The sequence below is a fragment of the Actinoallomurus sp. CA-150999 genome, from assembly GCF_050942425.1.
GTDB lineage: Bacteria > Actinomycetota > Actinomycetes > Streptosporangiales > Streptosporangiaceae > Actinoallomurus.
Map to the genome: position 1 here is coordinate 11,350,517 of NZ_CP192063.1, position 56,143 is coordinate 11,406,659.

A 56,143-nucleotide genomic window follows, 5' to 3' on the forward strand; every position below is an offset into this window, starting at 1 on the left:
CGGCGCTTGACGTCGCGCAGCCGGGCGAGCGTAGCGGGGGTGAACGCGTCGGCCGCGGTCTCCCCGGGGTTCAGGAAGGTGAGGGGCTTGCGGCCGCTGGCGGGGAGGGCCTCGGCGAGTGCGCGCTGCCGGTCCGCGACGGCCTGGGCCGTCGCCGGGTCGGCCGGGATGCCGAACAGGTAGAGCGCGAAGGGCTCGGTCAGCGGGCCGTGCGGGCTGTCGGACGGCTGAGTGAACGCGCCGCCGAGGTGCCGGACCTGCGCGCTCAGCAGCGGGGCGATGGGGTCGGCGAGCAGCGTCTTGGCCGCGACGTCGTCCAGTTCGGTCAGCAGTTCGCCGCGCGACAGACCCGCGCCCGGGTCGGTCGGTTCGGCGGTGATGGTTCCGAGCTCGGAGACCGGCATGACCCGTCTGCCGTCGGACAGCGGCCGGGCGAGGCGGTTCAGGGGGCTCAGCAGGTCGCGTGCCTCGTCCGCGTCGCCGAGGTACGTGGCGTCCACGGCGACCATGGGGTCCGCGCCGGGGAAGTGCAGGAGGTCCAGCCAGACGGTCAGCTCGTCCGGCGCGGTGGCGGCGATCCGCCGGTAGGCGTCCAGCACGTCCGCGGTGTGCTCGGCCGTCCACAGGACCCGGCCGCCGTACAGGTGCGGCGCGGGGTGCAGGGCCAGTTCCAGGGCGGTGACGATGGCGAAGTCGCCGCCTCCGCCGCGCAGGGCCCAGAACAGGTCGGCGTCGGTGTCGGCGGTGACGTGCCGCTGCCGCCCCTCGGCGTCCACGACGTCGAAGGCGGTGACGCTGTCGGCGACCCAGCCGTACGCGCGGCCGAACCAGCTCAGTCCGCCGCCGAGGGCGACGCCGGTGACGCTGACGACCGGGGAACTGCCGGGCAGGCCGGTCAGGCCGTACGGTGCGGCGGCGGCCTGCACGCGGCCCGAGGGCACGCCCGCCCCGACGCGGGCGCGGCGCGCGGCCGGATCGATCTCGAGGGTGTCCAGCCGACCGGTGCGCAGCAGGATCGTGCCCTCGGTGCGGCCGGTGGCCCCGTGCCCGTTCGGCTGGGTGGCGACGCTCAGTCCGGCGGATCGGGCGTGGCGGACGAGCGCGGCGACGTCGTCGGCGTCGGCGGCCTCGACCACGGCCGTCACCGGCTGCTCGACGGCCAGGTTCCACGGGCGGCGGGCGGCGTCGAAGCCGGCGTCACCGGGCAGCAGGACCCGGCCGCGGACGATGGAGCGCAGAGGGGTCAGGGGATTCATGGTCTTCCTTCTCTCGTGGTGGTCAGGCCGCGACGTTCTCGAGCACGTCGGTGTGCTCCGTCCGGCGGCGCGTGGGGGTGAAGCCGAGGGCGACCAGGGCGGTGAGCGCGATCCCGGTGGCCGCGACGAAGACGGCGGTGCGCAGGCCGTCGGTGGTGGCCGCGCGCAGTGCGGGCCCGGTCTTCCCGCCGGTGTGGGCACCCGCGATCGCGACCAGGAGCGCGAGGCCGACCGCCCCGCCGACCTGCTGCGCGGTCGAGGCCACCCCGGAGGCGACGCCCTGCTGGTCGGCGGGCGTCCCGGCGGTCGCGGCACCGAACATCAGCGTGTAGCCGGCGCCCTGGCCGACGCCGAGGACGATCAGGCCGGGCAGCAGCGCCGGGTAGGAGCCGTCGGTGGTCAGGCCGGCGCCCACGATGACGGTCCCGACGCCGCCGACGACCAGGCTGGCGATCATGGCGGTGCGGGTGCCGCGGGCGGTCGCCAGCCGGCCGCCGAGCTGCGATCCGGCGACGATCGCGGCCATCGGCACCAGGAAGGCCAGGCCGGTGCGCAGCGCGTCGTATCCGTGCACGACCTGGAAGTAGACGGTCAGGAAGTACAGCAGGGTGCCGAAGGTCCCCATGTACAGGAAGGTGACCAGCGCACCGGTGCCCAGGTCACGGCCGCGCAGCAGCCGCAGGGGCAGCAACGGGTCGGTGCTGCGGGCCTCGATCGCGACGAACCCTGCCAGCAGCACCACGCCGAGCACGGCCGCTCCCGCCACGGTCGGCGCGCCCCAGCCGGACTCCGGCCCCTGGACGAGGGCGAACACCACCAGCGTGGTCCCGGCCGTCGCGGTGAGCGCCCCGGCGAGGTCGAACCGGCGGCCGGTCCTCCGCGCGGCACCGCACGGGACCAGCGGCAGGGCGAGGAGCGCGGCGACACCGGCCAGCGGCACGTTGACGAAGAACACCGCGGCCCAGCCGAACGCGTCGGTCAGCACCCCGCCCAGTAGCGAGCCGAGGATCATGCCGCTGCCGCCGGCGGTGCCCCACACCGCGAAGGCACGGTTCCGTTCGCGGCCCTCGGCGAAGCCGGTGGAGACCAGCGTCAGCGTCGCGGGGAACAACAACGCGCCGCCGAGCCCCTGCACCGCGCGGGCCGCCACCAGCGTCAGGGGCGCGGTGGCCAGGCCGCCCGCCAGCGACGACACCGCGTACAGGACCAGCCCCAGCACGAAGATCCGGCGCGGCCCGAGCAGGTCCACGGCCCGTCCGCCCAGCAGCAGGAACCCGCCGAAGGCCACGGCGTACGCGCTCACCACCCACTGCAGCGTCTGCGCCGAGAAGCCGAGCGCCGAGCCGATCTCCGGCAGCGCCACGTACACGATGTTGTAGTCGAGAGAGATGATCAGTTGGGCGAAGGCCAGCAGTGCCAGTGCCGCGCCGGGGCGCCGGAACCGTACCGCCCGCTCGTTGTCGTCGGTCACCGGCTGGAGGTCCACTCGGGGACTCGCGGTGACCGTGCTCTCGTTCGTCATGATCTCCACGCTAGAAACCGGAAAGACCTTGGATAAGGTTCATTTCCGTGGCGAATTCATGGGTCAATTCCGCCGAGCGGATCGGCAGTGACCTGCATCTGGACCTGTCCGGCCACGGCAGCCGCCGCGCGGTCCTCATCCGAGCGCTGCGGGAGGCCGTACGTGACGGAAGGCTCCCTCCGGGCACGCGCCTGCCTCCGTACCGCTCCCTCGCAGCGGACCTCGGGCTGGCCCGCAACACCGTCGCCGACGCCTACGCCGAGTTGGTCGCCGAAGGATGGCTGATCGCCCGACAGGGATCCGGCACCCGCGTGGCGCCACGGGCCGAGCCGATCCGGTCCCCTCGCGCGTCCAAGAGGGCGCCCGCGCGTCCGGCTTCGCCGACGCACAACCTGCGGCAGGGGCAGCCGGACGCCGCCTCGTTCCCACGGGCGGCCTGGCTGGCCGCCGTCCGCCGCGCGCTGAACGCCGCGCCGAACGAGGCGTTCGGCCCAGGCGATCCGCGAGGCCGTGCGGAACTGCGCCAGGCGCTGGCGGAGTACCTGGCACGCGCCCGTGGTGTCCGTACGACACCCGACCGGATCGTGGTGTGCTCCGGCTTCGCCCACGCGCTGCGACTGCTGTTCGGTGGCCGGGTCCTGCGCGGTCCGCTGGCGGTGGAGTCCTACGGGCTCGCGTTCCACCGTTCTCTCCTGGAGGCCGCATCCGTCCGTACGGTCCCGCTCACGCTGGACGAGTCCGGTACCCGTGTCAGCGAACTGCGGTCCCTGAAGGGGGTGCGAGCGGTGCTGCTCACGCCGGCGCACCAGTTCCCGACCGGAGGACCGCTGCACCCTGAGCGGCGCGTGACCGCGGTGGACTGGGCCCGAGCCCGCGATGGCGTCATCCTGGAGGACGACTACGACGGTGAGTTCCGCTACGACCGTGAACCGGTCGGTGCGGTCCAGGGCCTCGACCCCGAGCGGGTCGTCTATCTCGGCTCGGTCAGCAAGAGCCTGTCGCCCGCGTTGCGGCTCGGTTGGATGGTCCTGCCCGAGCATCTCGTCGACGCGGTGCTGACGGCCAAGGGTGAGCGGGAGGCCTGGGCGAGTGTGACCGATCAGCTGACCCTCGCCGAGTTCATCGGCTCTGGCCACTACGACCGGCACATCCGCCGGATGCGCCAGCGCTATCGGGCCCGTCGTGACCGCCTCGTCGCCGCCCTCGGCACCCGCGCCCCGCATATCGCTCTCACCGGCATCGCCGCCGGGTTGCACGCGGTTCTGCACCTGCCACCCGGAACCGAGGAGTCCGCCGTCAAGGCCGCCGCTCGGCAGTCGATCGCCCTGGACGGACTCGCCGACTTCCGCCACCCGGCCGCCACCATGCCCGTCCAGGACGGCCTGGTGGTCGGCTACGCCACCCCGCCGGACCACGGGTACGGCGCGGCCGTCGAGGCTCTGTGCCGGATCCTTCCCCCGACGCGTACCGACGGCTGACCGATGGGACGGCGTCCAGCACGCCCGAGCACACCTGAGGGTCGGACCGCCGCCTGAGGGTCAGGCCGCCGCCCGCAGCCGGGCGGCCAGCAGCGCGCGCCCTTCGACGATCAGCCGGTCCACCTCCTCGGCGTCGTACCACTGGCCGTACGGGTGGCCGGCGACGGCCAGTTCGCAGAGGTGGATGAGCGAGCCGGTTCGCCGCGACAGTTTGTGGCACGCCCACTTCACCGACGTCTCCGCGTTCGCCTCCTCCAGCGCGGCCGGTGCCTTGGCGATCTCTTCGGTGATGAAGTCGCGGTTCGGTGCGAGTCCGGGGTCGGCCAGGATCCGCGCGGTCGCCGTCGCGGCCCCCGCCTCGTCGCCCGCGAGCCGGCGGATCCGCGCCTCGAGCGCGTTCATCGTGACGACCGGGCTCCAGACGTTGTAGTTCGGCTCCGCGCCCGGCACCGGCACGGCCGCCGTGACGGAGCGCAGCACGTCGAGTGCCTCGGCCTCCCGTTCCAGCGCCCACAGGAACCGGGCGAGGTCGGCCTGGTCGTAGAGCTCCTTCATGCGGGTGTGCGACCACCGGCGGGCCAGGGAGGTCTTGACCTTGGCGAGGTAGCGGTTCGTCTCGTTGGCGGGAAGGGCCGCCGCAGGGGGCGGCACCGTCGTCGTGGACCTGGACATGACCGGCATTCTCCCCTGAAGCGGCCGGGTGCGGCGGTGTCCAGAAATTGGACAGTTAGCAGGACGCCGACGGCCCGACCATGGGCTTCGGTGCGGAAGCCGGCCGGGCCGTCACCGGCGGCCCGGCCTCTCCCGGCGAAACGGAGGACGGCATGCGACTGCGATACGACGCCCTGTTCATCGACGGCGAATGGGCCGGGCCGCACGGCACCGGGCGGATCATCGTCCGGTCCCCCAACACCGAGGACGAGATCGGGGACGTCCCCGAGGCCGTCGAGGCCGACGTCGACGACGCGGTCGCGGCGGCGCGCCGGGCGTTCGAGGACCCGTCGGGCTGGTCCGCGTGGCCGCCCGAGGCGCGGGCCGGCGCCATGGAGCGCCTGGCCGACGCGCTCGACGCGCGGGCGGAGGACATGGCCTCCCGGGTGAGCGGCCAGAACGGCATGCCGATCGCGATCGCCCGGCAGATCGAGGCGGGCATGCCCGCCCTGGTGCTCCGCTACTACGCCGACCTGATCCGCCGGACGCCCGCGCAGGAGACCCGACAGGGGCTGCTCGGCGGATCCGCGCTGGTCCGGCGGGAGCCGATCGGGGTCGTGGCGGCGATCGTGCCGTGGAACTACCCGCAGACGCTCGCGTCCTTCAAGATCGCGCCGGCGCTCGCCGCCGGATGCACCATGGTGATCAAGCCGTCGCCGGAGACCGTGCTCGACGCCTACCTGCTGGCGCAGGCGGTGATCGACGCGCAGCTCCCGCCCGGCGTCGTCAACATCGTCACGGGCGGGCGGGAGCTAGGTGCCCACCTGGTCGCGCACCCGGGCGTCGACAAGGTCGCCTTCACCGGGTCGACGGCGGCCGGCCGGTCGATCGCCGAGACCTGCGGCCGGCTGCTGCGGCCGGTCACGCTCGAACTCGGCGGCAAGTCCGCCGCGATCGTGCTGGACGATGCCGACCTGGACGGGCACCTCCAGGACCTGTTCGGGGCATGCCTGCTCAACAACGGCCAGACCTGTTACCTCGGCACGCGTGTCCTCGCCCCGCGCAGCAGGTATGACCGAGTCGTGGACACCGTCACCGCGATGGCCAGGTCCCTGCGCGTCGGCGACTCCCTCGACCCGGAGACGCAGATCGGCCCGATGGTCAGCGCCCGGCAGCGCGACCGGGTGGAGTCCTACATCGCCAAGGGCCGCAGCGACGGCGCCCGGCTCACCGCGGGCGGCGGGCGGCCGGCCGGCCGCGACCGGGGATGGTTCGTCGAGCCGACGGTGTTCGCCGACGTCGACAACCGCGCCACGATCGCCCAGGAGGAGATCTTCGGCCCGGTGCTGGCGATCACCCCGTACGCCGACGTCGACGAGGCCGTGGCGATCGCCAACGACTCCGACTACGGCCTCGGCGGCTCGGTGTGGACCTCCGACCCCGACCGCGGCGTCGCGGTCGGGGTCGGAGGTCCGGACCGGGACCATCGGCGTCAACGGTTACCTGCCCGAGCCGGTGGCACCGTTCGGCGGCGTCAAGGACAGCGGCATCGGCCGCGAACTCGGCCCGGAAGGGCTCACCGCCTACCAGCAGCTCAAGTCCGTCTACCTGGCGGGATAGGGGTCAATGCTCATGTACGCCACCGCGGCCGTGATGGCCGGCAAGGGCGCACCGTTCCAGCTGCGCGAGGTCGTCCTCGACGAGCCACGGCCGGATGAGGTCGTCGTCCGGGTCGTCGCGTCCGGGATCTGCCACACCGACCTCATCGTCCGGGACCAGTGGTATCCGCCGGAACCCCCCGTGGTGCTCGGCCACGAAGGCGCCGGCATCGTGGAGCGGGTCGGCTCCGACGTCACCTCCGTACGGCCCGGCGACCGGGTCGCGATGTCCTTCGACTTCTGCCGAACCTGCCGCAACTGTCTGCGCGGGCGGCCCGCGTACTGCACGGACTTCTTCCCCCGGAACTTCGGTGGCCGACGCCCCGACGGCTCCGCGACCGTACGTACGGGCGACGGCTCGCCGATCAACGCGAGCTTCTTCGGCCAGTCGTCGTTCAGCACCTACGCGCTGGCGCCCGAGCACACGGTGGTGCCGCTGCCCTCCGACCTGCCGCTGGAAGTGGCCGCCCCGCTCGGCTGCGGCGTCCAGACGGGAGCGGGCGCGGTCCTGAACTCACTCGCCCCACCGCCCGGCAGCTCCATCGTCGTCTTCGGCGCGGGCACGGTCGGGCTCAGCGCGATCATGGCGGCCGACGTCGCGCACTGCGGCCCGATCATCGCGGTGGACCTGGTCCCCGAACGGCTGGCGCTCGCCGCCGAACTCGGCGCCACGCACGGCCTCCACGGCACGGCCGACGGCCTCGTCGAGCAGATCCTGGAGATCACCGGCGGCGGCACCGACTTCGCGGTGGAGACCACGGCCAGTCCGGCGGTGCTGCGCACGGCCGTCGACTCCCTGAACTTCGGCGGCACCTGCGGGGTCATCGGCGCCGCCCCGATGGGCACCGAGGTATCACTGGACATGTCGGCGCTGCTGTTCGACAAGTCGGTGCGGGGCATCATCGAGGGCGGCAGCGTCCCCCGGCTGTTCATCCCGCAGCTCATCGACCTGTACGGGCGCGGCCGGTTCCCGTTCGACCGGCTGATCCGCACGTACCCGTTCGCCGAGATCAACCGTGCCGCCGAAGACTCCGAGAAGGGCGTCACGGTCAAGCCCGTCGTCCTGATGTGACGACGCGCCATGGCCGGGGGCGTGGATGGCAGGAGCACGGCAGCCCGCGGCGGGACATCGCGCACGACGGGAACGGCGGCACGACGGGAACGGCGGCACGACGGGAACGGCGGCACGACGGGAACGGCGGCACGACGGGAACGGCGGCACGACGGGAACGGCGGCACGACGGGAACGGCGGCACGACGGGAACGGCGTCAGAGGGCGACGCCGAGGGCGCGGATGCGGTTGTAGAGCGTCGTTCGGCTGATGCCGAGGCGTCGTGCCGCGTGCGCCTTGTTGCCCTCGCTGGCGCGCAGCGCCGCGACGATCGCGTCGTGTTCGGCCTGCTCCAGCGGGGTCAGCCGACGTGACCGGCGGCTGCCCTGATAGGCGGGCGGCAGGTCCCGTACGGTGACGTCCCCGGCGGAGCGGCGTGTGGCGACGTCCCGGAGAACCTCCTCCAACTCCCGGAGGTTGCCCGGCCAAGGATGACCGGAGAGCACCTCAAGAGCCGTCGGCGTCAGCCGCAGCCTCCCTCTCGTGTGCCGGGCCAGGATCACCTGGGCCAGTTCGGGGAGTTCGTCGCGTCGGGCGCGCAGCGGCGGCAGGTCCACGCGCGCGATGCAGTGCGCCGCGAGAGCGGCCCGCTCGCCGCGCAGTTCGGCCGCGGACGACGTGGTCAGGGCGAACCACGCCCCGGCGGTGCGCAGCACGCGTGCGGCCTTGGCGGCGACGGGCTCCGGCAGCAGCTCCACGGCCTCGATCGCGACCAGCCCGTCGTGCTCGCCCGCCAGGCCTTCCAGGGCGGCCAGCCAGGCGCGTTCCCCACGTCGATCGATGTCGACGGCGTCCAGGACGGCCGGTGCGGCGGGTCCCGCCAGCGACCGGAGGGCCGTGCTACGTCCCGAGCCCGGCTCGCCGCGAACGAGCACGGGCAGCCTCCGCTCACGGTGGCGTTCGAGCTCTCGGTCCGGCCGAGCGCGACGCGGCACGTGGTTCGCGCCGTCATCGAGGAAGAACAGCTCGAACAGCGTCCCCCCGCTGTCGCCGTCGCGCGACCAGGCGACCCGTGCCGTGCGCCCGGAGGACAGGGCCAGTTCCCGCGTCGCCGGCCGGACGGACGGCCCGTCGGCGGTCAGCCCGAACAGCAGCGCGTGGTCGGCTCCGTCCAGCGTCTCGATCGCCGCCGGATTCGCCAGCACGATGCCGTTGCCGAGCATCAGCACCGGGTGGGTCTTGTGCAGCGCGGCCGCCTGGAACGCGGCCAGCATGCGGCGTTCCGCCTCTCGCGCGCCGTTCAGCAGGCGACGCTCGATGTCCCGTACGGCGCGCAGGAGGAACGGGGCGAGCAGCGGGCTGTCGTCCCTGGTCTGGCAGGTGATGTCCAGGACGCCCACCAACCGCCGGCTCGCCGGGTCGATCAGTGGATGTCCGTAACAACTCAACCGCTTGAACGCCTCGAGGTAGTGCTCCCGGCCGCGTACGGCGATGCCCTGGCGGAGCTCGAAGGCGGTGGCGATGGAGTTCGTGCCCGTGGTGTCCTCGCGGAACGGCCGGCCCAAGGCTGCGCCGAGCCCCTCCATCGTCGCCCGCACGGACCGCTCGCCGAACCGCAGCGCGGCCACCCGTGACTCCTGGTCGACGAGGGCGACGAAGAAGCCCGTCCCGGCGAGCTCCTCGGCCATCGCGTCGAGGACCGGCGTGGCCGCCACGAGCAGCCTGCTGCGCAGGTCGACGTCGAGGACGGTGAACCGGTCGGCCGGCGCGCCCGGGCGAAGCCCGGACAGCGACGAGCGCCGCCACGACTGCGCTATCTCCGGGCGCAGCCTCCCCGCCTCGGGGAACATCGTCGTGAACCCGCGGTCGTCGGCCGCCACGGCGGTCTGCCGCGGCGCGCGGGCATCGGGGCGTCCCATGCCGTCATCCCCGCGGGGTGCGGGAGACGCGGCGCTCGTCGTCCAGGTTCATCGTCGACTCACCTGCGATTCGAAAGGTCAAGCCGACTTTAGGCGTTCATCTGACCGTCGTCAATAATGTGCCCGACGTCTACGGTCGCGGCGCGCGTACAACCCGATGGGCGTGGCTCCTTCTGCGGGATGGGCCGAGCTGAACTCGTTCATCCGGCGGAACCGTAGATGAGGCTCACCCGGCCGTCCGACAACTGCTGAACCTTCCGCAGTTCGAGCCCATGACGGTGTTCCGTTCCCGCGAAGAGGGCCTTCCCCTCACCAGCGATGAGCGGGTAGACGATGAGGCGGAGCTCGTCCACCAGCCCTGCGTCGACCAGGCCGGCGGTGATCTGGGCGCCTCCCATCAGGTAGATGTCCTTGCCGGTCTGCTCTTTGAGCGCGGCGATGTCGTCCAGGCTCCGCAGGAACGTGGTGTTCGGCCACTGAGCCGATTCCATGGTGCTCGACAGCACATAGTGCGGGGTCCGCGCGGCGAAACTCGCCCATTCGAGTTCACCCGGCGTCGGCGGGTTGTCGCCGATCCAATGGTGCCCGTCCGGCTCGGTCTGGATCGCGGTCCAGTACGTCTCGTAGCCGCGGTACATCGCCGCGCCGAGCACGCACGCGTCCACCTGCGACGTCAGGTCATAGTCGTCCTGCCAGGCCGCCACCCAGTCCGCGTAGCCCTGGGGACCCTCCATCTTCCCGTCGACAGAGATCTTCATTCCAGCGATGAGCCGTCGCATGTCACGCCTCCTGGCGTCCGTTGGTGAGTCGCCCCACCGACGTACGGGTGCCGGCGAAATCGACAGCTCGCCGAAAAATTCTTCGGCGGTCCCCGATCTCCGCCGGACGGGAGGGGAAGCCAAACCCGATGGCCGCGCGGGCGGCTCTGTCGTACGCTACGGCCATGCGACGACGACATTGATCTTCACCTGCTTCCAGACTCGCGCGTCGGCTGTACACCTACGCGTTCCTCGAGGACTTCGTCCTCCTGTATCCGGTCTACGCGGTGCTGTTCGCCAAGGCCGGGCTGTCTCCCGCCGCGATCTCGTCGCTGTTCGTCATCTGGTCGGTGACCTCCTTCGTCCTGGAGATCCCGGCGGGCCTGTGGGCCGACGTCTTCTCGCGCAGGTCGCTGCTCACGATCGCCCCGCTCCTCACCGGTACGGGCTTCGCGCTGTGGACCTTCGCCCCGTCGTACGTCTCCTTCGCGCTCGGCTTCGTGCTCTGGGGTGCGGGCAGCGCGCTGCGTTCGGGGACGCTGCAGGCCCTCGTGTACGAGGAGCTCTCGCACCACGGCGCGGCCGACGCTTATCCGCGGATCCTCGGCCGTACGCACGCCATGGGCATGCTGGCGGTCATGGCCGCGACCGGCCTGGCCGGGCCGGTCATCGCGCTGGGCGGCCACCGCGCCGCGGGGATCGCGAGCATTGCCGCCTGCCTGCTCTGCGCGGCTGCCGCCTGCTCGCTGCCCGATTCGCGGGGCCGTACCGAGCGCGGCCGGGGATACCGGGAGGTACTCCGCGTCGGCCTCGCCGAGGCCCGCCGTACGCCCGCGGTCCGCCGGTCCCTGCTGATCGTCTCGGTGCTGATGGGAACCGCCGGCGCCCTCGACGAGTACGTCCCGCTGCTCGCCGGGTCGACCGGTGCCCGCGCCTCCGTCGTTCCGCTCCTCGTCCTGCTGGTGACGGCCGGGATGACGGCGGGCGGCTGGCTCGCCGGGCGTGGCACGCGGTGGACGGCCGGCCTGCTGGTGCTCGCCACCGGATGCCTGGCCGTCGGCGCGGCGAGCGGCCGGGCGGCGGGGCTGCTGCCCGTCGCCCTGGCCTTCGGCGTCCTCGAATGGGCGATGAGCAATGCCGACGCGCGACTACAAGAGCAGATCGGCGACGAGTCCCGGGCGACGGTCACGTCGGTCGCCGGCTTCGGTTCGGAGGTCGTCGCGGTATCGGCCTACTCCGCCTACGCGCTCGGCTCGACCTGGGCGGGCCCCGGTGCCCTGTTCGCCCTGGCCGCCGTTCCGTTCTTGGCGGTGGCCGTGGCGGTACGGTTCGCGGGAGCCGACGGGCCGGGTGCCGACGGCGGGACGAACGGATGATGACCACCGTGCGCCTGCGGTTGCCTTCTGCGCCTGGTGGGTGAATTGTGACCAAAAGCGCCATCTGTGTTGACACGCAGCGTGACGTTTCGGCAGCCTAGCGAGGTCCCGGACCCGACGAGGGGACACGGCCACCCCCGAGCCGCCACCCCGACGAGGAGAGAACGTATGCGTTCGACGGACTATTCGTGGGACGAGAGGACCGGTGCCGACGCAGGCCGACTCTGGGCGGGCGGCGCGGCCACCGCGCTGGTCGCCGCCGGCGTCGCGCTGGTCGCGGTGATGGTGATGCACCGGCTGCTCCACGCTCCCCTGATCAGCCCCGGAGGACTGAGACAGTCCGCCGACTATGCGATGGTCGCATTCCCGATCGCGGCGGCGCTGGTGACGCTGATCGCGACCGCCCTCCTGCACCTACTGATGGCGACCACTCCAAGCGCCTCGCAGTTCTTCACCTGGATCGCGTCACTCGCGATGATCCTCGTCGTCCTGCAGGTGTTCCTCGACGACCACAAGATCCTCACCCAGGTGGAGACCGCGGCGTTCTACTTCGTGATCGGCATCGCGATCATCTCCCCACTGCTCGGCGTCTCCCGTACCGCCGTACGCCACCGGCGGCATCAGGACTACCGGGAGAACCACCCGGCCGAGTACCGAAACGACTATCGCGACGACTACCGAAACGATCCACGGTCGTACCGCTGACGCGCACTCGGTCGCGGATCTGATCCGCGGCCGTCAGCCGCTCGGAGCCGTCGCGGCACCGGACTACTCCGTCTGCGCCCCTTCGCGCGCTTGCGCGCGAAGGGGCGCTGGTGCAAGGTCGGTAGCGCACTCCGGCGGAGCGGAGGCCGACGCGGCGGGGAGGAAGCGCGGGTGGGAGGCGAACATCGCGCCGGTGATGTCATCGACGGCCGGTTCCTCCTGAAGGAACGCCTCGGCAGGGGCGGGATGGGAACGGTCTGGCGCGCCCATCACCAGCACCTGGAGATCGACGTCGCCCTGAAGCAGATGATCATCCCCGCGGAGGGCGCGATCCCCGAGGATCTACTGACCCGCGCTCGCCGCGAGGGGCGGACCCTCGCCAGACTGCCGCCGCATCCGGGAATCGTCTCCGTACGCGACCTGATCACCGTCGAAGGCCTCCCGTGGCTGGTGATGGACCTCGTCGAAGGACGCTCCCTGAAGCAGATCGTCTGGGAGGACGGCCCGCTGACCGAGGAGCGCACCGCCGATCTCGCCGAACAACTGCTGAGAGCGCTCCGTTTCGTACACGGCCATGGCGTGCTGCACCGCGATCTGAAACCGGCGAACATCCTGATCAATGCCGCCGGCGACGCGACACTGGTGGACTTCGGCATCGCCGTGCACGCGGACGACACGACGCTCACCCAGAGCGGTGCGCTGATCGGGACACCGGGCTACATCGACCCGGAACGCCTCCGGGGACAACGCCCCATCGAGGCGTCGGACCTGTTCTCCCTCGCCGCCACCCTCTATTACGCCGTCGAGGGCAATGCCCCGTTCCGCCGCGACAATCCGGCCGCGACGGTCCATGCCACGCTGTACGAGCGGCCGATCTCCATGCGCCACGCGGGGGCACTGCGCGAGCTCATCGAAGACCTGCTGGCCCCCGACGCGACGAGACGACCGCCGACGGAAGAGACGCTGCAGCGACTACGAGCCGTCAGAACCCCGACCGTCACCACGGAGACCACCGGCAACGGGCCCGAACCCGACAGCGCCGATCAAGGCGCGGCCGACACGCCACCACCCGCGTCCGGGGCAGAACGCTTCTCCGAGATCCCGGCGACACGACCAGGGGGTGTTGCCGCGCCTCCATCCAGCACGCTGCAGACCGAATCCCCCAAGTCCGGCGGGAAGCCCACGGCCGGGCAAGACGATGGGACCAGCGGTTCCAAAGGGTGGCGCAATCTCGGCCTCTTCCTGACCGGGCTGTTGCTGGTCGGAACGCCACTGGTCGTCGGCATGGGCTTCGCCCATCCGGCGGCGCACACCGATTACTTCGCGGCCGCCCTTTTTCTGCCTCTGAGCATGTTCACCGTCTTCTCCGTCGCCGCGTTCGCGATCACGCGGTACGAGATAATGACCGGCATCGCCTTGTTCATGGGGGCGATATCGCTCCTCATCGGCCTCGCCGCCGGACTGGTCGTGGGAGCGATCGCCGGAGACCTCTACGCGGGAGCAGTGATCGGCGCGCTGATCCTCGGCGCGGTCGGCATCGTGTTCGGCCTGGTCGGCACGTATCCGGACACCGGCGACTCCTGGGGCGCCGCCATCGCGACGAGTCTGTTCTGCGCCGCCGTGTGGATCCTGCTGATCGAGACCGTCGGCTACCTCACCCAGCGCTGGGCCGTGCACAGCGCCGTCGGCTTCCTGAACACCTGGGCAGGGTCCCTCGTCGGCCTTTTCAGCTGACACCACCACCGACGGCGATCAGGCCTTTCCCGTGCTTTGGCAGCCGATCGGGTAGTCAGGTGAATCGAGCCAACACCGCGACGTCGTCCACATGTTGTGGATATTCGTCTTCCAGTCGAGGGCTTCCCCGGTCGACTGCTCCCGATGAGTCACCGTTGGCTCCCATGGCCGAGGAGTTCTGGTGCTCTGGCACCTGAGATCCTCGGCGATCAAGGCTGTCCTGCCGTTCCTCGGATATCGCGCGTGTCGGGGATGCCGAGGTCTGCCCTATTCGACCGCTGATCGATAAAATCGCGGTGATCCGGCCGCATCGTGGGGTGCGGTACTGGAAGGCGGGGCGATGTCCGACGTTGACGGGCTGCGGGCGGGGGATCCGGCGACCATCGGGCGGTTCAGCCTGATCGGCCGGCTTGGTGAGGGTGGGCAGGGGGTCGTCTTCCTCGGCGAGGACGGTACCGGCAGGCGCGCGGCGGTGAAGGTCCTGCACGCGCGGCCGGACGATACCTCCCAGCTCGGCCGCTTCGTCAAGGAGATCCAGACGACCCAGCGGGTCGAGGCGTTCTGTACGGCCGAGGTCATCGAGGTCGATTTCAACGCGATCCAGCCGTACATCGCGAGTGAGTTCATTCCGGGGCCCTCGCTGCATCGGCTGGTCGCCGAGCAGGGGCCGCGTGTCGGCTCGGCGCTGCACCGGCTGGCGGTGGCGACCGCGACGGCGCTCGCCGCGATCCACGAGGCGGGCGTCGTCCATCGGGATTTCAAGCCGAGCAACGTCATGATGGGTCCCGACGGCGCACGCGTGATCGACTTCGGAATCGCCCGGGCAGTGGACGCCGCGGGGACGCTGACGGGGCATGTCGTCGGTACGCCCGCCTACATGGCGCCGGAGCAGATCGGCGGGGCGCCGGCCGCGGCGCCGATGGACGTCTTCGCGTGGGGATGTGTGATCGTCTTCGCCGCGACCGGGCGCCCCCCGTTCAGGCAGGACAGCGTGATGCAGGTGATCAGGCGGATCATCCACGAGCCACCGGACCTCGGGGACCTCGCCGAGCCGCTGCGCGGGATCGTCGCCGACTGCCTCGCGAAGGATCCGGCGGCGCGGCCCAGCGCGCAGGATGTCCTGCTCCGGCTCCTCGGCCGCCGGACGCCGGTGCCCGGTGGGCCGGCGATTCTCTCGCCGATGCCGTCGTGGCCGCCGGGTACCCCCTCCCCGTACCTGCCTCCGACCGTCACGATGCCGCCGGACAAGCCGCTTCGGCGACCGGCGGTCGTGTACGGCGTTGCGGCCGGTGTCGTCCTCGCCGCCGCCGCGGTCGCCATCCCGCTCGTGCTCACCACGCAGCAGGGCGGCCACACGCCGAAGCCCACCCCGACGCCCACGACGTCGTCGTCCGCGCCGCTGGCCAGCGTGTTCCCGGCGGACATGGCGGGCACCTGGTCCGGCACCGTCACCGAGTCCCCCGGCAGCAAGAGCAGCGTACGGATCACCATCGCGGCGGGCGCGACGTCCGCGACCGCCGACTACGGCGACTACAAGTGCGCGAGCCGGCTGCAGATCAGCAACGCCTGGGCCGCGCAAGCGGTCCCCAATTCCACGACGGTCAACCTCGTCGAGGGCGTCACCAAGGGTGACTGCCCCAATGGCAGCAACGCCCAACTGGTGCTCCAGTCGCCGACCCAGATGTGGTTCAGCCTCACCGGTTACAAGACCGACGCGAGCCAGACGGTGTTCACCCGCGTCGGCGTGATCACGAAGACGAGCTGACACCCCTTCCGCACCGCCTCCTCGCGTACGCATCGGCTCTTGACACCCCCCGGGGGTATGTTATGGTCCCCGATATGCCCTACCCCGGATGGGTATAGGTTGAGACTCGGCCGGAACCTCCGGCTTCGAACGACGCGTAAGGAGAACGGAATGACCACCACCGAGTACACGGTCAAGGGAATGACGTGCGGGCACTGCGTCTCGGCCGTCACCACCGAGGTCGGTGCCATCGACGGCGTCACCGACGTGAAGGTGGACCTGGCCTCCGGCGTGGTCACCGTCGCCAGCGCCGCCCCTCTCGACGAGAAGGCGGTACGGGACGCGGTGGACGAGGCCGGTTACGAAGTCGTCCCTTCCTGATCGAAGCGAGCGGCTCCGGAGACGACCGGAGCAAAGGGAGACAGTGATGAACACACCGGCCAGGCTCGGCATCTTCGGCCTCGGGCTGGCGGCGGTGTTCGGCGCGGCGCTGGGGGCCGGTCACCTGACCGGCCCCGTTGGGGCCGAGGAGAAGCCGCACACCATGCACGGCGGCATGGAGCACCAAAACCCCGAGAGCGCGCTGCCGGGCGGGCTGCTGGTGTCCGACCGGGGCTACACCCTGACCACCGTGCCCGACGCGACCGGCGCGTTCGCGTTCCGGATCCTCGGGCCGAGCGGACGGGCGGTTACCGCGTTCGACACGCAGCACGACAAGCGGATGCATCTCATCGTCGTCCGCCGCGACCTGTCCGGTTTCCGGCACGTGCACCCGACGATGGCCGCCGACGGCATCTGGCGGGTGGCCTCCCCGCTGAGCGGGCCGGGCACCTACCGCGCGTTCGCCGACTTCAAGCCCACCGGCGCCGACCCGCTGACCCTCGGCATCGACACGACCGTCGCGGGCGACGCCACGCCACGGCCGCTGCCGGCCCCGGCCGAGATCGCCACCGTCGACGGCTACACCGTCACCCTCAACGGCACCCTGGCGGCGGGCCGGACCAGCCGGCTGGACCTGGCGATCTCCCGGGACGGCAAACCGGTCACCGACCTGCAGCCCTACCTCGCCGCGTACGGGCACCTCGTGGCGCTGCGCCAGGGCGACCTGGCCTACCTCCACGTCCACCCGGACGGCGAGCCGGGCGACGGGAAGACGAAGCCGGGCCCGACCATCACGTTCTACGCCGAGGCACCGTCCGCCGGCACGTACCGTCTCTACCTGGACTTCCAGCACGACGGCGCGGTCCACACCGCCGAGTTCACCGTCGTCGCCGGCGCAACGACAGGCGCGGGCACCTCCGGCGATCACCAGCACCACGCAGGCCAGGAGGGGCGATGAGCACCACCACGCACACGACACCCGATCGGGTCGAGCTGGCGATCGGCGGTATGACCTGCGCGTCGTGCGCGAACCGCATCGAGAAGCGGCTCAACAAGCTCGAAGGCGTCACCGCGACCGTCAACTACGCCACCGAGAAGGCGAGCGTCAGCTTCGGCCCCGGCGTCACCCCCGACGACCTGGTCGCCCAGGTGGAGAAGGCCGGCTACACCGCCGCACTCCCCACCCCCGAGCCCGCCGAGGAGGAGACGGCCGAGGACGCGCCCGTACGGGCCCTGCGCGACCGGCTGCTCGTCAGCGCCGTGCTGGCCGTCCCGGTCATCCTCCTCGCGATGGTCCCGGCGCTGCAGTTCCGGTACTGGCAGTGGGCGTCGCTGACGCTCGCGGCGCCGGTGCTGGTGTGGGGGGCGCTGCCGTTCCACCGCGCGGCGTACAAGAACCTCAGGCTCGGCGCGGCGACGATGGACACGCTCGTGTCCCTGGGCACCATCGCGGCATTCGGCTGGTCGCTGTACGCGCTGTTCTTCGGCACCGCCGGAGAGCCGGGCATGCGGCACCCGTTCACCTTCACCATCGAGCGCGCCTCCGGAGCCGGGAACATCTACCTGGAGGTCGCCGCCGGGGTGACGGTGTTCATCCTGGCCGGGCGATACTTCGAGGCGCGGTCGAAGCGGCGCGCCGGCACCGCGCTGCGGGCGCTGCTGGAGATGGGTGCCAAGGACGTCGCCGTGCTGCGCGGCGAGCGCGAAGAGCGCGTCCCGATCGAACAGCTCAAGGCCGGGGACCGGTTCGTCGTCCGGCCGGGCGAGAAGGTCGCCACCGACGGGACCGTCGTCGAGGGGAGCTCGGCGGTCGACGCGAGCATGCTCACCGGCGAGTCCGTGCCCGTGGAGGTCGGGGTCGGCGACACGGTCGTCGGCGCCACCGTCAACGCGGGCGGCCGCCTCGTCGTCGAGGCCACCAAGGTCGGCGCGGACACGCAGCTCGCGCAGATGGCCCGGCTGGTCGAGGAGGCGCAGAGCGGCAAGGCACCGGTGCAACGGCTCGCCGACCGGATCTCCGGCATCTTCGTGCCGATCGTGATCACCCTCGCGGTGGCCACCCTCGGGTTCTGGCTCGGCACGGGCGGCAGCGTCTCCGCCGCCGTCACCGCCGCCGTCGCGGTGCTCATCATCGCCTGCCCGTGCGCCCTGGGCCTGGCCACCCCGACCGCGCTCCTGGTCGGTACGGGACGCGGCGCGCAGCTCGGCATCCTCATCAAGGGCCCCGAGGTGCTGGAGTCGACCCGCAGGATCGACACGATCGTGCTGGACAAGACCGGCACGGTCACCACGGGGAAGATGAGCCTGGTCGACGTGGTCACCGCCGACGGGCAGGACGCCGACGAGGTGCTGCGGCTGGCCGGCGCGCTGGAGGACGCCTCCGAGCACCCCATCGCCCAGGCCATCGCCAAGGGCGCGACCCAGCGGGTCGGCGCACTGCCCCGGCCGGAGGACTTCGCCAACGTCGAAGGACTCGGCGTCCAGGGCATCGTGGACGGCCACGCGGTCCTGGTCGGGCGTACGCGCCTGCTGGAGGAGTGGTCCGAGCACCTGCCCGCCGAGCTGGAGCGCGCCAAGGCCGCGGCCGAGGCGGAGGGCCGGACTGCGGTCGCGGTCGGCTGGGACGGCGAGGCGCGCGCGGTGCTGGTCGTCGCGGACACGATCAAGGACACCAGCGCCGAGGCCGTCGCGCGGCTCCGCGCACTCGGCCTGACGCCGGTGCTGCTGACCGGCGACAACGAGGCGGCGGCCCGCGCGGTCGCGGCCGAGGTCGGGATCGACGAGGTCATCGCGGAGGTGCTGCCCGCCGACAAGGTCGACGTCGTCAAGCGGCTCCAGGACGAGGGCAAGGTCGTCGCGATGGTCGGTGACGGCGTCAACGACGCCGCCGCCCTCGCCCAGGCCGACCTGGGCCTGGCGATGGGCACGGGCACCGACGTGGCGATCGAGGCCGCCGACCTCACGCTGGTCCGCGGCGACCTGCGCGCCACCGCCGACGCCATCCGCTTGTCCCGCCGGACACTGGGCACCATCAAGGGCAACCTGTTCTGGGCGTTCGCCTACAACGTGGCCGCCCTGCCGCTGGCCGCCGCCGGCCTGCTCAACCCGATGCTGGCCGGTGCCGCGATGGCGTTCTCCAGCGTGTTCGTGGTCAGCAACAGCCTGCGGCTCCGCCGCTTCCAGGCCGCCCGCTGACACTTCCGGGACGGGCCCCGCCTCCGCAGGGGGGTGGGACCCGTCCCGCGTCGCGCGGCCGGCGGCCGGAGAGCCCGGCCCTCGATCAACCGCCGGGAGCCCCGGCCCTCGATCGAGGGCCGGAGAGCCTCGCCCTCGATCAACGGCCGGAGAGCCTCGCTCCCGGTCAACGGCCGGGGAGCCTCGCTCCCGATCTCGTCCGTCCCGAAACGCGCTCAGGCGTCCGGGGTGCGCAGGAGCGCCGACAGGGTCCGTTCCAGCAGGTCGCCCGTCTCCTCGGCGGTGCGGCGTCCCGCCTGGACCTCGTCGCCCGCCGCGTGCAGCAGGGCGTACACCGTCGTCACGAGCCACTCGGCCGGCAGGTCGGCGCGGAAGGACCCGGCCTCCTTACCGCGCACGATGAGCCGCTCGACGCGACCCATCGGCAGGTCGTGGTGGCGGCGCACCTCCTCGGCGGGCAGCGCACGCCGGGCCGCTTCGTGCAGGCTGCCGAACCGGTCGAGGATCGGCCAGCACGTACGGATGAGCCGGGCGAACGCCTCTGCGGGCGGCCCTTCGTCGGGCGCCGCCGCCTCGACGGCTCCCATGCTGTGGCTGATCGCCGCGGCGAGCACCGTCCGGATCAGGTCCTCCCGGGACGGGAAGTGGGCGTACAGCGTCACCCGCCCGACGCCGGCCGCGCGGGCGATGTCGGTCATGCTCGCGTCCGGGTCGCGGGCGAGCAGGTCGGTGGCGGCGGTCACGATCGCCGCGATGTTGCGCTCGGCGTCGGCCCGTCGGCGGGGACCGCCCGCCCGGCCCTCGGCGGCTTCGCGCCGCGTGCTCGGCCCCATGCGAGGAGATTAACGGAAGTCGTACAGGGGTGTTGTGCTTACATACCCGCCAGGGGTACGTTAACTCGAACACAGATGTACGAGTTAAGTACTCACGATGACCTCTACCGGTCCTCGTGAACTCCCGCGTCACCGTCCTCGGCTTGTTCGCCGCACGCCGCGGCATGTCCGACCGTTAAGGAGCGTTCGATGGCACATCCGACGCACTCCCCGCATCCGAGCCGCACCGGCCACGATCCCGGAGCCTCAGGGCCGCACGCTCCCCGCCGCTGGGCGGCGCTCGCGCTGATCAGCGTCGCCCAGTTCATGCTGATCCTCGACGTCACCGTGGTGAACGTCGCACTCCCCGATATCGGCCGCGACCTCGTGCTCGGCCGTACGGCGCTGACCTGGGCCGTCACCGCGTACACCCTGTTCTTCGGCGGCCTGATGCTCCTGGGCGGTCGCCTCGCGGACGCCTTCGGCGGCCGCCGGATGATGCTGGCCGGGCTGGTGGTCTTCACGGTGGCCTCGCTGGTCACGGGCCTCGCGCAGAACGAGGCGTCCCTGCTCGGCGGGCGCGTCGCCCAAGGAGTCGGCGCGGCGCTGCTGTCCCCCGCGGCGCTGTCGACCATCACCACCACCTTCCACGGCGCCGAGCGCACCAAGGCGCTGAGCGTGTGGGCCTCGCTCGGCGGCATCGGGTTCGCGGCGGGCGTGCTGGCCGGCGGCGTGCTCACCGCCGGGCCCGGCTGGCGTTGGGCGTTCTTCGTCAACGTCCCGGTCGGCATGGCCGTACTGGCCGCCCTCCCGGCCACCGTTCCCGCCCAGGGCTCCGGCGGCGCGCGGCGGCTCGACGTGCTCGGCGCCCTCACGGTCACCGCCGCGACGGCCGCCTTCATCTACGGGATGATCCACGCCGGGGACGCCGGCTGGTCCGCCGCCGGCACGCTGGTGCCGCTGGCCGCCGCGGTCGTGCTCTACGCGGTCTTCGCGCTCGTCGAGCGGACCGTACGGCACCCGCTGATGCACGTGGGCATGCTCGCCCGCCGCCCGGTCGCCGCGGGCGCGTTCCTGATGCTCGTCGCCTCCGGCCTGTTGATCTCGATGTTCTTCCTCGGCTCGCAGTACCTGCAGCACGCGCGGCACATCGGGGCCCTGGAGACGGGCCTGCTCTTCCTGCCCGCGGCCCTCGGGACCGGGCTGGGCGCGCACCTGGGCGGACGGCTGGTCGGCACGATCGGCACCCGGCCGGTCGCGGTCGGCGGCCTCGGACTGATCGCCGTCGGGACCGGGCTGCTCACCGGGCTCTCGGGCCACGGCAGCGTCGCCACCGGGCTGCTGCCGGGGATCGTCGTCGCGACCGTGGGAGTCGGGCCGGTCTTCGTCGCCGCGACGAGTTCCGCGCTGGCCCACGTGACGCACGAGGAGGCCGGGCTCGCCTCCGGGGTGATCAATACCTTCCACGAGCTGGGTGCCGCCGTCGGCGTCGCCGTCGCCTCCACGATCGCCGCGACCGGCCTGTCCGCCGTCCCCGCGATCGGCGGATTCACCGACGCGTACGCGGTGTTCGCCGTCGCGGCGGCGGTCGCCGCGGTGCTCGCGCTGTGGCTCGTCCCGCCCGGCAGGCCCCGGTCGACCGGCATGCCCCACGCTCACTGAGCCCTGACCACCGAGGGGTGTCCCATGCTCGCGCACGACCGATCCGGCACGGGCCCGCCGCTGGTGCTCCTGCACGGAGTGGGCCTCGATCGCCGGACCTGGCGTCCGGTCCGCGACCTTCTCGCCGAGGAACGGGAGGTGATCGCCCTGGACCTGCCCGGGCACGGGGAGTCGCCGTCGCTGCCGGCCGGCGTGCGCTACGACGTCGCCGGGTACGTCGGCGCGGTGCGGGAGGCGATCGGGGCGCTCGGCCTCGACCGCCCCCACGTCGCGGGCAACTCCCTCGGCGGCGCGATCGCCCTGGAGCTGGCCCGTACCGGAGACGTCGCCTCGGCGGTGGCGCTGTCGCCGATCGGTTTCTGGAACACTCGGGAGATCCGCGCCACGATGGCGTCCCTGCGGCTGAGCCGGGCGCTCGCCCGCCTGTCCGGGCCGATCGGGCCCACGCTCGCGAGCATCGCGGCCGTCCGGCTGCTGCTCTTCCGCCCGTACTACGGTCACCCGGCCCGGTTGTCCTCGGCCGACGCACGCGCCGCCGCCGAGGCGTTCGCGGCGTCGGCCGCCCTTCCCGCCACGCTGCCCTGCACGCGCCGCTACCGGTTCGCCCCCGATCCGCCGGCACGCGTGCCCGTCACGATCGGCTGGGGCGAGGACGACCGGTTGCTGCCGCCACGGCAGGCGCTCCGCGCGCGGGAGATGCTCCCCGCGGCCCGGCACGTGATCCTGCCCGGCTGCGGCCACGTTCCGATGCCCGACGACCCGGAACGCGTGGCCTCCCTCCTGTTGTCGAGCCCGGACCGCTGATCCGTAGCCCGCGCGCATATCCGGCCGGAGGCGTGGTACGTCCCAAATCACCGTTGATGCCGGATAGAAATAAACCCCCCACGGGTATATGGTTCGAGACCTGAACGCGGTGAAACCTCTGCTGAAAAGAGGGCGAGCATGGGAGCGATCGGTCACGCGCTGGCGATCGCCGGGTCGATGACCTGGGAGATCCTCTGGGCGTTGATCCTGGGATTCCTGCTGTCGGCGATCGTCCAGGCGGTGGTGCGGCGGTCGACGGTCGTGCGGCTGCTCGGCGACGGGCGGCCGCGTACGCTCGCGATCTCCGCCGGTCTGGGCGTCGCGTCATCGTCGTGCTCGTACGCGGCGGTGGCGCTGGCGCGCTCGCTGTTCCGCAAGGGCGCGAGCTTCGTCGCGGCGATGACGTTCGAGATCGCCTCGACCAACCTCGTGATCGAGCTCGGCATCATCCTGGCGTTGCTCATGGGCTGGCGGTTCACCGCCGCCGAGTTCATCGGCGGGCCGATCATGATCGTGGTCCTGGCGGTGCTGTTCCGGCTGTTCCTGCGCGAACGGCTGCTGCGCGCCGCCCGCGAGCAGGCCGAACGCGGCGTGGCCGGCTCGATGGAGGGCCACGCGGCGATGGACATGTCCGTCCAGCGGGAGGGCTCGTTCTGGCAGCGGCTCCTGTCGGGCGAGGGCTTCACCTCGGTGGCGCACGTGTTCGTCATGGAGTGGGCGGCGATCCTGCGCGACCTGGTCATCGGGCTGCTGATCGCGGGGGCGATCGCGGCGTGGGTGCCCGACTCGTTCTGGCAGCACTTCTTCCTCGTCGACCACCCGCTCGCCGCGAAGATCTGGGGACCGCTGGTCGGACCGCTCGTGGCGGTGATCAGCTTCGTGTGCTCGATCGGCAACGTCCCGCTGGCCGCGGTGCTGTGGAACGGCGGCATCAGCTTCGGCGGCGTCGTCGCGTTCATCTTCGCCGACCTGATCATCCTGCCGATCATCGTGATCTACCGGAAGTACTACGGCACTCGGATGGCCCTGTTCATCACCGGCACCTTCTACGCGGCCATGGTGATCGCCGGCTATCTCGTCGAGCTGATCTTCGGCGTGACCGGCCTCATTCCCGGCAAGCACCATGCGGTCGTGATGGAGGCGGGCGTGTCCTGGAACTACACGACCTGGCTCAACATCGCCTTCCTCGTCCTCACCGCCGTCCTGCTGACCCGGTTCGTCCGGACCGGCGGCATCCCGATGCTGAAGATGATGGGCGGCTCCCCCGAGGCCGAGCACGCCGGCCACGACCATGGCCCTGCGGCCCATGACCGTCACCAGTGAGCGCGCCTCACCGTCCCGCGTCGGGACACAACGCATCATGCGCCCCGAACCTCACGACAACCCAGATAGGGACATTTACCGTCGAATAAGCGTCGTAACGTCACGCGGTTTTGAGACGGAACACGGTGTAAGCGGGCCGGCCTTGGCCTAGAGCGACATCTTCATTGGCCATTGCGTTCGCCGCCATAACCATCACCGGCCGCAGCGATGGACACAGTGACCATGTGGTGTCTATGGGGAAGGCACGGGCCCGGCCGTCCGGAACGGCCGGCCCGCCGAACGCCCGGGTGAGACGCCCGCTGTCGGCCTGGAGCTGGTGCGCCGTCGTCGTCACCGCCCTCCTGGTCGGCGCGGGAGCGCACGCGGCGGGGGTGCCGGGGCCGTACATGCTCGCCGGGCTGCTCGTGGGCATGGTCCTCGCGCTGCCCGGGCTGGTCACCACCACCTTCCCGCGCCCGGCGTACCGCATCTCCCAGGCCATGGCCGGGGTGCTGATGGGCGGCTACATCCAGCCGGCGGCGCTGCGGGCGGCCGCGCCGGCGATGCTCCCGCTCACCGTCGTGACCGTCGTGACGGTCCTGCTCAGCGTGGGGATCGCCCGGCGGATCGAGCGGACTGGTCTAATCGACCGGCCGACGGCGACGCTGGCCACGGTACCGGGCGGCGCTGCGGCGATGCTGGTGGCCGCGGACGAGCTCGGGGCCGACACCCGGCTCGTCGCCATCGCCCAGTACTCCCGGGTCGCCATGATCGCGGTGACCGCCCCGGTGGTCGTCCCCCTGTCCGGCCCTTTGCTGCACGGAAGCGCCGGGTCGGCCGAGCCGCACTCGCCGGTCAGCCCGCAGATGCTGCACCTGGTGGCCGGCGCCCATCAGCCGGCCGGACTCCTGGTGCTGTGCGCCGTGGCGGTCCTGGGCGTCCAGGTGGGGCGGCGCCTGCGACTGCCGGCTCCGATGGTGCTCGGTCCGATGCTGGTGACCGTCGTGGCGACCTTCTCCGGAGCGGTCCACGGATTCCGGCCGGCCGGGCTGCTGCAGACGCTCGTGTTCACCTGCATCGGGCTGGAGATCGGGCTGCGGTTCCGCCGGGACTCCCTCCGGCACGCGCGCCGGCTCCTCCCCTGGATGGTGGGCGGAACGATCATCGTCAGCGTCGTCTCGGCGGTGCTCGCGTGGCTGCTGGCCCGCCTGGCGAACCTGTCGTACGCCGACGCCTACCTCGCGACGACACCTGGCGGGATCAACGCGGTCCTCGCCACGTCGGTGGCGACCAACGCCGACGTCGGGCTGGTGTCGAGCGTGCAGAGCATGCGGCTCTTCGCCGTCGTCACGCTGGCACCCGTGCTGGTCCACCTGTCGTTCCCCCGGAGCCGACGATGCGCTCCACCGGACGAGGCGCCCTCGCACGTCCGTTGACGTTCGTTATTCACCCCTCGCACGGGGATTGTCGGTAGCGGCCGGTCAATGAACGTCAACGTCGCAAAAGGTTAACGAAACATTGATTGGCAAAAGGCGCCTGATCGCCTCTAAACTACGGAAAGCCCGGCTGTCCCCGGCTTCACACGAAGCACAGCCGTCCGCCGAATCCCCTTGGGAACCCGGGAATCCACAGCCGTCGAGGCGCGTCCAGAACCGATGAGGTTCCGGCAGGGTGGCTCCAGCCCAAGCCTCGATCGCCGGCCCGGAAGGCGGCAAGGAGAGGAGTAGGACTTCTGTGGCGCCTTCCCACCCCCTGACGAACGCGCGCGCCACCGAGCGCTCGCGGTTGCGGCGATCGCTCCGCGCCTGCGCGGTCACGTCGCTCGCGGTGGCCGTCTCGCTGACGACGGTCGGCACCGCCCACGCCGCCCCGACCAAACCGTCGGCGGCCGCCGCGCAGAAGGAGCTGGACAAGCTCAACGCGAAGGTCGACAAGATCGTTGACCAGTGCAACAAGGCGCAGACCGAGCTCGACGCCGCCAAGAAGCGGCTCAAGTCGGTCAACGCCGAGACAGCGGCCGAGCAGGTCCGGTACAACCAGCTGCACGGGCGGGTCGTGCAGCTCGCCGCCGACCAGTACAAGACCGGCACGTCCGACCCGGCCACCGCCGTCCTGGCCTCCAAGAACCCGGACGCGGCGCTCGACCAGATGTCGACCTTCACGCACCTGGCCAGCAGCCGCGGTCAGGAGCTCACCGCGTTCCTCGCGTCGACGCAGCGGCTCCGCCGCGACCAGGCCGAGGCGCAGGGCACAGCCCAGGAGGTCCAGCAGAAGGTCGCGAAGCTCAAGGCGCAGAAGACCGCGGTCAACCAGGCCATCGCCAAGCAGAAGGCCCTCCTGAAGAAGCTCGGCCAGGCCACGACCGCTCCGAAGGGCAAGATCGGCGGTTCGTACACCGGTCCGGCGTCCGGCTCGGCGCGTGCGGCCCTGAACTACGCCTACGCGCAGCTCGGCAAGCCCTACATCTCCGGCGGCACCGGCCCGCAGGGGTACGACTGCTCCGGTCTCACGATGATGTCCTGGCGGGCGGCCGGGGTCAGCATCCCCCGGGTCGTCCCCGACCAGTACAACGCGGTCCACCACGTGGCGCAGAGCGACGTGCAGCCCGGCGACCTCATCTTCCTCGACGGGCTGGGGCACGTCGGGATGATGGTCGACAGCGGCCGATTCATCCACGCTCCCCGCACGGGCGAGAACGTGATGATCAGCTCGGTCGCCGGCTACTGGCAGGGTCATCTCGTCGGCTTCGGCCGGCCCTGACGACGCAAACCGCGCGGTGAGCCTCTCGGGGGAAGGGCTCACCGCGCGGTTCTGGCGGGGGATGGTGGTCAGTGTCGGCCTGAGACGGCCCGGCTGTACTGCTGCCAGACCTCCTTGTCGGTGACGACCCGATTGAGGAACATCAGGCTGTCGAACCGGCAGTTGCAGGGGTTGTCCTCCTGCGTGTTCTGCGGGTAGCCCCCGCCGATCTTGATCCCGCGCGGGTCGGTCGCGGAGGTGTAGTGCGTGCCGGGGGTCCCGACGCCCCAGGGGTCGCCCGACACCACGTAGAAGCCGGGGATCGGCTTGCCGTTCTTGTACAGCTTCATGGTGCCGTGGTCGTAGTCGAACGACGCGGCGAGGAAGACCCACTTGCCGATCGGCAGGATGCTGTGCCAGTCCTCGCTCGCGGCGAACGTCTGAGAGCTGCTGCCGTCGACGCGACGGCCGAGGGCGACCAGGCGCTTGGTCCCCGACACGTCGATGATCTCGAGCAGTCCTCGCACGTTGTGGCCCTGCGAGTCGCCGCTGAGCACACCCGTCAGCGCGACGGCGCCGAAGTAGTCCGACGGGTCGGGAGTGTTGGTGTTGGGGTTCGGGTTCGGGCCGGTCGTCTTGAACCAACCCATGATCGACATCGCCGTGGTGTGGTTGAACGCGTGGAGGGTCGGCACTCCGGTCGTGGAGTAGATCCCGCCCTTCCAGTCGTCGTTTCCGAACGTCGTGGGGTTGATCTGCTGGGTCTGGAGCGCGTGCCCGGCGCCGGGGTAGGCGCTGTCCCGGACCCGCATGGCGCCGCCACCGTTGATCAGGTTGATGGTCGTGCCGGACGACCCCTGGTCGCGCTCCTGCGCGGGGTTGCCCCGGACGGGGTGCTCGAAGTCGTAGTAGGCGACCAGGTTCGGGCGCAGGCTCGGCAGCACCTTCCCGTCACCGTGGTGACGGGCCAGGGCCGACGTCGTGCCGGCGTCCGCCTGGGCCGCGCTCGCGGCCGCGGTGAGCGGCGCGCACAGGACGGCGGCCACGAGGGCCGCGCCAAGGCGCCGGGATCGTACGGGCCGCCGGCGGCGGGCGACCGCCGCCTCGCTGAGATCTGTCATCGTTCCCTCCACGTGCGTATGGAGTCCCGGCGGCCACCGCTCTGAGGCGGTGACCGCCGGGAGGCAGTGGGGCCCGGGCCGCGTCCGCCGCCGGACCGGACGGACGGCGGCCCGAGCCCGGGATCAGTCGCCTACGGCGGTGCCGGTGACCTGGAAGTTGCGGACCCGGCCGATGTTGTCGAACGACCCGAACCCGACCCGGCCTGACGCGAAGGTCTTGTCGACCGCCGTCATCCGCGGGTTCTTCGAGTGGTCGAGGTACACCGCGATCTCACCGGTGTCCACATGGCGGATGATCGTCACGTGGTGCCAGTTCATGTCGGTGATCGACGGAGGAGCGCCGCGCGAGCGCAGCGGGTCCCACTGGTCCTCGATCCGCAGCCGGTCGGCGTTGTTCACAACGAAGATCCCGTTATGCGGGTAGATGTCGTTGCTCTGCGACAGATGCGCGTAGTAGAACTGCGTGTCCGATTGGTAGCCGAACACGATGATCACATCGCGGTTGCTGATATCTGTCGGAGTGTCGATCCGCACGTCCGCGTCGATCCGCTCCGTGCCGAACTTCGGGCCCTTGCTGAGCACCGCGTACTCGAACGGACGGCGCGGGCCGGGGCGCTGCACGCCGGCCTCGGCGAGGATGACCTGGTTACCCTCGAACTTCCACTTCGACGGGGTGACCGGCGCCCAGTTCTTGGCGCCCGCCGTGCCGCCCACGTGGGTGTGGCCGACCGGACCCGAGGCGAAGTGCTTCGTGCCGACGACCTTCCAGATCTTGCCGTTCGCCTTGGAGATCATGTAGAGCTCGCCGTGGCTGTCGCGGCCGAAGCGGAGGTCGACCCGCTTGTCGCCGGCGAACTGCTGCATCGTCAGGCGGTTGCCGTTCGTGTCGAACGTCTGCAGCTGGTGGATCGGCGCGCGCGGCCCGCCGCGGCGCATCTGGCTCTGCTCGGTGTAGTAGACGCTGCCGTCGACCAGGTCGCCGAAGATGTACTTGCCGTACAGCTCGGGCAGCTTGTGGCCGCGGTAGACGTACCCGCCTGAGATCGCCTTGCCGATGTCGCTGGAGCAGTTCCAGCCCGCCGGCGGGTCGTGGTCGTAGGCGGCCACCGGGTAGTCGTAGCCGTACTTCGCGTCGTCCGAGGGCAGCGTGTACAGGTCGCAGCGGTCGTTCTTCACGAAGCTGAACGGACCCTCGCGGTTCGGCCAGCCCGCGTTGTCGCCGGCGCGGATGTCCCAGACGCCCTCGATGGTGTGCTCACCGATGTGGCCGAGGAACAGCTGGTGGCTGCCGCCGGTGTCCCAGCCGAAGCGGTGCGGGTCACGGAAGCCGAGGGCGTAGACCTCGCCGAGGTCGCCCGGCTTGCCGACGAACGGGTTGTCGGCCGGGATGCCGTACTTGCCGTTGGCGCTGTTGTCGCCGTGCGGGTCGATGCGCAGGAGCTTGCCCTGCGGGACCCCGAGGTTCTGCGGGTCGTTGTTGCCCGCGGCCTGGCCCTGCCCGCCGTCACCGGCGGCGATGTACAGCTTGCCGTAGTCCTTCGACCCCGGCCGGGCGTTCGGGTTGAACCCGATCTCCTGGATGCCGTGGATCTGTCCGGCGAAGCCGAGCCGGAGGACCTCTCGGTGAGTCCCGTGGAAGGTGTCCGCCGACGGGTCGTCGGCCGTCCACTCGTCGATGACGCCGTGGTAGATGGTGTTCGGCTGCGGCGTCAGGTCCGGGACCTTGGTGGTGCTGGAGGCCAGCTCGCTGTGGACGGTGTAGAACTTGCCGTTCTTCTTGAAATCAGGGTCGAAGGCGACGATGCCGAAGCCCTGGCCCAGGCCGCGCCCGGAGAAGAAGTACGGTTGGAAGGCCGCCTTGACGTCGAGGTAGACGTGCGGCTGGCCGTTCCGGACGATGTACATGTTGCCGTTGAGGTCCGGCACGTACATCCGGCCGGAGCCGTCCGGAATCTCACCGATGTAGTTGATCCGGTTCGTGCGCATCAGGCGGGGGTCGACGGGCGCGGGGGTCGGATCGGACTTCGGGAACTGGGCGTACTCCTGGAGGACCAGGCCCAGGTCGGAGGTTATCGGGCGTTCGGGGATCGGGTCTTTGACGGGTTGTAGGTCATCGGCTTGCGCTGCTGTCTGCGGCATTATGAGGGCCGCGAGAACAGCGACGACGGTCAGAAGGCACCATCTGAGCTTCGTCATCCTGCCACCCATGGGGTCGTGGGACTGAAAGCGCTTTCTGGAAGCGCTTTCCCGAACGTAGATGAGGTTGGATCGAGCGTCAAGAGTCAGAGATCCGATGTTTCCTCTCGGGGGTCTGGGGCGGTTTCGGCGGAGGATGCGCTGACGCGCGAGGTCGAAGAATGTCAGGTGACGTGCTCGGCGAAGCGGTCGAGGCAGAGGGACAGGGCGTCGGTTCCGGGCATCGCCCACAGCGCCTCGTTGAAGATCTCCACTTCGATCGGCCCCGTGTAGCCGGCCTCGTCCACGGCCGCACGGAACCGGCGCAACTCGACGCAGCCGTCCCCGAGCATGCCGCGCCCGGTCAGGACGCCCTCGGGCAGCGGAGTGATCCAGTCGGCGACCTGGAACAGCGCGATCCGGTCCTCCGCCCCGGCGCGCGCGATGGCGGCGTACGCGCCCGGGTCCCACCACAGGTGATAGGTGTCGACCATGACGCCGACGCGGTCGGACGGGTGCGGCGCGGCGAGGTCGAGGGCCTGGTCGAGGGTCGACACCACGCACCGGTCGGAGCAGTACATGGGGTGCAGCGGCTCGAGCGCCAGCCGCACGCCGTACCTCCCGGCGTACGGCGCGAGCTCGGCGAGCGCCTCGGCCACCCGCGCCCGCGCGCCGTCGAGGTCCCGGGAGCCCTCGGGCAGCCCACCGCTGACCAGCGCGAGGGAGGGCGCGCCCAGCTCGGCGGCCTCCTCGATGGCCTGCCGGTTGTCGGCGATCGCGTCCGGGAGCTGGAAGAACCCGCCACGGCACAGCGACGTGACGGTCAGCCCGGCGTCGCGGACCAGCTTGGCCGTACGGGCCAGGCCGTACTCGGCGACCGGTTCGCGCCAGAGCCCGACGCCGGTGACCCCGGCGGCTACGCAACCCGCGACGAGGTCCGGAAGTGGCCAGTACCGCGTCGTCCACTGGTTGAGACTGAAGCGGTCGAGACTCATGCGGCCTCCCTCCTCGCCCAACCAACCCACCCCGGCCGACCTCCCGGCGCGGGAAGAGTGGCCAGGCACACTGTGCTTTCGATTCGCTCGCTCATGACGGCACCCCCTGGACGGTGAGCCACGCGCGCATGCGGACCACGGCGAGCTCCGGGTCGGGCAGCAGCCCGGCCTGGTCCGCGAGCTCGAAGAGCCGGACCAGGTGCGGGACGGATCGGGCGCTCTCCAGGCCGCCGACCATCCGGAAGTGCGCCTGATGCCCGGCCAGCCAGGCGAGGAACACCACGCCGGTCTTGTAGTAGTACGTCGGGGCCGCGAAGATGTGCCGGGCCAGCGGCACGGTCGGCCCGAAGATCCGCTCGTACGCCTCCAGGTCCCCGGCGTCGAGTGCGCCGAGTGCCGCCGCCGCGGCGGGCGCGATCGGGTCGAAGATGCCGAGCAGCGCGTCGCTGTACCCGACGTCGTCGCCGCGGATCAGCTCCGGGTAGTTGAAGTCGTCGCCGGTGTAGAGGCGGACACCGGCGGGCAGCCGTCGCCGCATCGCGACCTCGCGGCCGGCGTCCAGCAGCGACACCTTGATGCCGTCGACGCGGTCGGCGTGCTCGCCGATGATCGCCAAGACGCTCTCGGCCGCGGCGTCCAGGTCGGCCGAGCCCCAGTAGCCCTCCAGCACCGGGTCGAACATCGGGCCGAGCCAGTGCAGCACCGCGGGGCGCGCCACCTGGCCGAGCAGCCGCCCGTACACGGCGGCGTAGTCGTCCGGTCCTTCCGCCGAGGCGGCGAGCTGGCGGCTCGCCATGATGACCGGCGTCCCGCCGGCCGCCTCGATCACACCGAGCTGCTCTTCGTACGCGGCGACGATCCGGTCCAGCGGCGCCGGGCCGGGCGGCAGCTGGTCGGTGCCCGCGCCGCACACGATGCGCCCGCCGCAGGCTCGCGCCTCCGCGCCGCTGCGCTCGATGAGCTCGCGCGTCGCCGGCCAGTCGAGGCCCATGCCGCGCTGCGCGGTGTCCATCGCCTCCGCGACGCCGAGCCCGTACGACCACAGGTGGCGGCGGAAGCTCAGCGTCGTCTCCCAGTCGATCGCCTCCGGATCCGTTAGGGGATCGACGACGACGTGCGCGGCGGCGTACGCGACGCGGGATGTCGCCGGGCTCTCAGGCGGTGGGTAGGCGCGCGGCTCGCCGAGTGTGTACGGGACGATCGAGCCGTCCGCGCGGGGCAGGTCGATCTTCACTTCGCGATCTCCGGGACCTCGATGCGGCGGCTTTCCTTCCACGAGCGCAGGCCCAGCTCGGCGAGCTGGACGCCGCGCGCGCCCGCGTAGAAGTCCCACGGGAACGCGCCGTCGTCGGCGACGTGCCGCAGGAACAGCTCCCACTGCGCCTTGAACCCGTTGTCGAACTCGGCGTTGTCCGGGACCTCCTGCCACTGGGAGCGGAAGTCCTCGGTGGCGGGCAGGTCGGGGTTCCACACCGGCTTCGGCGTCATCGACCGGTGCTGCACGCGGCAGCGCCGCAGCCCGGCGACCGCGCTGCCCTCGGTGCCGTCCACCTGGAACTCCACCAGCTCGTCGCGGAACACCCTCGTCGTCCACGAGGAGTTGATCTGCGCGATGACGCCACCCTCGAGCTCGAAGATCCCGTACGCGGCGTCGTCCGCCGTCGCGGCGTACGGCTTGCCGTTCTCATCGACGCGCTCGGGGATGTGGATCGCGCCGAGGGCCTGCACCGACCGTACGGGCGCGATGATGTTGTCCATGACGTACCGCCAGTGGCAGAACATGTCGGCGATGATCCCGCCGCCGTCCTCCACCCGGTAGTTCCAGCTCGGGCGCTGCGCCTCCTGCCAGTCGCCCTCGAACACCCAATAGCCGAACTCCCCGCGCACCGACAGGATCCGGCCGAAGAAGCCGCCGTCGACGAGCCGCTTCAGCTTCAGCAGGCCCGGCAGGAACAGCTTGTCCTGCACGACGCCGTGCTTGATGCCCGCCTCGTCCGCGAGCCGGGCGAGTTCGAGGGCCTCCTCGAGGTCCTCGGCGAGCGGCTTCTCGGTGTAGATGTGCTTGCCCGCCTCGATCGCCGCCCGGACGGCCGGCGACCGGGCGCTGGTGATCTGCGTGTCGAAGTAGACGTCGACGTCCGGCCGGGCGAGGGCCGCTTCGAGGTCGGTGGACCACTCCGTGAGCCCGTGCCGCTCGGCGATGGCGCGCAGCTTGACCTCGCTGCGGCCGACCAGGACGGGCTCCGGCCACAGCACGGTGCCGTCGGCGGTCGTCAGCCCGCCCTGGTCGCGGATCGCCAGAATCGAGCGGACGAGGTGCTGGCGGTACCCCATCCGGCCGGTCACGCCGTTCAGGACGATCCCGATGGACCTGCGTGCCATCCCTGTGTGTTCCTCTCTGCGGGTTCGGTGCGGAGCGTGTTCATGGCCGCGCTCGCCTCCTCACTCGCTTCGCGGCCGGCTCGTGCCTCACCGGCCACTCCGCTCGCTCGTCGGCTCGCCGCGGTCAGTCGGCGGCCGATGCCGCGCCGAGCAGGTCGCGGATGCGGCCGGTGGCGCGGGCGAACTCCGGCTTCGCCATCGTCGCGGCGTAGTCGCGCTCGTCCGGCAGGTCCACGTCGATGATCTCGGCGATCGTGCCGGGCCGGTCGGTCATCACGACGATCCGGTTGGCGAGGTACGCCGCCTCCGCGATCGAGTGCGTGACCAGCAGGACGGTCGTGCGCGTCTCCCGCCAGATGCGGTTGAGCTCGATGTTCAGCTGTTCGCGGGTGAGCGCGTCCAGCGCGCCGAACGGCTCGTCCATCAGCAGGACCGGCGGCTCGTGCAGGAGCGCCCGGCACAGCGCGACCCGCTGCTGCATGCCGCCGGACAGCTCGTGCGGGTAGGCGTCCTCGAACCCGGTGAGCCCGGTCATGGCGATCAGCTCCGCGGTGCGCGTGCGGGCCCGCTCGGCGGGCATGCGGCGCATCTCGGCCTGCAGCAGGATGTTGCGCCGGGCGCTGCGCCACTCCAGCAGCGCGGCCCGCTGGAAGACGTACCCGATGTCATGGCGCGGACCCGTGACGGCCTCGTCCCGGAGCCGTACGTCGCCGGCCGACGGCTTGAGCAGTCCCGCGACCAGCTTGAGCAGCGTCGACTTGCCGCAGCCCGACGGGCCGACGATCGCCACGAACTCGCCCTCGGCGACGTCGAGCGACACGTCGCGCAGCGCCGTGACGTCCTTCTTCTTCGTACGGAACCGTACGGCCACGTCCTCCAGCCGGACGCTGCCGCCGCGGCTCCCTTCCTTTTCGGTCACTGATCCTCGTTCCCGTGTGCTCCCGGGCCCGGCCATCGTCGTCACCTCTTCCGTCGGTCGGTCAGCCCTGCGGGGCGGCGGAGGAGTCCCAGTACGCCGACGGCGGCTGCGCCTTGCTGATCAGGCCGGCCTGGGTGAAGACGGTGATGGTCTGCTGCCAGTCGGCGTCGGTGTTGACGCCCGGGGCCTTGCCCTTGGTGGCGTCGGTGTGCAGGAGCGACAGCGTCGTCTTGAACTGATCGGTCAGCACGGTCGGCGACGGCAGCTGCTGGGACGCGCCCTGCATGGCGGCGACGGCGTTCGCCGGGTCCTTCTCGGCCGCCGCCCACGCCTCGCTGGTGGCCGCGGACATCCGCTTGACCAGGTCGGCGTTGCTCTTGAGCTTCCGGTCGCCGACGAGCAGTCCGTTGGAGTAGTAGTTCAGCCCGAATTCGGCGAACTTCAGGTACGACACCTGCTTGCCGGACTTGGCGGCCATCGTCGGGCCCTGGTCGTTGGCGTAGCCGATGAGGCCGTCGGTCTTGCCGGAGATGACCGCGGCCATCTTGCCCGCCGGGTCGGTGTTCTGCAGGTGGACGTCCGACTCGCTCAGGCCGTTCTTCTTGAGGAACGCCGGGAACGTCCGCGACGGGGCGTCGCCGGCGGTCGCCGCGATCGTCTTGCCCTTCAGGTCCGCCGGCGTCTTGATCGCCTTGGCCGAGAAGAACTGCACCGACGCGGGGGTGGTCTGCAGATAGACACCGATGCTCTTGACCGGCAGGCCCTGAGCGGCGCCGGCCAGCAGCGCCGGGGTGTCCGCCCAGCCGAAGTCGGTCTGGCCCGCGCCGGTCGCCTGCACCGTCTTCTGCGAGCCCTGCCCCGCCTTGATCTCCAGGTCGATGCCGTGCTTCTCGAAGATGCCCTGCTTCTTGCCGAAGTAGAACGGCGCGTGCTCGCCGTAGGGGTACCAGTTGAGGGTCAGCGTGACCTTGTCGAGCTCCTTGCCCGAGGCGCTCTTGGACTTGCCGCCCCCTCCCCCGCACGCGGCGGTGAGCGCCACGATGGGGATGAGGGCGAGGGCGAGGCTGCGCAGTTTCATATCTTCTCCGTCGGGTTCGTCGGATCTCCGTCGGCGGGGCGTCGTTCGTCGTGGGTCAGTAGGTGGTGGTCACGGCGGAGCCGCGACGGCTGGCGTGCCACGGCAGGAGCAGCTTCTCGGCGAACTCCACGAGCACGAACAGGACGACGCCGATCAGGGACATGACGAGCAGACCGGCGAAGAGCATGGGGGTGTCGAGGTTGCCGTTGGCCTGCTGGATCACGTACCCGAGGCCCTCGTTGGCCCCGACGAACTCGCCGACGACGGCACCGGTGACGGCGAGCGTCACGGCGACCTTCAGTCCGGAGAACAGGTGCGGCAGAGACGCCGGGAAGCGGATCTTGGCGAAGGTCTGCAGCGGGCCGGCGCCCATCGTCGCCGACAGCTGGATCATCTCCGGGTCGACCGCCTTCAGCCCGGTGACCATCGAGATGACGACGGGGAAGAACGCGATGAGCACCGCGACGACGACCTTCGGGGCCAGGCCGAAGCCGAGCCAGACGACGAGTAGCGGCGCGATCGCGACCTTCGGGATGACCTGGGCGAACAGCAGGACGGGGTAGAGCGTCTTCTCGATCGCCGTGGAGTACACCATGACGACGGCGGCGAGGACGCCGATGATCGCGGCGATGACGAAGCCGAGCAGCGTCTCGTACGTGGTGACCCAGGTGTGGTGCCAGATGTAGCCGGCCTTGTCGCTCATCACCTGGAACGTCTTGGCCGGTGACGGCACCAGGTACGCCTCGACGAGCTTGGCGGCGGTGATCACCCACCACGCGGCGAAACAGGCGATGAGGAGGGCGACCGGCCGCCAGGACCGCACGACCGCCTCGCGGAACCGCTCACCGGGTCCGGGTCTGTCACGCTCCGCGACTCCGGCCACCGGAACACTGGACGTGGTGCTCTGACTCACCATGAGCTCCTCCGTGCTCGGACCCGCGCTCGGGCTGAGAAAGCGCATTCTGAAAGCGCTTTCTGCTACCGTAGGGACGGCGTACGGTGCGGTCAAGAGGGGTCCCGATCCCGATCTGGGTCGCACGCTCACGGCATGCTGGAGCCAGGAGGGCGCACCATGGGGGACGACAGTGGCGACTCAGGGGGCGGCGTGACAGGCGATGGAGTCAGCGCGGCAGGCACCGTACGCGGCGGCGCGAGCGGTGCCGACAGTACGGCGGGCACCGGAGGCGCGCACGTCACGCTGCAGGATGTCGCACGGCGGGCCGAAGTGTCCCTCGCGACCGCCTCCCGCGTGCTCAACGGCACCACCCAGGTCCGCGCCGACCTGCGTGAGCGCGTGCTGGCCGCCGCCTCCGAGCTCGCCTACGCCCCCAACGCGCACGCCCAGGCGCTCGCCCGCGCCTCCAGCCAGTCGATCGGCCTCATCTGCCACGACGTCAGCGACCCCTACTTCGCCGCGATCGCCCGCGGCGTCACCCGCACGGCGGCCGACCACGGCCTGCTCGTCATGCTGGCCAGCACGTTCCGCGACCCGGCGCGGGAGGTCGACTACGTCGCCATGCTCCGCGCCCAGCGCGCCCGCGCGATCCTGCTGATCGGCTCCGGGTTCGAGGACCGCGAGTGGGAGCACGCGATGAGCGCCGAGCTCGACCCGTACATCCGGACGGGAGGCCGCGTGGCGGTCCTCAGCCGCCACCGCAGCCTCCGCGTCGACACCGTCCAGCCGGAGAACCGCGAGGGCGCCGCCGCCCTCGCCCGCACCCTCCTCGACCTGGGCCACCGCGACTTCGCCGCGCTCACCGGACCTCGTACGCTCACGACCGTCTCCGACCGGCTGGGCGGCTTCCGCGACGCCCTCGCCGACGCCGGGATCGACCTCCCCGACGACCAGGTCATCGAGGAGTCCTTCACCCGCGACGGCGGCTACGCCGCCGCGACCGAGCTGATCCGCCGAGGGTCGCGGGCGACGTGCGTCTTCGCCCTCACCGACGTGATGGCGATCGGCGCCCTGTCGGCCTTCCGCGACCACGGAATCGACGTGCCCGGCCAGGTCTCCCTGGCCGGCTTCGACGACATCCCCATCGTCCGCGACCTGGTCCCGCCGCTGACGACGGTCGCCCTGCCCCTCGAGGAGCTGGGCGAGCGCGTCATGAACCTCGCCCTCCGCGAGCCCGCCCGCCGCAGCCGCGTCGAGCGCATCACCGGCGAAGTCGTCCTCCGCGCCAGCACCACCGCTCCCGCTCGTTCCGCGTGATGTCGCGGGGCTGTGTCACCCCGCGACATCACGCGAAGATCGTCAGTGATCGCTGGTGGTGAAGCCGGAGAAGTCGTCCTCGCTCGGGTAGCCCGGGTTGTGGGCGGTGCCGAAGAGGCCGACGTCCTGGGTGGCCGCGGCGGAAGGGACGTTCGCGGTGCTCAGGCGGGTCCAGGTGGTGCCGTCGGTGGAGTAGTAGCCGGTGTAGGTGGTGCCGGAGCGGACCAGCCGGATCCAGCTGGGCAGGACGGGCGTGCCGACGCCGGAGCCGTTGGGGGCGGTGCCGGAGTCGAGCCGGCCGTCACCGTCGGCGTCCCACTGCATGAAGTAGCCCTTCTTCGCGCTCACTCCCACGGTCACGAAGCCGGGCGAGGTGTTCGCGCCGGTGATGTCGTTGCGCACCATGATTCCGGTCTTGGCCCCGGAGTTCTGGTAGCGCTGCCAGGTGACGCGCACCGTGGTGGTGGAGCCGTCGTGTTCCGCGCCGGGGAGGTAGAGCGCCCCGTACTGGTTCGTCGATCCGTAGACGTCGGCGCCGGCCGCGCGGATGCCCAGAGCGGTGCCGACCTGCGAGAAGTTCGCGGGCTCCGGTGTGGAGGCGAAGGTGTGGAACGGGGCCTTGACGGGCGCGTCGAGCAGGACGGACGTGTGCCCGGCGGCCTGGGCGCGGGCGCGGGTGTTCCAGAGGTAGCGGGCGGTGGCGTCGAGCCGGGCCGTCGGGAAGAGCCCGCCGATGGACGCCGGTGCGGTGACGCGGTAGGTGGCGCGGACGGTCGCGCCGGGCGCGACGGAGGCGAAGAAGGTGGGTGAGGCGGGGGTGACGGTCCAGCCGTTCGGGGCGGGCAGGGTCACGTGGACATCGGTCGCGGCGGTGGTGCCCCAGTTGGTGAAGTCCACGGTGGCGGTGGCCTGCTGACCGGTCGCCAGGGTGTCGGGGGCGGTCACGGTGAGACCGGTCTGCGGGCGGGCCGCCGCCATGCCAGTGGCCCACGGGCGCACCCGGAGCAGGGCCGCGCCGTGGGCGGGGACGGAGGCGGCGATGGCGTCGCCGGAGGATCGGGTGACCTCGTGCGTCCACAGGTTGTGGATGCGGTACGCGGAGGACGCGGGCAGGCCGGCCGTCCCCGGGGCGACGGAGACGGTCTGCGCGGCGGACCCGGTGTTGAACAGCCCGATGATCACGTCGCCGTTCGGGGCCTTTTTGGCGAAGACCTGCGCGGTCGCGCTCTTGCTCACCCGGGAGGCGTTGGTGGCGTCCTGGTCGACGGCGATCACGTCGTGGTTCGTCAGCAGCTTGAGGTCGGCGGCGTCGAGCTTGGTCAGGTCCGTGCCGAGGAGCAGCGGGGAGGCGGCCAGCGACCACAGGCTCAGCTGGGTCTGCCGCTCGTCGGGGGTGAGCCCGCCATCGTCGCCGTTGCCGACCTCGATCGAGTCATAGTCGTTGAACGCGCCGGGGCCGCCGTACGGTTGCCAGTCGGCGACCTGGTCGAACCGGGCCGACGTCCGCTGCCAGCTGGTCAGCGGGGTGCTGGATCCGTTGACACCGCAGTAGCACTCGATGTCGCCGCCGGTGCGCCAGCCGTTGCTGGTGGCCTGCCAGGTGGCGGCGTCGGCGATGCTGAGCGAGTTGGACAGCTCCAGGTGCATCGGGCGGCCGGTGGCGACGATGGCCTGGTGCCATGCCTTCATGTCGGGGCGGTTGTCGGCGGGGACGAGGCCGCCGCCGGGGCCGACGAAGTCCATCTTGATGTAGTCGACGCCCCAGGAGGCGAACAGGTCGGCGTAGCCCTGGATGTACTCCTGCGCGCCGGGCTTGCTGAAGTCGATGCGGTAGGAGTCGTTGTGAGTGTTGCCGGGCTGCGTCGGGTCCGCAATGTCCTGCATGTGGTACGGGGTGCCGTGGACCGGCAGGTTCTTCTGGTACGCCTCGATCGGAACGCCCGGCGTGAGGTAGATGCCGAGTTTGAGGCCCAGGCCGTGCAGATACGCGGCGAGCGCGGGGATGCCGTCGGGGAAGCGGGTGGTGTCCCAGGCGTCGCGCCCGTACGCGTCCAGGTGGTCGGACCATCCGGCGTCGATGTTGATGTACCGATAGCCGTACTGCTGCAGCTTGTCGTGCATGACCCGCGCCTGGGCCTTGATCCCGTTCTGGGTCAGGCCGCTGCCTTCACGCAGAGCGCTCCAACTGCTCCAGCCCATGGGCGGCGAGACAGGGGCCATCGGGGCCTCGGGTGGCGCGGCCATTGCGGGCGACATCCCCGCGGCCAACCCGAGGGAGAGTAGTACCGGCAGCAGACATCTGGTCTTTCTCGCATGCATCGAGCGACTCCTCGGCGTGGTCAGGGGCAACGCGCCTTGGCCTTACTGGTCAGCCCGCACATGTTCTACGTGCGATCCACATCGCGTCAACACATACATCGGATGAATCTTCGGACAGCACCCGGCCACGTCGAGCGCATCAGCCGTCCGCAGACGGAAAATGGCCGCCCGGCGAACCGGGGCGGCCATTTTCCGTCGGCAGGCGATCGAGGTGGCTGATCAGTAGTGAACGAGTGCGCCCTTGGAACCCAAGAGATAACCGACCTTGTCCGCTCCGCCGGGCATCGCGGCACCTGCGAAGACGCCCTGGTAGTAGCCGTGAGCATGACCGGTGAGTTGGTAGCGGAACCGGCCGTCGGAGCCCGTGGTGACGTAGCCGAGGTACTTCGAGGCAGCGCTCTTCGTCTTGCGGTAGTAGACCTTGATCTTCATTTTCGGGAGCGGGCCGACGCCGTGGTCGTCGGTGAGGTAGCCGGTCAGGTAACGCTTGCCGCTCTGAGAGATCACCTTGCTGCCGGTGATGTAAGTCGACGCGTCGACCACGGCGGAAGCGGCGGGAAGCGACATCTGATCGGAGTTCTGGGCGGCGAGGTAGCGTCCCTGTGCGGGCGTCCGCACCTCCCAGTTCCCGCCGGCGGCCAGCACGCCCTTACCACCGGGCAGGAAGCCCGAGAGGTTCTTGAACTCGACCTCGCCGTAGGACTCGTATCCCGTGCTGTGCGAGCCGGTGGCGGTGCCGGTCGCCATCGTGATCCAGGTTTTCGAACCCTTCGGCTGGTACTGCAGGACGACCGGTCCGTTGTAGGCGGCGGTGCCGGCGTCGTCGGGTTCGTACGTCACGTCCGCGACGAACGAGAAGTGGCCGGGCTTCAGCGGCTGTTGTTCGGCCTTGAAATCGATGATCCGCACGGGATACGGGGAGTACGGCGTCACCAGGGGATCGGAGCACGCGTCCCGGACGAACGTTCCGTCGCGCTGGTCGACGCACGCCCTCGGAAGCGAAGAGTGCCAGGCATTCGCGGGGAAGGAGAACCGGCCGTCGGCGTCGGAGGCCACCCGCGAGGGCGCACCGGCGGCGTCGACGGGGTTCACGGTGTCGTACGGCGCCGGAGCCCAGGTGCCGTCGGGCGTCTGCACGGTGACCTGACCGGTCACGGTCATGGGCCCCTGCGGAGCGGCCAAGGCGGGCCCCTGCAGGGTGATCCTGGTCGGCAGGAGCGCGGCGGGCGCGACCTTGACGCCGCCCCAGGAAGCGAAGTGCGCGTCGTCGCCGGCGAAGCTCGCCTCGACGGCACCGGGGGCGAGGAGGGTGACCGGGAGTGAGAAGTCGCCGTTCTCGTCGGTGGTGGCGGTGCCCAGGGGCACGTTCGTCGCCATGAGCTCGTGGACCTGGACGGTGGCGCCTGGAACCGGTTGCGGCGTTTGACCCGCCGGGACGCGGGTCCGCAGCGTGCCATGGACCGTCTGCTGGAACTGCCCGTAGGCGATGGTCGCCGGCATGCCTGACAGGATCAGGTCGGTGGGTGTCTTCGTCGCGGCGCCGGCCGCGGTCGCGGAAAGCGCGGTGAGCGTCACGGCGGCGGCAGCGATACCGGCCTTGTGAAGAATGGGGGTGATGCGCACTGGACTCCGTTCTGGTGGCGTCGGTAAGCCCGATGATCATATACCGGTCGAAACGGCGATTGAGTGGCATCCTTCGCTATTACATATGCGCTACTCACCGAACACACAGTGCGATGTTCGGCTCGAACACGAAGGAGACGATGTGAGTTATCCACCGGCGCGCTACGAGGGCGAGCACGGCGAGGTCAGCGCCACTTACCGGCCGGCCGACCACGAGCCCGAGGTGACCTATCCGTCCGGCAACACCGTGCACTATCTGGCGACCAGCGCTTCGACAGACGGGCTGTTCGGCATGTACCGCTGGGAGTTCGGGCCGAAGCCCAGTGGCCCGAGCGCGCACTTCCACCGGTCGATCTCCGAGTCGTTCTACATCCTTAGTGGAACGGTCCGCATCTACGACGGCGAGCGCTGGATCGACACGGTTCCCGGCGATTACGTCCACGTCCCCGCGGGCGGCATCCACGCCTTCCGCAACGAATCCGGGGAACCGGCCTCGATGCTGCTGCATTTCTCCCCGGGCGCACCGCGCGAGGGCTACTTCGAGGGCCTCGCCGCGGGGCTCGGCGGATTGAGCGATGAGGAGCGCGCGGAGTTCTACCTGCGCCACGACAACCACTGGCTCTGACGCACTGCTCCGCACGACGGATCGGTCGTACGGGGGATGCCGCAAGATGGCTCTCACCGGCGATCCCCCGACGACCGGAGATCCCGAGGATTGCGGCATCGATCCACCGCACTCGGGAGTCACCGTGAACCTCGGAAAGGTCTCTTTCATCGCCGCGCCCGCGCTGATCGGCGCGTACGGGGTGGCCCGTCTGATCGACCGCCAGAGCCGCGCCGGCTGGACGTTCGGCCACCTGCTGATGCTCGCCGGTCTCGTGCTGTTCGCTCTGGTCATCGTCGAACTGCGCCGGCTCGCTCCGGGCCGGACCAGCACCTCGTTCGCCGCGATCGGCCTCATCGGGTTGGCCGCCTCGGTCGCGCAGATCGGCATCGACATCGTCGTCGGCCTGCTCGCCCGCGACGCCGCGGACAAGCAGCACATGTTCCAGCAGATCCAGGACGTCCCCGGCGTGCAGCCGGTCGTCTACACGGTCGTGCCGATCCTGTTCTACGTCGGGCTCCTCGGGCTGACCGTCGTGGCCGCGGTCGCGCGCTCGGCCGCCTGGTGGGCCCCGGTCCTGGTCCTGGCCGGTACGGTCGCCGCGGCGACGAACCTGGACTACATCCCCGTGGCCGGCGCCCTGTACGCCCTCGCACTCGCACCCATGGCCTTCCGCCGCCCCCGCCGCGCCGCCCACGCGATCGCGTGATGAGGGGGCTCGGCCACGAACCCGCCGGGACCGTCACCGCCGCCGCGCCGGACGCCCGCCGGCACCGTCACTGGCAGCGGGTCTCGCTCGAGCCGGGCGTGCCCGACTTCACCGGACCTCGGAGATGATGACCGCATGACCGCGCCCGACCCGAAGGCCTGGTGGGACCGCCTGCCCGCCGGGGCCCGGGCGTACGCCGCCGACGCGGCGGTCGCCCTGCTCGTCCTGGCCGTGTACTACGCCCCGCTGGCGATCCCCCGGGACCCGGAGGCCAAGCCCTTCTCCCCCTGGGCATGGGTGATCCTGGCGTGCTCCGCGCTACCGCTCCTCTTCCGGCGGAGGTTCCCCATCCTGTGCCTGCTCGCCATCGCCGCCTCGGTGATGGCGTACAACACGGTGGACCGGGTGCCGTCGCAACCGACCAGCTGGGGCATCCTGGTCGCGACCTACTCGATCGCGTGGGTCGGCCGGCGCTGGCAGCGGTACATCGTCTTGGCTCTGCTCATCGTGATGGGCGTGAGCACCGTGAAGAGCCCGACGACGGCGGCGATCGGCCTCCTCACCGGGATCGGCGCGCTCGTCCTGGGCACGCTCGCACAACGCCGGGAGCAGCGCCTGCAGGACCTCGCCTACCGAGCCGGGCAGTTGGAACGCGACAAGGAGGCGGAGGCCGTACGGGCGGTGACGACCGAACGGGCCCGGATCGCCCGGGACATGCACGACGTCCTCGCCCACGCCGTCAGCGTGATGGTCGTGCAGGCCGAGGCGGGGCCGGTGGCGGTCCGCACGATGCCGGACCGGGCGGAGAAGGCGTTCGACGCGATCGCCGCCGCGGGCCGGGACGCGATGACGCAGCTCCGCCGTACGCTCGGCATCCTCAAGGAGGAACAGGACACCGGCGTACGGGCGCCGCAGCCGACCGTCGCGGCCATCCCGTCGCTCGTGGCCCAGGTCGAGGAGACCGGACTGGCCGCGTCGTACTCGGTCTCCGGGTCGGGCCGGCTGACGGCCGACGCCGAGGTGGCCGCCTACCGGATCGTGCAGGAGGCCCTCACCAACACGCTCAAGCACGCGGCCGCCACCAAGGTCGCGGTCACCCTCGACTGGGGAGAGTCACTCGTGATCACTGTTCGCGACGACGGAACCGGCTCCGGCGCGCTCGCCGCCTCCGGCACGGTCGGCGGCTCCGGCACGCTCGGCAACTCTGGCACGGTCGGCGGCACCGGCACGCTCGGCAACTCTGGCACGGTCGGCGGCACCGCCACGCTCGGCAACTCTGGCACGCTCGGCGGCACCGCCACGCTCGGCAACTCTGGCACGCTCGGCGGCACCGCCACGCTCGGCAACTCTGGCACGCTCGGCGGCTCTGGCACGCTCGCTGGCTCCGGGACGCTCGGCGGCACCGGCACGGTCGGCGGCTCTGGCACGCTCGGCGGCACCGGCAACGGGCTCATCGGCATCCGCGAGCGCGCCGCAGCGTGCGGCGGCACCGCCTCCGCGCACGGCGACGCGGACGGCTTCACCGTCACCGCGACCCTGCCGGTGGTGGTCCCGTGACCATCGGCGTCGTCATCGCCGACGACCAGGAACTCGTGCGCAGCGGCTTCGCGATGATCCTGGACTCCCAGCCCGACTTCACGGTGGTGGCCGAGGCGTCGGACGGTGCCGAGGCGGTCGCCGCGGCGACCGAACACGCGCCGGACGTGGTGCTGCTCGACATCCGGATGCCGCACCTGGACGGCATCGAGGCGGCGCGGCTGATCTGCGCCCGTACCTCCAGCCGGGTGCTGATGCTGACGACGTTCGACCAGGACGACTACGTGTACGACGCGCTGTACGCGGGCGCGAGCGGGTTCCTGCTCAAGGACGTGCGCCGGGACGACCTCGTCCACGCCGTACGCGTCGTCGCGGCGGGCGAGTCTCTGCTGGCGCCCACGGTGACCCGCCGGTTGATCTCCGACCTGGTCGCGCGCCGGCCCCGCTCGGACGTCTCCCCCGCGACCGGCCTCGACGCGCTGACGAGCCGGGAGAAGGAGACGCTCGTCCTGCTCGGCCGGGGCCTGTCGAACTCCGAGATCGCCACCGCCATGGTCCTCAGCGAGCATACGGTCAAGACCCACGTGAGCAACGTGCTCAGCAAACTGGGCCTGCGCGACCGCGTCCAGGCCGTCATCGCCGCGTACGAGTCCGGCCTCATCGTCGCCGGCTCCGCCTGACCGCGCCGGCGCGCTCAGGCCACCGGAGCGCCCATCGGCGGCGGAGCGGTCGGCGGCGTGGGACGTGGTCTGTTCAGGGCGCCGGTGATGCTCTCCAGACCCCGGTTGACGCCGAGACCGGCCAGGACGATCAGTCCGGTGACCAGGCCCGACACCCAGAACGAGACGTCGTTGTAAACGATGAGGGTTCCGATGACCGCGACGACCGTGACGCCGAGAAGCGTGCCGAAGACGCCGGCCCGCCGCCCGAACACGCTCGTGCCGCCGAGCAGCACGGCGGCGAACGCCGACACGGTGAGGTTCGCGCCGCTCGTGGCGTCGGCCGCCTGAACGCGCATGAGCAGGGCGACACCGCCCAGCCCGGCGAGGAAGCTCGATCCGGTGAGCCCGGCGATGGCTCCCAGGCCGGACTGCATGCCGTTCCATCGGCCCGGGTCGCCGGGGCCCCGGCCGGCGCTGAGCCGCGTGCGTACGGCTGGGGTCAGCCACAGCGCGCCACCACCGACCGACACCAGGGCGAAGAGCGCGAACCACAGGGCGGTGGGGTAGCTTCCGTTCCCCAGGCGCAGCGGGATCATCTCGCCGTGGGTCAACCCGATGGTCGCCGCCTGCATGACGGTCGCCGCGCCGAACGTCGCCGCCCACGCCGGCACCGACATGACGGCGACGAGCAGGCCGAGTACGAGCCCGATGACGGTCGCGAGCAGGACCGCCGTGACCATGGCGACCGGTTTTCCCCAGCCGTGCTGGGTCACGAGAGAGGCGCTCAGCGCACCGCTGAACCCGAGGATCGGGCCGACGGCCAGGTTGGGTGAGGCGGTCCGCATCGAGAGCGCGAGCCCGGCGGCCGCCAGTCCGAGGTACCCGGCCTGGCCGAACGCGACGGTCAGATTCTGATGGGGCGTCATCGCCAGAGTCGCGACGATGAGCACGACGGCGATGACGGCGAGCGCGCCCTCCCAGATGAGATGGACGGCGAGGCGATCCCGCTCGACGGGACCGGTGGAAGGCCCGCCGTGCCGCGGCATGGCCGGCGGTCCGGGGGGCTCCGGTGGGGCGGGCCACGGTCCTGGCGGGGCACCCCACGGCCCCGGCCCGTACGACCACGGCGACGGACCCGGCGGACCGGCGTACGGTCCGCCGGGCGACTGCGGCGGACCGGCCGGGAGCTGCTGGGGTCCGGCGGGCGGATGCGGCGGACCAGGCGGAAGCGGCTGGGATCCGGGAGGCGGCTGCGGTGGACCGGCGGACTGCTGGGGTCCGGCGGGGGGATGCTGCGCCCCGAGCGCAGGCGGCGATCCGGGTGCCGGCCGGTCGGAAGAATCGGGAGTGGGTTCTTCGCTCGGTTCCGGCGCGTCGGGGGACTGACTCATGATCGCCTCCCAGGACCCCTGTGTAGCGCGGATTCTAATGAACGGAAGCGATCACCGATAGAGCCGTTTCAGGCCCCCGACGCGGGCTCAGGTGCCAGCGGTCGCCCATCAGGACGACGGTTCGCGCTTACCGCCCAGGATCCAGCTCAGGTTGACCGTGCGGAACGCGATCGAGCGGTGTGATGAGGTGCTGTTCACGTTCTCGTTGACCTCGACCAGAGCGCCGACACGGTTGTTCGCGAGCGTCGCCATGCTGGAGTAGCCCCCTTCCTGATAGGAGCTGCTCTGGCCGGGCAGCGGCGCGTCACCGAAGGCACGGGCGATCGGCCAGGATCGGCCGGCGTCGTAGCTGATGCGCACCGTCATCCTCGTCCGCGTCTTCGTGCTGGCCGAGTTCAGGAACACCAGCCGGGACGGTTTGCCGACGTTGTACCGCAACGTGGACGCACCACAGCCGTTCGTCGGCTCCAGCAGGGCCTTGTCCGGGGCGAACGCCGTGAAACCGCCCTCGATGGTCCCGCGGGCCACCAGCCGGCGCTTCGCGGTGACCCAGTACTTCTTGAGTGGCCGGTCGTTGCGGTACAGCGTGCCGTCGGCGAGCTCGGCGATCGTGGACTCGCCCGTCCGCTCCTGGTACGCCTTGGTGGACTTGTCGACGATGCGCCGCACCTTCCAGGTCTTGCCGTGGTCGTCGCTGTAGATGTCGCGGAACTGCGCCGAGACGATCAGCCGCCCGGGGTGGCTCACGGTCGTCTGGATACCGGTCCCCGGGCCGATGGCGTCCCACGCCCACGTCTTGCCGTTGGCGAGCTTCTTCGGCTTGAGCCTGGCTGTCAGGTCGACGGGCTTGCTCCAGGTGAGGCCGTCGTCGCGGCTGCTCGACAGGTAGACCTTCCGCTGCCCCCACTGCGTGATCTTCGTCGTGCCGTGCCCGCCGGTCTCGCTGTAGTGGGCCGGATTCCACGACATGAAGAGCCAGATCGTGCCGCTGCGCAGGTCCGCCACGGGAGTGGGGTTCCCCCATGTGCCGGCGCCCGACCCGATGACCCGCCGCAGCGAGGACCAGGAGGCGCCGCTGTCGGTGGAACGTTTGTAGACGAGGTCGATGTCGCCGTAGTCGGCGCTGCCCTTCACCCTGCCCTCGGCGAAGGCGAGGACCGTGTTCTTCTTGGTGCGCACCAGCGCCGGGATGCGGAACGAGTGGTACTTGACCCCGCCGACCGCCTCGCGCCCGCCGTCGAACAGGACCCGTTCCGAGTGACGTTGCGCGTCGCCCACGGCCGAGCGGGCCGCAGCAGCCTGATCCGATCCGGTTCCGACGATCGCGACCGCGACCCCGGCCGTCACCACCCCGGCCGCCGCCAACGCAGCGACGCCCTGGCGTCGCGCCGTATCCCTGGTGACCGCCCTCATCCGCATGGCCGCCCGCCCCCCGGTTTGATCATCACGAAGTTTCACGACTCCATGATCGATAAGCCGGATGCCCGTCCTGCGTCTGGGGCCCGGCTTGCCTCCGCCGTCAGGCCGCGGGGATGCCGAACTCGGCACGGTCGACGTCGATCAGTTCGCCCAGAAGCGCGATGGTCGCGTCGGCCAGGTCCCTCACGGCGGCGTCGGCGGCCGGTGACTCGCTCTCGAATGCGCGCTGGACGGTTCGCGCGAGGAGGTCGGCCCGCTGCTCGGGATCGTCCACGGACGGAACGCCTTCGGCCCGCAGGAAGCCCTCGAAGGTCGCCTGATAGGCGAAGCCGGCCTCCTCGACGCTCATGTCGTCGCGCAGCAGGCCGTCCCGGGCGAGCAGCCGGAAGTATCCGTGCATCGCGCTGCTGTGCCGCTCGTCGCGGGTGGTGTCGGGTGCGCTGGTCAGCCTGCCGAGCAGCTCGGGGTCACCCAGCAGGAAGCGGCGCAGCAGCGGCCGGTTCGCGATGGCCAGGAAGTACGTGCGGGCGAAGCGGTGCAGCAGGCACGTCCGGGGATCCTGCCGCAGGGCCTGGCACAGCTCGTCCACCGCGTAGAGCACCTCGCGCGCGAACACCGCGCTGAACAGTTGCTCGCGCGCTTTCCAGTGCAGGTAGACGGTGCCCTTGCCGATGCCGGCCCCGGCGGCCACGTCGTCGATGGTCACCCGCCGGTAGCCGTGGCGCAGCAGCAGGTCGGCCGCCGCGTCGAGGATCCTCGCGGCTCGTTCGGCTCGCTGCCGGGGATCCCGGAGTCGTTCGGTGGGGGCGCTCACCCGCGGACCATATGACCAGATGGCGAATCGCGTCAATCTTCGCTTAGTTGGAGCGGTGGGGCTGGGTCATGGGGCGCGGGTGAGGAGTTCCATCGCGTGGTGGTCGGGGTCGTCGAAGTAGACGCCGCGGCCGCCCCAACGGTGGTTGATGTGGCCGGGTCGGCCGCCGCCGGGCTCGGCGTAATAGGCGAGGCCCTGGTCTCGGATCCGGGCGAAGGCGGCGTCGAATTCGTCTTCGTCGACGAGGAAGGCGTAGTGCTGGGGCTGGGGTTGGTCGACGGTCATGTAGTCGAGGGTCACTCCGTTGGCGAGGTGCAGTGGCACGAACGGGCCGAACTCTTCGCCGACGGGCAGGTCGAGGATGGCGGCGAGGAAACGGGCGGAGGCGTACTTGTCACGGGCCCGGACGATGGTGTGGTCGAGCTGGATGGACATCGACTTCTCTCCTTAGTGCGGGTTCGTCCGCCCGCGCTGGGCGGGTCGTGGTGCGGGGATGAGGAGGTACACGAGCACGGCCATGACGGCGAGGAGACCGGTGGCCCAGGTGGTCGCCGTCGCGTACCCGTGGACGAGGGCCGTCTCGTATCGGGTCGCGGTGGGAGTGTGGGTGGCGAGGTAGGTGGTGGTGGCGCCGACCGCGAGGGTGTTCAGGATGGCCGTGCCGATGGAGCCGCCGACCTGGGTGGCGGCGTTGATCACGGCCGACGCCACGCCCGCGTCGCGTTGGGTGACGCCGCGGATCGCGAGCTGGAACGCCGGTGGGAACAGCGCGCCCATGCCCACGCCGATGAGCACTTCGGCCGGCAGGATGATCGCGAGATATCCGCTGTGCGGTGTCAGTCGGGTCATGAGGCCCAGTCCGGCGGCGGCGACCAGCAGCCCACCTGCGATCAGGATCCGCGACGGGAGGTGCGGCATCAGTCGGTTGCCCAGTTGGTAGCCGCTGAGCGCGTTCGCCAGCGTCATCGGCAGCACGCCCAGCCCGGCGCGTACCGGTGAATAGTGCAGCACCACCTGGAGGTGGTAGGTCAGCGTCAGGAACATCCCGAACGCTCCGACGACCGCCGTGGCGGTGCCGAGGTAGGCACCGGCGCGGCCGCGATCGGCGAGGATGCGTAGCGGGAGCAACGGGTCGGTGATCCGAGACTGCCGCAGCCCGAACACGCCCACCATGGCCACCCCGCCGATCACTGCGCCGAGCACGAGCGGCTGCGTCCAGCCGTGCACGGCGGCCTGGCCGCATCCGAACACCACGGCCGCGAGTCCGCCGGTGACCAGGACGGCAGAGCTCGCGTCGAGACCCGCGGATCCGGATCGGGGTGGAGCGGGGAGTACGACGCGGCCGGCGGCCAGCACGGCGCCGGCGATGGCGACGTTGACGAACAGGCACCACCGCCAATCCAGGTAATCGGTGATGACGCCGCCGAGCAGCAGCCCTGTTGCCGCCCCGCTGCTGGCGACCGCTCCGTAGATCGCGAACGCCCGGGTCCGCTCCCGCTGTTCGGTGAACGTGACCGCGAGCAACGACAGCACGGTCGGCGCGATCAGCGCGGCGAACGCCCCTTGCAGGGCACGTCCCACGGCGAGGACGAGCAGTGTGGGCGCCAGCCCGGCCGCCAGTGAGGCGAGCCCGAACCCGGCCAGACCGATCTGGAAGGCTCGGCGCCTGCCGATGGTGTCGGCCACCCGCCCGCCGAACAGCAGCAGGCCGGCGAAACACACCGTGTAGGCGGTCACCACCCACTGCCGCTGAGCGTCACTGAACCCCAAGGCGCGCTGGGCCGAGGGCAGCGCGATGTTCACGATCGTCGCGTCCAGCGCGGTCATCAACTGTGCGGCGGCGATCACGCCGAGCGCGAACCAGCGCCGCTCCGGCCTGCCTGGCCCGCGCAGTCCGGTCCCACCGGTCGCCTGCACACCGGTCATCTCACTCTCCCTTAAACGAAGGGGTGTCCTCCGGAACAATAAACGAAGGATTTCCCTCCGTCTAGTGCTAGAGTCGGAGCACGCTCGGGAGAGGGAGGGGCGGATGCGAGCCGACGCGCGCCGCAACTACGAACGATTGCTCGAGGTGGCCCGAGATGTGTTCGTCGAGCAGGGCCCGAGCGCGTCGCTTGAGGAGATCGCCCGACGCGCCGAGGTCGGGATCGCCACGCTGTACCGGCGCTTCACCGATCGCGACACGCTCATGCACACCGTCGTCCTCACGGCACTGAACGGGACGATCGAGGCCGCGGAGCGGGCCCGCCAGGACAACTCAGACCCGCTCGACGCGCTGGCCGCCTACGTGCACGCCGTGTTGGACCTGCGGACCTCAGCGGTGATCCCGACGCTCCTGACCGTGCTCGATCTGAACGAACCGCGACTCAAGGCCGCCCGCGCCACCTCGGCACGGCTCGTCGAGGAGCTGCTGGCGGAGGCGCACAAGACCGGCAGGCTCCGCAAAGACGTGACCTTCGGCGATATCGGACTCCTGCTCACCCGGTTGTCACGGCCGCTGCCCGGACCGATCCCCGCCGAGACCCAGCACGCCCTCACCCACCGACACGCCACCCTGTTCCTCGCCGGACTACGCGCCGACCCGACCGCACCGCCCCTCGGCGGCCCCGCCCTGGAACTGGACGACCTGCAACGATTCCAGCAGGACACCTAACGCGCCCTGGCCGGATCACCGACGTCGACTATGCGGACCGGCTGCGGTCCGCGCCGATGGCGACGCCGACGATCACGCAGGGCTCGGTGCCGTGGTTGCGCCAGGCGTGCCGGGTGCCGTTCTGGATGACCACGTCGCCGGCCCGCAACACGGTCTGATCGCCGTCGTCGAGCTCCAGTGCGACCTCGCCCGAGACGACAAGGACGTAGTCGAGGCTGTCGGTGGTGTGCATCCCCGGGGCGTCGGGCTCCATCGCGGCCATCGCGCCCGGCATCTGCCGCTCCACCTCGTCCAGGGCCGCGGCCATATCCAGATCCACAGGGAGAACCAGCTCACCCGGCGGGATCGTGTTGATCATGAAGCGCGATCCGTCTCGGGGCGGGTACCACGCCTCGGCGCGGCACGGCGAGCCGTCGTCCGGGAACGTGGGTCGCTCGTCCCGGCCCCACAGCCGGTAGGCCGCATAGCCGGGCATCAGCTCGGAAGTGATGGGCTCGACATCACGGTCGTCGACCACGCGGGCGTTGCCCTCGGCGTCGTGCCCGGTGACCACTCGGCGAATCTTCGGGTGCCCCATCAACCGCCCCTTAATACGGTAGCGTATTAATACGCTACCGTATCCTTCGCTGGTGAACCCGTCAATGACGTCGGCGTACGCTGTTGCCCGTGGTGAACGGGTCGACCCGGCTTTCCGCCCAGGACTGGGCGCTGGCCGCACTGAAGGCGATGGCGGACGGCGGGCTGGCCGCGGTCGCGGTCGAACCGTTGGCGCGGACGCTCGGCGTGACCAAGGGCAGTTTCTACGCGCACTACCGGAACCGGGACGAGCTGATCGCCGCGGCACTCGCGGAGTGGGTACGAAGTCATGGCGAGGGGGGACTCGCCGAGTTCGCCGCGATCGCCGATCCGGCACAGCGGTTGCGCGAGTTGCTCACCGCTGTCGTACAGGCCGTCCAGCCGCTGGCGCCATCGGTGCACCTGAGCCTGCTCGGCGACCGCAACGACCCCCGGGTCAGGGACGCGGTTCACCAGGTGAATCAGGCCCGGCTGGAGCTCCTGGCTCGTACCTACCGCGAGCTCGGCCTGCCGCCGGACCGGGCGGCGTCTCGGGCCCGGGTCGCCTACGCGGCCATCCTCGGGCTGCTGCACCTGGCACAGACCGATCCGGACGCCCCGCACTCCGCCGTACTCGCCGACGAGGCGACCACGGTCTTCCTGCCGTCATGACGATGCACGCCGGCCGAGGCCGGTTTGCCCCGGGAGGACGAGGACTGGCAGCGTACGTCGGCATGAGTGAGGATCGCGATTCCGCGCTGGAGCAGGCCGTACGGCTCCGGGAGGAGGGGCAGGCCGAGCAGGCCCGCGTACGGTTGCTGGCCCTGGCGGAGCGGTATCCCGACGACGCCGAGATCTCCTATCAGACCGCGTGGGCGCACGACGTACTCGAGTTGGAGGCCGAGGCGGCCCCCTTCTACGAGCGGGCGCTGAGCGGTTCCGGCCTGTCGGCCGAGGACCGGCACGGGGCGTTCCTCGGGTTGGGCAGTACGTACCGGGTGCTGGGTCGCCATGAGCCGTCGGCGGCGACGTTCCGCCGAGGCTTGGAGGAGTTTCCGGGGGACGCGGCGCTGACCGCCTTCCTCGCGATGACCTCGTACAACCTCGGTTCCTCCCGCGACGCGGTGGGGAGCCTGCTCAAGGTCCTGGCCGCGACCAGCGGCGACCCCCGGGTCCAGTCGTACCGCCGGGCCATCGAGTACTACGCCGACCATCTCGACGAGATCCTTTAGACGATCGATTCCAGGGATCCGACCAGCGATCAACTGGGGTGGGTCAGCGTCCGGTGGCACCGTCGATGAGTTCGCGCAGGATGTCGGCGTGCCCGGCGTGGCGCCCGGCTTCCTCGATCAGGTGGGTGAGGGTCCAGCGCAGGGACGGTGCCGGGCCGGGCCGACCGCCCGGGCGCGGTCCGGCCGTGGCGAGGTCGGGACAGGCGGCGATCACCTCGTTCGCGCGGGCCGAGGTTTCCCGGTAGGCGAGGAGAATGCCGTCGGCGCTTTCGTCCGGTTCCGGGCGGAAGGTGGCTTCCCAGTCGGTGACCGGTTGGGCGAGCAACCAGTGGCGTTCGACGTGGGTGAGGTGCTTGACGAGGCCGAGCAGGTTCGTTCCCGACGCCACGCCGGGCGTACGGACCTGGGGTTCCGGGACGCCGTGCGCCTTGGCGATCACCGAGGCGCGCAGGTAGTCGAGGAAGCCCAGCAGTACGTCTTTCTCTTCCGGTCCGGTCTTCGGGGGGCCGGTGTCGCGACGGTGCTCGGCGGAACGGGGTGTTGGTGGCATGGTCGTCCTCTCGGATCAGGGGAGCAGGGCGGGGGTCAGGCTGCCGTACGGCGGATGACCAGCACGTGGTCGACGACGGTCGCGGTCTGACCGTCCGGTCCCGTCGCGCGCCGCCGGGGCATGTCCGCGCGCTCGACCTGCCACTGGACCGGGTCGAGGGCCAGTTCGGCGGACACCTCGTCCGGTGTGGGGTAGTGGATCCCCGGGTCCTGGTTCCAGGACCAGGGTGCCGTGGAGCCGTGGTCGACGACCACGAGCCGCCCGCCGGGGCGCAGCGCGTGCGCGGCGGTGCACAGAACCCGGCTCCGCGGCAACGCGAACATTGTCTGGAAGTACTGGGCGGACACCAGGTCGAAGCCGCCCTCGGGGAAGTCCTTGGCCAGGTCGACGCATTCCACCGACATCAACGCGTGCAGGCCGCGCGCCTGGGCGTTCTCGGCGAGGCGACGTACGGCGTTGGCGGAGATATCGACCGCGGTGACCCGCCACCCGCGATCGGCCAGCCAGAGCGCGTCACCGCCGGCCCCGCAGCCCAGGTCCAGGGCGGTGCCCGGGGTGAGGCTTCCTGCGATCTCGGCGAGCAGGGGGTTCGGCCGGCCGGTCTCGGTAGGGCGGGGAGCGCGGTAGTGCTCGTCCCAGAAGCGGGCGGCGTCGGCGCCCTGCGTCGTGCCGGTGGAGTCCGGGCCCATTGGTGATTTCTCCCTCGTGCCGGTCGTCGGGTACGGCGACCACCCTCACCTGGAGCCGCCGCCGATGGCACGAAAACTTGCTAAATCGGCAAGTCTGGAGGCGTGAGCGAGGAGATCAAGGGCGTGCTGGACGCGGTCGGGCCGCGACCGCGCATCAGCGCCGGTCGTTGTACTCCGGGGCGTTGAAGCCGTACGCCAGATATCGTCCCGGCGACCCGAACTCCTGTGTCACACGATCAGGGCCACTTGGGTAGCAGCTCGAACCAGACCGCCTTTCCGTGTGCGGTGGGGTGCCAGCCGGCGTCGGAGGACAGCGCGCCGACGATGAGGAGGCCGCGTCCGCTCGTGGCGTCGAGCGCCGGGTCCTTGGCGGCCGGAGGCTCGGTGGACGGATCGTGGACCTCGACGCGCAACCGGTCGCCGTCCCGGATCAGCAGGAGCCGCAGCGTCGACCCCGGCATCGCGGCGGCGTAGCGGACCGCGTTGGTGACGAGCTCGCAGCCGAGCAGTTCGGCCGTGTCGACGGCGTCGGGGATCCCCCACGCGAGAGAGACCGCCGTGAGAAAACGGCGGGCGGGCGTCGCCGATTCGGGTCTTATCGGGAGTCGTATCTCCCCCAGCAGCACTCCCCTAATCTCCCCGCGCTCCCATGCGGTACGACGTTCTTCTACCCGGCGCATGACCCGCACCGCCCCTCGCGATCTCTGATTCCGTCGATTCGTCACCATCCTGACCACAGATAACTACGCTTGGTGTTGGCATCGATACCCAGCACGGAATGCATTTCACTTCGCGAATTCGGGATGCACTGAAGCGAGGCTCCGTGAACCCCCCGGAAAGCAGTACAGAAAGGGACATAGATGCGCAGTCCAACGCTGATCGCGCTCGGTTCCGAACTACGCCGCTACCGGCTCGCCGCCGGCAACATGACCCAGGGCCACCTCGCCAAGCTGATCAACTACTCGGAGGGGATGATCAGCAACGTCGAGACCGCCCAGAAGGTCCCCCGCCGCGACTTCGTCGAACGCTGCGACCAGGCCCTCAAGACCGGCGGAACCCTCATGGTCCTCCACGGCCTCCTCAAACACGAGACCCACCCGGTCCAGTCGTTCGCTCACTACGTCGAAGCGGAGCGTCAGGCCTCAGGCATCCATATGTGGGATGTCGTCGTAGTCCCGGGCATCTTCCAGACCCCGGAGTACGCCCGCGCCCTGCTCACGGCGGGCCTACCGGCCGCCCGACCCGAAGTCATCGACGATCTGGTCACCGCGCGGATCGAACGCCAGGAGATCCTCAATCGCGATAAGCCACCCATGCTGTGGGCGATCATCGACGAGTCGGTCATCCGCCGCGCAATCGGCGGCAAAGAAACACAGCACGCCCAACTCGACAGACTGGCCGAACTGGCGAACCGGCCGAGAATCAACATACAGCTGATCCCTCACACAACCGGGGCGCACGCGGGCCTAACCTCAAGCTTCTTAATTCTTAGCTTCAACGACTCCTCAGACCTGGCTTACAGTGAAGATCCAGCAAGCAATCACCTCCACGAGAAGCCAGAACTGGTTAAGACGATGTCCGAAACCTACGAGGCCCTGCGCGTCGTAGCGTTGCCGGTATCCGCGTCCTTGGATCTAATCCGGCAGGTTCAGGAGGAGCTGTGAACCAGCAGAACGTTGAGTGGCGTAAGTCGCACCGCTCCGGCGCAAACGGTGGGACGTGCGTTGAGGTCGCCGTCGTCACCACCCAGCCATGATC

50 protein-coding genes and 1 pseudogene (1 of these 51 only partly in view) are annotated in these 56,143 nt (G+C 70.9%); 26 read left to right on the forward strand and 25 right to left on the reverse strand.

The genetic code is table 11. The features are described from left to right. Positions 1 to 1,256, reverse strand: the 5' portion of a protein-coding gene (locus ACQP2O_RS52500) for an FAD-binding oxidoreductase (RefSeq protein ID WP_433177860.1). Its footprint begins 49 nt before the window's first position; the window shows 1,256 of its 1,305 coding nt (coding positions 1-1,256); the start codon lies at positions 1,254 to 1,256; the stop codon falls past the left edge of the window. A gap of 22 nt (positions 1,257 to 1,278) precedes the next feature. Further along, positions 1,279 to 2,778, reverse strand: a complete 1,500-nt coding sequence (locus tag ACQP2O_RS52505; RefSeq protein WP_433177862.1) for an MFS transporter — start codon at positions 2,776 to 2,778, stop codon at positions 1,279 to 1,281. A gap of 47 nt (positions 2,779 to 2,825) precedes the next feature. Between ACQP2O_RS52505 and ACQP2O_RS52510 the strand changes: the two genes are divergently transcribed. After that, positions 2,826 to 4,256, forward strand: a complete 1,431-nt coding sequence (locus tag ACQP2O_RS52510) for a PLP-dependent aminotransferase family protein (RefSeq protein ID WP_433177864.1) — start codon at positions 2,826 to 2,828, stop codon at positions 4,254 to 4,256. A gap of 60 nt (positions 4,257 to 4,316) precedes the next feature. Here ACQP2O_RS52510 and ACQP2O_RS52515 read toward each other — a convergent pair whose 3' ends face one another. Then, positions 4,317 to 4,928: a hypothetical protein gene (locus ACQP2O_RS52515; RefSeq protein ID WP_433177866.1), complete on the reverse strand. Its 612-nt coding sequence runs from the start codon at positions 4,926 to 4,928 to the stop codon at positions 4,317 to 4,319. A 152-nt stretch (positions 4,929 to 5,080) separates the two neighbouring features. Between ACQP2O_RS52515 and ACQP2O_RS52520 the strand changes: the two are divergent. From ACQP2O_RS52520 to ACQP2O_RS52530, 3 genes and pseudogenes are all read left to right on the forward strand, one after another. Beyond that, positions 5,081 to 6,295: pseudogene (locus ACQP2O_RS52520) on the forward strand (aldehyde dehydrogenase family protein); the annotation flags it as partial. Positions 6,296 to 6,410: 115 nt separating this feature from the next. After that, positions 6,411 to 6,527, forward strand: coding sequence for an aldehyde dehydrogenase family protein (locus tag ACQP2O_RS52525; RefSeq protein ID WP_433191488.1), 117 nt, complete (start codon positions 6,411 to 6,413; stop codon positions 6,525 to 6,527). 12 nt (positions 6,528 to 6,539) lie between these two features. After that, positions 6,540 to 7,637, forward strand: coding sequence for an NAD(P)-dependent alcohol dehydrogenase (locus ACQP2O_RS52530; protein ID WP_433177868.1), 1,098 nt, complete (start codon positions 6,540 to 6,542; stop codon positions 7,635 to 7,637). Positions 7,638 to 7,834: 197 nt separating this feature from the next. On the opposite strand, the gene ACQP2O_RS52535 is transcribed toward ACQP2O_RS52530, so the two are convergent. Next, positions 7,835 to 9,535 carry a sigma-54-dependent Fis family transcriptional regulator gene (locus tag ACQP2O_RS52535; protein ID WP_433177870.1) on the reverse strand — a complete coding sequence of 567 codons (1,701 nt, stop codon included), beginning with the start codon at positions 9,533 to 9,535 and terminating at the stop codon, positions 7,835 to 7,837. A gap of 200 nt (positions 9,536 to 9,735) precedes the next feature. Further along, complete coding sequence (locus ACQP2O_RS52540; RefSeq protein ID WP_433177872.1) at positions 9,736 to 10,314, reverse strand: dihydrofolate reductase family protein; 579 nt, start codon at positions 10,312 to 10,314, stop codon at positions 9,736 to 9,738. Positions 10,315 to 10,562: 248 nt separating this feature from the next. Here ACQP2O_RS52540 and ACQP2O_RS52545 point away from each other — a divergent pair, with 248 nt between their 5' ends. The 7 genes from ACQP2O_RS52545 (at position 10,563) to ACQP2O_RS52575 (ending at position 19,428) form a co-directional block, all read left to right on the forward strand. Then, a complete protein-coding gene (locus ACQP2O_RS52545; protein WP_433191491.1) occupies positions 10,563 to 11,669 on the forward strand; it encodes an MFS transporter in 1,107 nt (368 codons plus the stop codon). A 168-nt stretch (positions 11,670 to 11,837) separates the two neighbouring features. After that, on the forward strand, positions 11,838 to 12,374 hold the full coding sequence (locus tag ACQP2O_RS52550; RefSeq protein WP_433177874.1) for a DUF6069 family protein: 537 nt from the start codon (positions 11,838 to 11,840) through the stop codon (positions 12,372 to 12,374). A gap of 171 nt (positions 12,375 to 12,545) precedes the next feature. Continuing rightward, complete coding sequence (locus tag ACQP2O_RS52555) at positions 12,546 to 14,108, forward strand: protein kinase domain-containing protein (RefSeq protein ID WP_433177876.1); 1,563 nt, start codon at positions 12,546 to 12,548, stop codon at positions 14,106 to 14,108. Between the two features lie 340 nt (positions 14,109 to 14,448). Beyond that, positions 14,449 to 15,873: a serine/threonine protein kinase gene (locus ACQP2O_RS52560; protein WP_433177878.1), complete on the forward strand. Its 1,425-nt coding sequence runs from the start codon at positions 14,449 to 14,451 to the stop codon at positions 15,871 to 15,873. A 150-nt stretch (positions 15,874 to 16,023) separates the two neighbouring features. Continuing rightward, entirely contained in the window at positions 16,024 to 16,233 is a 210-nt protein-coding gene (locus tag ACQP2O_RS52565) for a heavy-metal-associated domain-containing protein (protein WP_433177880.1), read from the forward strand. Positions 16,234 to 16,279: 46 nt separating this feature from the next. Beyond that, complete coding sequence (locus ACQP2O_RS52570) at positions 16,280 to 17,191, forward strand: hypothetical protein (protein WP_433177882.1); 912 nt, start codon at positions 16,280 to 16,282, stop codon at positions 17,189 to 17,191. Then, positions 17,188 to 19,428 (forward strand): heavy metal translocating P-type ATPase, encoded by a 2,241-nt coding sequence (locus ACQP2O_RS52575; RefSeq protein WP_433177884.1) that lies wholly within the window; start codon positions 17,188 to 17,190, stop codon positions 19,426 to 19,428. The genes ACQP2O_RS52570 and ACQP2O_RS52575 overlap by 4 nt, the downstream gene beginning before the upstream one ends. 215 nt (positions 19,429 to 19,643) lie before the next feature. Here the strand turns inward: ACQP2O_RS52575 and ACQP2O_RS52580 are convergent, their stop codons facing one another. Then, positions 19,644 to 20,261, reverse strand: coding sequence for a TetR/AcrR family transcriptional regulator (locus ACQP2O_RS52580; protein WP_433177886.1), 618 nt, complete (start codon positions 20,259 to 20,261; stop codon positions 19,644 to 19,646). Positions 20,262 to 20,450: 189 nt separating this feature from the next. Between ACQP2O_RS52580 and ACQP2O_RS52585 the strand changes: the two genes are divergently transcribed. The 5 genes from ACQP2O_RS52585 to ACQP2O_RS52605 all read left to right on the forward strand — a co-directional run bounded on the left by ACQP2O_RS52585 (position 20,451) and on the right by ACQP2O_RS52605 (position 26,768). Beyond that, positions 20,451 to 21,902, forward strand: a complete 1,452-nt coding sequence (locus ACQP2O_RS52585) for an MFS transporter (RefSeq protein ID WP_433177888.1) — start codon at positions 20,451 to 20,453, stop codon at positions 21,900 to 21,902. Between the two features lie 24 nt (positions 21,903 to 21,926). Continuing rightward, complete coding sequence (locus tag ACQP2O_RS52590) at positions 21,927 to 22,706, forward strand: alpha/beta fold hydrolase (RefSeq protein WP_433177890.1); 780 nt, start codon at positions 21,927 to 21,929, stop codon at positions 22,704 to 22,706. A gap of 138 nt (positions 22,707 to 22,844) precedes the next feature. Then, positions 22,845 to 24,029 (forward strand): permease, encoded by a 1,185-nt coding sequence (locus ACQP2O_RS52595; RefSeq protein ID WP_433177892.1) that lies wholly within the window; start codon positions 22,845 to 22,847, stop codon positions 24,027 to 24,029. A 233-nt stretch (positions 24,030 to 24,262) separates the two neighbouring features. Beyond that, complete coding sequence (locus ACQP2O_RS52600) at positions 24,263 to 25,444, forward strand: AbrB family transcriptional regulator (RefSeq protein ID WP_433177894.1); 1,182 nt, start codon at positions 24,263 to 24,265, stop codon at positions 25,442 to 25,444. A 298-nt stretch (positions 25,445 to 25,742) separates the two neighbouring features. Continuing rightward, complete coding sequence (locus tag ACQP2O_RS52605; RefSeq protein WP_433177896.1) at positions 25,743 to 26,768, forward strand: NlpC/P60 family protein; 1,026 nt, start codon at positions 25,743 to 25,745, stop codon at positions 26,766 to 26,768. A gap of 68 nt (positions 26,769 to 26,836) precedes the next feature. On the opposite strand, the gene ACQP2O_RS52610 is transcribed toward ACQP2O_RS52605, so the two are convergent. The 8 genes from ACQP2O_RS52610 to ACQP2O_RS52645 form a co-directional block, all read right to left on the reverse strand. Then, on the reverse strand, positions 26,837 to 27,868 hold the full coding sequence (locus ACQP2O_RS52610; RefSeq protein ID WP_433177898.1) for a LamG-like jellyroll fold domain-containing protein: 1,032 nt from the start codon (positions 27,866 to 27,868) through the stop codon (positions 26,837 to 26,839). Positions 27,869 to 27,991: 123 nt separating this feature from the next. After that, on the reverse strand, positions 27,992 to 30,064 hold the full coding sequence (locus ACQP2O_RS52615) for a PQQ-dependent sugar dehydrogenase (protein WP_433177900.1): 2,073 nt from the start codon (positions 30,062 to 30,064) through the stop codon (positions 27,992 to 27,994). 164 nt (positions 30,065 to 30,228) lie between these two features. Next, positions 30,229 to 31,038, reverse strand: a complete 810-nt coding sequence (locus ACQP2O_RS52620; protein ID WP_433177902.1) for a sugar phosphate isomerase/epimerase family protein — start codon at positions 31,036 to 31,038, stop codon at positions 30,229 to 30,231. Between the two features lie 91 nt (positions 31,039 to 31,129). Then, the gene (locus tag ACQP2O_RS52625) at positions 31,130 to 32,272 is read right to left on the reverse strand and encodes a dihydrodipicolinate synthase family protein (protein ID WP_433177905.1); all 1,143 of its coding nucleotides are present in this window, start codon (positions 32,270 to 32,272) and stop codon (positions 31,130 to 31,132) included. Then, positions 32,269 to 33,420, reverse strand: a complete 1,152-nt coding sequence (locus ACQP2O_RS52630; protein ID WP_433177907.1) for a Gfo/Idh/MocA family protein — start codon at positions 33,418 to 33,420, stop codon at positions 32,269 to 32,271. Before ACQP2O_RS52630 ends, ACQP2O_RS52625 begins: the two co-directional genes overlap by 4 nt. Positions 33,421 to 33,544: 124 nt before the next feature. Continuing rightward, positions 33,545 to 34,339: an ABC transporter ATP-binding protein gene (locus ACQP2O_RS52635; protein ID WP_433177909.1), complete on the reverse strand. Its 795-nt coding sequence runs from the start codon at positions 34,337 to 34,339 to the stop codon at positions 33,545 to 33,547. Between the two features lie 61 nt (positions 34,340 to 34,400). Beyond that, positions 34,401 to 35,417, reverse strand: a complete 1,017-nt coding sequence (locus ACQP2O_RS52640) for an ABC transporter substrate-binding protein (protein WP_433177911.1) — start codon at positions 35,415 to 35,417, stop codon at positions 34,401 to 34,403. Between the two features lie 55 nt (positions 35,418 to 35,472). Beyond that, a complete protein-coding gene (locus tag ACQP2O_RS52645) occupies positions 35,473 to 36,333 on the reverse strand; it encodes an ABC transporter permease (RefSeq protein WP_433177913.1) in 861 nt (286 codons plus the stop codon). 282 nt (positions 36,334 to 36,615) lie between these two features. On the opposite strand from ACQP2O_RS52645, the gene ACQP2O_RS52650 reads away from it, so the two are divergent. Beyond that, positions 36,616 to 37,629 (forward strand): LacI family DNA-binding transcriptional regulator, encoded by a 1,014-nt coding sequence (locus ACQP2O_RS52650; protein ID WP_433191493.1) that lies wholly within the window; start codon positions 36,616 to 36,618, stop codon positions 37,627 to 37,629. 42 nt (positions 37,630 to 37,671) lie between these two features. Here the strand turns inward: ACQP2O_RS52650 and ACQP2O_RS52655 are convergent, their stop codons facing one another. Together ACQP2O_RS52655 and ACQP2O_RS52660 are read right to left on the reverse strand one after the other, a co-directional pair. Then, positions 37,672 to 39,948, reverse strand: a complete 2,277-nt coding sequence (locus ACQP2O_RS52655; RefSeq protein WP_433177915.1) for an NEW3 domain-containing protein — start codon at positions 39,946 to 39,948, stop codon at positions 37,672 to 37,674. Positions 39,949 to 40,167: 219 nt separating this feature from the next. Then, positions 40,168 to 41,571: a carboxypeptidase-like regulatory domain-containing protein gene (locus ACQP2O_RS52660; RefSeq protein ID WP_433177917.1), complete on the reverse strand. Its 1,404-nt coding sequence runs from the start codon at positions 41,569 to 41,571 to the stop codon at positions 40,168 to 40,170. A 142-nt stretch (positions 41,572 to 41,713) separates the two neighbouring features. Between ACQP2O_RS52660 and ACQP2O_RS52665 the strand changes: the two genes are divergently transcribed. The 4 genes from ACQP2O_RS52665 (at position 41,714) to ACQP2O_RS52680 (ending at position 45,100) form a co-directional block, all read left to right on the forward strand. Next, positions 41,714 to 42,196, forward strand: coding sequence for a cupin domain-containing protein (locus ACQP2O_RS52665; protein ID WP_433177919.1), 483 nt, complete (start codon positions 41,714 to 41,716; stop codon positions 42,194 to 42,196). A 124-nt stretch (positions 42,197 to 42,320) separates the two neighbouring features. Next, the gene (locus ACQP2O_RS52670) at positions 42,321 to 42,884 is read left to right on the forward strand and encodes a hypothetical protein (protein ID WP_433177921.1); all 564 of its coding nucleotides are present in this window, start codon (positions 42,321 to 42,323) and stop codon (positions 42,882 to 42,884) included. Between the two features lie 135 nt (positions 42,885 to 43,019). Then, on the forward strand, positions 43,020 to 44,441 hold the full coding sequence (locus tag ACQP2O_RS52675; RefSeq protein WP_433177923.1) for a sensor histidine kinase: 1,422 nt from the start codon (positions 43,020 to 43,022) through the stop codon (positions 44,439 to 44,441). Continuing rightward, a complete protein-coding gene (locus tag ACQP2O_RS52680) occupies positions 44,438 to 45,100 on the forward strand; it encodes a response regulator (RefSeq protein WP_433177924.1) in 663 nt (220 codons plus the stop codon). Before ACQP2O_RS52675 ends, ACQP2O_RS52680 begins: the two co-directional genes overlap by 4 nt. A 14-nt stretch (positions 45,101 to 45,114) precedes the next feature. Here ACQP2O_RS52680 and ACQP2O_RS52685 read toward each other — a convergent pair whose 3' ends face one another. From ACQP2O_RS52685 to ACQP2O_RS52705, 5 genes are all read right to left on the reverse strand, one after another. Continuing rightward, entirely contained in the window at positions 45,115 to 46,128 is a 1,014-nt protein-coding gene (locus ACQP2O_RS52685; protein WP_433177926.1) for an ABC transporter permease, read from the reverse strand. 453 nt (positions 46,129 to 46,581) lie between these two features. Then, positions 46,582 to 47,931: a sialidase family protein gene (locus ACQP2O_RS52690; RefSeq protein ID WP_433177928.1), complete on the reverse strand. Its 1,350-nt coding sequence runs from the start codon at positions 47,929 to 47,931 to the stop codon at positions 46,582 to 46,584. A gap of 61 nt (positions 47,932 to 47,992) precedes the next feature. Then, positions 47,993 to 48,706, reverse strand: a complete 714-nt coding sequence (locus ACQP2O_RS52695; protein WP_433177929.1) for a TetR/AcrR family transcriptional regulator — start codon at positions 48,704 to 48,706, stop codon at positions 47,993 to 47,995. 66 nt (positions 48,707 to 48,772) lie between these two features. Then, the gene (locus ACQP2O_RS52700) at positions 48,773 to 49,141 is read right to left on the reverse strand and encodes a VOC family protein (protein ID WP_433177931.1); all 369 of its coding nucleotides are present in this window, start codon (positions 49,139 to 49,141) and stop codon (positions 48,773 to 48,775) included. 12 nt (positions 49,142 to 49,153) lie between these two features. Next, positions 49,154 to 50,632 (reverse strand): MFS transporter, encoded by a 1,479-nt coding sequence (locus ACQP2O_RS52705; RefSeq protein WP_433177932.1) that lies wholly within the window; start codon positions 50,630 to 50,632, stop codon positions 49,154 to 49,156. A gap of 103 nt (positions 50,633 to 50,735) precedes the next feature. On the opposite strand from ACQP2O_RS52705, the gene ACQP2O_RS52710 reads away from it, so the two are divergent. Continuing rightward, positions 50,736 to 51,359, forward strand: coding sequence for a TetR/AcrR family transcriptional regulator (locus ACQP2O_RS52710; RefSeq protein WP_433177934.1), 624 nt, complete (start codon positions 50,736 to 50,738; stop codon positions 51,357 to 51,359). A gap of 28 nt (positions 51,360 to 51,387) precedes the next feature. On the opposite strand, the gene ACQP2O_RS52715 is transcribed toward ACQP2O_RS52710, so the two are convergent. Then, the gene (locus tag ACQP2O_RS52715; RefSeq protein WP_433177936.1) at positions 51,388 to 51,936 is read right to left on the reverse strand and encodes a cupin domain-containing protein; all 549 of its coding nucleotides are present in this window, start codon (positions 51,934 to 51,936) and stop codon (positions 51,388 to 51,390) included. Positions 51,937 to 52,025: 89 nt separating this feature from the next. On the opposite strand from ACQP2O_RS52715, the gene ACQP2O_RS52720 reads away from it, so the two are divergent. Both ACQP2O_RS52720 and ACQP2O_RS52725 read left to right on the forward strand, forming a co-directional pair. Continuing rightward, positions 52,026 to 52,586, forward strand: coding sequence for a TetR/AcrR family transcriptional regulator (locus ACQP2O_RS52720; RefSeq protein ID WP_433177938.1), 561 nt, complete (start codon positions 52,026 to 52,028; stop codon positions 52,584 to 52,586). Between the two features lie 62 nt (positions 52,587 to 52,648). Further along, positions 52,649 to 53,146 (forward strand): tetratricopeptide repeat protein, encoded by a 498-nt coding sequence (locus ACQP2O_RS52725; protein ID WP_433177940.1) that lies wholly within the window; start codon positions 52,649 to 52,651, stop codon positions 53,144 to 53,146. A 43-nt stretch (positions 53,147 to 53,189) separates the two neighbouring features. On the opposite strand, the gene ACQP2O_RS52730 is transcribed toward ACQP2O_RS52725, so the two are convergent. The 3 genes from ACQP2O_RS52730 to ACQP2O_RS52740 form a co-directional block, all read right to left on the reverse strand. After that, positions 53,190 to 53,696, reverse strand: coding sequence for a DinB family protein (locus ACQP2O_RS52730; RefSeq protein WP_433177942.1), 507 nt, complete (start codon positions 53,694 to 53,696; stop codon positions 53,190 to 53,192). Positions 53,697 to 53,731: 35 nt separating this feature from the next. Further along, the gene (locus ACQP2O_RS52735) at positions 53,732 to 54,385 is read right to left on the reverse strand and encodes an SAM-dependent methyltransferase (protein WP_433177944.1); all 654 of its coding nucleotides are present in this window, start codon (positions 54,383 to 54,385) and stop codon (positions 53,732 to 53,734) included. Between the two features lie 236 nt (positions 54,386 to 54,621). Next, entirely contained in the window at positions 54,622 to 55,011 is a 390-nt protein-coding gene (locus tag ACQP2O_RS52740) for an ATP-binding protein (protein WP_433177946.1), read from the reverse strand. A gap of 234 nt (positions 55,012 to 55,245) precedes the next feature. On the opposite strand from ACQP2O_RS52740, the gene ACQP2O_RS52745 reads away from it, so the two are divergent. Both ACQP2O_RS52745 and ACQP2O_RS52750 read left to right on the forward strand, forming a co-directional pair. After that, positions 55,246 to 56,049, forward strand: coding sequence for a helix-turn-helix domain-containing protein (locus ACQP2O_RS52745; protein WP_433177948.1), 804 nt, complete (start codon positions 55,246 to 55,248; stop codon positions 56,047 to 56,049). Beyond that, complete coding sequence (locus ACQP2O_RS52750; protein ID WP_433177950.1) at positions 56,046 to 56,141, forward strand: DUF397 domain-containing protein; 96 nt, start codon at positions 56,046 to 56,048, stop codon at positions 56,139 to 56,141. The genes ACQP2O_RS52745 and ACQP2O_RS52750 overlap by 4 nt, the downstream gene beginning before the upstream one ends. The last annotated feature ends 2 nt before the right edge of the window (positions 56,142 to 56,143 follow it).

What these genes read in the sequence shown, in the direction of transcription:
- ACQP2O_RS52505 (WP_433177862.1), bottom strand. Translation starts at nt 2,778, where the DNA reads ATGACGAACGAGAGCACGGTCACCGCGAGTCCCCGAGTGGACCTCCAG.
- ACQP2O_RS52515 (WP_433177866.1), bottom strand. Translation starts at nt 4,928, where the DNA reads ATGTCCAGGTCCACGACGACGGTGCCGCCCCCTGCGGCGGCCCTTCCC.
- ACQP2O_RS52530 (WP_433177868.1), top strand. Translation starts at nt 6,540, where the DNA reads ATGTACGCCACCGCGGCCGTGATGGCCGGCAAGGGCGCACCGTTCCAG.
- ACQP2O_RS52535 (WP_433177870.1), bottom strand. Translation starts at nt 9,535, where the DNA reads ATGGGACGCCCCGATGCCCGCGCGCCGCGGCAGACCGCCGTGGCGGCC.
- ACQP2O_RS52540 (WP_433177872.1), bottom strand. Translation starts at nt 10,314, where the DNA reads ATGCGACGGCTCATCGCTGGAATGAAGATCTCTGTCGACGGGAAGATG.
- ACQP2O_RS52550 (WP_433177874.1), top strand. Translation starts at nt 11,838, where the DNA reads ATGCGTTCGACGGACTATTCGTGGGACGAGAGGACCGGTGCCGACGCA.
- ACQP2O_RS52560 (WP_433177878.1), top strand. Translation starts at nt 14,449, where the DNA reads ATGTCCGACGTTGACGGGCTGCGGGCGGGGGATCCGGCGACCATCGGG.
- ACQP2O_RS52565 (WP_433177880.1), top strand. Translation starts at nt 16,024, where the DNA reads ATGACCACCACCGAGTACACGGTCAAGGGAATGACGTGCGGGCACTGC.
- ACQP2O_RS52570 (WP_433177882.1), top strand. Translation starts at nt 16,280, where the DNA reads ATGAACACACCGGCCAGGCTCGGCATCTTCGGCCTCGGGCTGGCGGCG.
- ACQP2O_RS52575 (WP_433177884.1), top strand. Translation starts at nt 17,188, where the DNA reads ATGAGCACCACCACGCACACGACACCCGATCGGGTCGAGCTGGCGATC.
- ACQP2O_RS52580 (WP_433177886.1), bottom strand. Translation starts at nt 20,261, where the DNA reads ATGGGGCCGAGCACGCGGCGCGAAGCCGCCGAGGGCCGGGCGGGCGGT.
- ACQP2O_RS52585 (WP_433177888.1), top strand. Translation starts at nt 20,451, where the DNA reads ATGGCACATCCGACGCACTCCCCGCATCCGAGCCGCACCGGCCACGAT.
- ACQP2O_RS52590 (WP_433177890.1), top strand. Translation starts at nt 21,927, where the DNA reads ATGCTCGCGCACGACCGATCCGGCACGGGCCCGCCGCTGGTGCTCCTG.
- ACQP2O_RS52595 (WP_433177892.1), top strand. Translation starts at nt 22,845, where the DNA reads ATGGGAGCGATCGGTCACGCGCTGGCGATCGCCGGGTCGATGACCTGG.
- ACQP2O_RS52600 (WP_433177894.1), top strand. Translation starts at nt 24,263, where the DNA reads ATGGGGAAGGCACGGGCCCGGCCGTCCGGAACGGCCGGCCCGCCGAAC.
- ACQP2O_RS52610 (WP_433177898.1), bottom strand. Translation starts at nt 27,868, where the DNA reads ATGACAGATCTCAGCGAGGCGGCGGTCGCCCGCCGCCGGCGGCCCGTA.
- ACQP2O_RS52615 (WP_433177900.1), bottom strand. Translation starts at nt 30,064, where the DNA reads ATGACGAAGCTCAGATGGTGCCTTCTGACCGTCGTCGCTGTTCTCGCG.
- ACQP2O_RS52620 (WP_433177902.1), bottom strand. Translation starts at nt 31,038, where the DNA reads ATGAGTCTCGACCGCTTCAGTCTCAACCAGTGGACGACGCGGTACTGG.
- ACQP2O_RS52630 (WP_433177907.1), bottom strand. Translation starts at nt 33,420, where the DNA reads ATGGCACGCAGGTCCATCGGGATCGTCCTGAACGGCGTGACCGGCCGG.
- ACQP2O_RS52640 (WP_433177911.1), bottom strand. Translation starts at nt 35,417, where the DNA reads ATGAAACTGCGCAGCCTCGCCCTCGCCCTCATCCCCATCGTGGCGCTC.
- ACQP2O_RS52645 (WP_433177913.1), bottom strand. Translation starts at nt 36,333, where the DNA reads ATGGTGAGTCAGAGCACCACGTCCAGTGTTCCGGTGGCCGGAGTCGCG.
- ACQP2O_RS52655 (WP_433177915.1), bottom strand. Translation starts at nt 39,948, where the DNA reads ATGCATGCGAGAAAGACCAGATGTCTGCTGCCGGTACTACTCTCCCTC.
- ACQP2O_RS52675 (WP_433177923.1), top strand. Translation starts at nt 43,020, where the DNA reads ATGACCGCGCCCGACCCGAAGGCCTGGTGGGACCGCCTGCCCGCCGGG.
- ACQP2O_RS52685 (WP_433177926.1), bottom strand. Translation starts at nt 46,128, where the DNA reads ATGCCGCGGCACGGCGGGCCTTCCACCGGTCCCGTCGAGCGGGATCGC.
- ACQP2O_RS52700 (WP_433177931.1), bottom strand. Translation starts at nt 49,141, where the DNA reads ATGTCCATCCAGCTCGACCACACCATCGTCCGGGCCCGTGACAAGTAC.
- ACQP2O_RS52705 (WP_433177932.1), bottom strand. Translation starts at nt 50,632, where the DNA reads ATGACCGGTGTGCAGGCGACCGGTGGGACCGGACTGCGCGGGCCAGGC.
- ACQP2O_RS52710 (WP_433177934.1), top strand. Translation starts at nt 50,736, where the DNA reads ATGCGAGCCGACGCGCGCCGCAACTACGAACGATTGCTCGAGGTGGCC.
- ACQP2O_RS52715 (WP_433177936.1), bottom strand. Translation starts at nt 51,936, where the DNA reads ATGGGGCACCCGAAGATTCGCCGAGTGGTCACCGGGCACGACGCCGAG.
- ACQP2O_RS52725 (WP_433177940.1), top strand. Translation starts at nt 52,649, where the DNA reads ATGAGTGAGGATCGCGATTCCGCGCTGGAGCAGGCCGTACGGCTCCGG.
- ACQP2O_RS52730 (WP_433177942.1), bottom strand. Translation starts at nt 53,696, where the DNA reads ATGCCACCAACACCCCGTTCCGCCGAGCACCGTCGCGACACCGGCCCC.
- ACQP2O_RS52735 (WP_433177944.1), bottom strand. Translation starts at nt 54,385, where the DNA reads ATGGGCCCGGACTCCACCGGCACGACGCAGGGCGCCGACGCCGCCCGC.
- ACQP2O_RS52745 (WP_433177948.1), top strand. Translation starts at nt 55,246, where the DNA reads ATGCGCAGTCCAACGCTGATCGCGCTCGGTTCCGAACTACGCCGCTAC.